Source organism: Burkholderia dolosa, from assembly GCF_902499135.1.
In the GTDB taxonomy this organism is placed as follows: Bacteria; Pseudomonadota; Gammaproteobacteria; order Burkholderiales; family Burkholderiaceae; genus Burkholderia; species Burkholderia dolosa.
The window spans coordinates 1-56031 of sequence record NZ_CABVPR010000034.1; the positions used below are offsets into that span (position 1 = coordinate 1).

51 protein-coding genes, 1 tRNA gene and 1 riboswitch (1 of these 53 only partly in view) are annotated in these 56031 nt (G+C 68.3%); of the genes, 27 read left to right on the forward strand and 25 right to left on the reverse strand.

From position 1 onward, the window contains the following. From flhF to metF, 6 genes are all read left to right on the forward strand, one after another. On the forward strand, positions 1-1287 hold a 1287-nt coding region (gene flhF / locus BUB20358_RS16405; RefSeq protein ID WP_174905089.1), incomplete at its 5' end, for a flagellar biosynthesis GTPase FlhF. Then, complete coding sequence (locus tag BUB20358_RS16410; RefSeq protein ID WP_035971379.1) at positions 1280-2098, forward strand: MinD/ParA family ATP-binding protein; 819 nt, start codon at positions 1280-1282, stop codon at positions 2096-2098. The genes flhF and BUB20358_RS16410, both read left to right, overlap by 8 nt. Before the next feature lie 14 nt (positions 2099-2112). Beyond that, positions 2113-2847, forward strand: a complete 735-nt coding sequence (locus tag BUB20358_RS16415; protein WP_035971378.1) for an RNA polymerase sigma factor FliA — start codon at positions 2113-2115, stop codon at positions 2845-2847. 84 nt (positions 2848-2931) lie between these two features. After that, positions 2932-3047: riboswitch (S-adenosyl-L-homocysteine riboswitch) on the forward strand. A gap of 34 nt (positions 3048-3081) precedes the next feature. Further along, complete coding sequence (ahcY, locus tag BUB20358_RS16420; protein WP_035971376.1) at positions 3082-4500, forward strand: adenosylhomocysteinase; 1419 nt, start codon at positions 3082-3084, stop codon at positions 4498-4500. Between the two features lie 167 nt (positions 4501-4667). Next, complete coding sequence (locus BUB20358_RS16425) at positions 4668-5021, forward strand: phage holin family protein (RefSeq protein ID WP_006762888.1); 354 nt, start codon at positions 4668-4670, stop codon at positions 5019-5021. A gap of 24 nt (positions 5022-5045) precedes the next feature. Continuing rightward, positions 5046-5876, forward strand: a complete 831-nt coding sequence (gene metF, locus BUB20358_RS16430) for a methylenetetrahydrofolate reductase [NAD(P)H] (protein ID WP_006762887.1) — start codon at positions 5046-5048, stop codon at positions 5874-5876. 76 nt (positions 5877-5952) lie between these two features. Here metF and BUB20358_RS16435 read toward each other — a convergent pair whose 3' ends face one another. Continuing rightward, complete coding sequence (locus tag BUB20358_RS16435; protein WP_006762886.1) at positions 5953-7443, reverse strand: amidase; 1491 nt, start codon at positions 7441-7443, stop codon at positions 5953-5955. Positions 7444-7523: 80 nt separating this feature from the next. Further along, entirely contained in the window at positions 7524-8216 is a 693-nt protein-coding gene (locus BUB20358_RS16440; RefSeq protein ID WP_035971375.1) for a dienelactone hydrolase family protein, read from the reverse strand. Positions 8217-8635: 419 nt separating this feature from the next. Between BUB20358_RS16440 and BUB20358_RS16445 the strand changes: the two genes are divergently transcribed. Together BUB20358_RS16445 and BUB20358_RS16450 are read left to right on the forward strand one after the other, a co-directional pair. Continuing rightward, positions 8636-9715, forward strand: coding sequence for an NAD(P)H-dependent flavin oxidoreductase (locus tag BUB20358_RS16445; RefSeq protein ID WP_035973206.1), 1080 nt, complete (start codon positions 8636-8638; stop codon positions 9713-9715). 417 nt (positions 9716-10132) lie between these two features. Continuing rightward, entirely contained in the window at positions 10133-11275 is a 1143-nt protein-coding gene (locus BUB20358_RS16450; RefSeq protein WP_045552494.1) for a branched-chain amino acid ABC transporter substrate-binding protein, read from the forward strand. Between the two features lie 115 nt (positions 11276-11390). Here the strand turns inward: BUB20358_RS16450 and BUB20358_RS16455 are convergent, their stop codons facing one another. Continuing rightward, positions 11391-12629 (reverse strand): MFS transporter, encoded by a 1239-nt coding sequence (locus tag BUB20358_RS16455; protein ID WP_261313210.1) that lies wholly within the window; start codon positions 12627-12629, stop codon positions 11391-11393. A 175-nt stretch (positions 12630-12804) separates the two neighbouring features. Here BUB20358_RS16455 and BUB20358_RS16460 point away from each other — a divergent pair, with 175 nt between their 5' ends. The 3 genes from BUB20358_RS16460 to BUB20358_RS16470 all read left to right on the forward strand — a co-directional run bounded on the left by BUB20358_RS16460 (position 12805) and on the right by BUB20358_RS16470 (position 15508). Then, positions 12805-13464 carry a HugZ family pyridoxamine 5'-phosphate oxidase gene (locus BUB20358_RS16460; protein WP_035971372.1) on the forward strand — a complete coding sequence of 220 codons (660 nt, stop codon included), beginning with the start codon at positions 12805-12807 and terminating at the stop codon, positions 13462-13464. Between the two features lie 357 nt (positions 13465-13821). After that, the gene (locus tag BUB20358_RS16465) at positions 13822-14115 is read left to right on the forward strand and encodes an H-NS histone family protein (RefSeq protein ID WP_034209561.1); all 294 of its coding nucleotides are present in this window, start codon (positions 13822-13824) and stop codon (positions 14113-14115) included. A 235-nt stretch (positions 14116-14350) separates the two neighbouring features. Then, positions 14351-15508 carry a cation diffusion facilitator family transporter gene (locus BUB20358_RS16470; RefSeq protein WP_006762880.1) on the forward strand — a complete coding sequence of 386 codons (1158 nt, stop codon included), beginning with the start codon at positions 14351-14353 and terminating at the stop codon, positions 15506-15508. A gap of 30 nt (positions 15509-15538) precedes the next feature. On the opposite strand, the gene BUB20358_RS16475 is transcribed toward BUB20358_RS16470, so the two are convergent. From BUB20358_RS16475 to BUB20358_RS16485, 3 genes are all read right to left on the reverse strand, one after another. Further along, entirely contained in the window at positions 15539-16009 is a 471-nt protein-coding gene (locus BUB20358_RS16475; protein WP_006477376.1) for an Lrp/AsnC family transcriptional regulator, read from the reverse strand. A gap of 79 nt (positions 16010-16088) precedes the next feature. Further along, positions 16089-16748 carry a 3'-5' exonuclease family protein gene (locus tag BUB20358_RS16480; protein WP_035971371.1) on the reverse strand — a complete coding sequence of 220 codons (660 nt, stop codon included), beginning with the start codon at positions 16746-16748 and terminating at the stop codon, positions 16089-16091. Then, on the reverse strand, positions 16745-17389 hold the full coding sequence (locus tag BUB20358_RS16485; RefSeq protein ID WP_035971369.1) for an MBL fold metallo-hydrolase: 645 nt from the start codon (positions 17387-17389) through the stop codon (positions 16745-16747). The genes BUB20358_RS16480 and BUB20358_RS16485 overlap by 4 nt, the downstream gene beginning before the upstream one ends. 656 nt (positions 17390-18045) lie before the next feature. Here BUB20358_RS16485 and BUB20358_RS16490 point away from each other — a divergent pair. After that, positions 18046-18657: a septal ring lytic transglycosylase RlpA family protein gene (locus tag BUB20358_RS16490; protein WP_006762877.1), complete on the forward strand. Its 612-nt coding sequence runs from the start codon at positions 18046-18048 to the stop codon at positions 18655-18657. A 99-nt stretch (positions 18658-18756) separates the two neighbouring features. Here the strand turns inward: BUB20358_RS16490 and rsmI are convergent, their stop codons facing one another. Next, the gene (gene rsmI / locus BUB20358_RS16495; RefSeq protein WP_006762876.1) at positions 18757-19635 is read right to left on the reverse strand and encodes a 16S rRNA (cytidine(1402)-2'-O)-methyltransferase; all 879 of its coding nucleotides are present in this window, start codon (positions 19633-19635) and stop codon (positions 18757-18759) included. Between the two features lie 46 nt (positions 19636-19681). Here rsmI and BUB20358_RS16500 point away from each other — a divergent pair, with 46 nt between their 5' ends. From BUB20358_RS16500 to BUB20358_RS16520, 5 genes are all read left to right on the forward strand, one after another. Further along, positions 19682-20110 carry a YraN family protein gene (locus tag BUB20358_RS16500; RefSeq protein WP_035973204.1) on the forward strand — a complete coding sequence of 143 codons (429 nt, stop codon included), beginning with the start codon at positions 19682-19684 and terminating at the stop codon, positions 20108-20110. 127 nt (positions 20111-20237) lie between these two features. Further along, positions 20238-20819, forward strand: coding sequence for an SIS domain-containing protein (locus BUB20358_RS16505; RefSeq protein WP_035971367.1), 582 nt, complete (start codon positions 20238-20240; stop codon positions 20817-20819). A 17-nt stretch (positions 20820-20836) separates the two neighbouring features. Further along, positions 20837-21637, forward strand: coding sequence for a BON domain-containing protein (locus BUB20358_RS16510; RefSeq protein WP_006762874.1), 801 nt, complete (start codon positions 20837-20839; stop codon positions 21635-21637). Next, entirely contained in the window at positions 21634-22008 is a 375-nt protein-coding gene (locus BUB20358_RS16515; protein ID WP_006762873.1) for a c-type cytochrome, read from the forward strand. The genes BUB20358_RS16510 and BUB20358_RS16515 overlap by 4 nt, the downstream gene beginning before the upstream one ends. Positions 22009-22083: 75 nt before the next feature. Continuing rightward, positions 22084-22159 (forward strand) — tRNA-Ala (locus BUB20358_RS16520). 79 nt (positions 22160-22238) lie between these two features. Here BUB20358_RS16520 and BUB20358_RS16525 read toward each other — a convergent pair. Further along, entirely contained in the window at positions 22239-22919 is a 681-nt protein-coding gene (locus tag BUB20358_RS16525) for a CGNR zinc finger domain-containing protein (protein ID WP_006762872.1), read from the reverse strand. Positions 22920-23004: 85 nt separating this feature from the next. On the opposite strand from BUB20358_RS16525, the gene BUB20358_RS16530 reads away from it, so the two are divergent. Then, positions 23005-23997 (forward strand): arginase family protein, encoded by a 993-nt coding sequence (locus tag BUB20358_RS16530; RefSeq protein ID WP_006762871.1) that lies wholly within the window; start codon positions 23005-23007, stop codon positions 23995-23997. Between the two features lie 117 nt (positions 23998-24114). On the opposite strand, the gene BUB20358_RS16535 is transcribed toward BUB20358_RS16530, so the two are convergent. Beyond that, on the reverse strand, positions 24115-25512 hold the full coding sequence (locus tag BUB20358_RS16535) for an enolase C-terminal domain-like protein (RefSeq protein ID WP_035971365.1): 1398 nt from the start codon (positions 25510-25512) through the stop codon (positions 24115-24117). 62 nt (positions 25513-25574) lie between these two features. Continuing rightward, complete coding sequence (locus BUB20358_RS16540) at positions 25575-26915, reverse strand: MFS transporter (RefSeq protein WP_035971364.1); 1341 nt, start codon at positions 26913-26915, stop codon at positions 25575-25577. 308 nt (positions 26916-27223) lie between these two features. Here BUB20358_RS16540 and BUB20358_RS16545 point away from each other — a divergent pair, with 308 nt between their 5' ends. Both BUB20358_RS16545 and BUB20358_RS16550 read left to right on the forward strand, forming a co-directional pair. Continuing rightward, entirely contained in the window at positions 27224-27859 is a 636-nt protein-coding gene (locus BUB20358_RS16545; RefSeq protein ID WP_035971363.1) for a DUF2239 family protein, read from the forward strand. 14 nt (positions 27860-27873) lie between these two features. Then, positions 27874-29205 (forward strand): carotenoid oxygenase family protein, encoded by a 1332-nt coding sequence (locus BUB20358_RS16550; protein ID WP_035971362.1) that lies wholly within the window; start codon positions 27874-27876, stop codon positions 29203-29205. A gap of 16 nt (positions 29206-29221) precedes the next feature. On the opposite strand, the gene BUB20358_RS16555 is transcribed toward BUB20358_RS16550, so the two are convergent. Genes BUB20358_RS16555 through BUB20358_RS16570 form a run of 4 tightly spaced genes read right to left on the reverse strand, consistent with a single transcriptional unit; the run spans position 29222 to position 33470 of the window. Next, positions 29222-30388, reverse strand: a complete 1167-nt coding sequence (locus BUB20358_RS16555) for an ABC transporter permease (RefSeq protein ID WP_006762866.1) — start codon at positions 30386-30388, stop codon at positions 29222-29224. Between the two features lie 6 nt (positions 30389-30394). Further along, positions 30395-31549: an ABC transporter permease gene (locus BUB20358_RS16560; RefSeq protein ID WP_006762865.1), complete on the reverse strand. Its 1155-nt coding sequence runs from the start codon at positions 31547-31549 to the stop codon at positions 30395-30397. A gap of 18 nt (positions 31550-31567) precedes the next feature. After that, positions 31568-32263, reverse strand: a complete 696-nt coding sequence (locus BUB20358_RS16565) for an ABC transporter ATP-binding protein (protein ID WP_006762864.1) — start codon at positions 32261-32263, stop codon at positions 31568-31570. A gap of 1 nt (position 32264) precedes the next feature. After that, entirely contained in the window at positions 32265-33470 is a 1206-nt protein-coding gene (locus tag BUB20358_RS16570; protein ID WP_035971359.1) for an efflux RND transporter periplasmic adaptor subunit, read from the reverse strand. 382 nt (positions 33471-33852) lie between these two features. Here BUB20358_RS16570 and BUB20358_RS16575 point away from each other — a divergent pair, with 382 nt between their 5' ends. Beyond that, the gene (locus BUB20358_RS16575; RefSeq protein WP_035971357.1) at positions 33853-34086 is read left to right on the forward strand and encodes a hypothetical protein; all 234 of its coding nucleotides are present in this window, start codon (positions 33853-33855) and stop codon (positions 34084-34086) included. An 80-nt stretch (positions 34087-34166) separates the two neighbouring features. Here BUB20358_RS16575 and BUB20358_RS16580 read toward each other — a convergent pair whose 3' ends face one another. Continuing rightward, the gene (locus tag BUB20358_RS16580; protein ID WP_006762861.1) at positions 34167-34925 is read right to left on the reverse strand and encodes a Mut7-C RNAse domain-containing protein; all 759 of its coding nucleotides are present in this window, start codon (positions 34923-34925) and stop codon (positions 34167-34169) included. A gap of 93 nt (positions 34926-35018) precedes the next feature. Here BUB20358_RS16580 and BUB20358_RS16585 point away from each other — a divergent pair, with 93 nt between their 5' ends. Both BUB20358_RS16585 and BUB20358_RS16590 read left to right on the forward strand, forming a co-directional pair. After that, positions 35019-35888 (forward strand): NAD(P)-dependent oxidoreductase, encoded by an 870-nt coding sequence (locus BUB20358_RS16585; protein WP_006762860.1) that lies wholly within the window; start codon positions 35019-35021, stop codon positions 35886-35888. Between the two features lie 79 nt (positions 35889-35967). Beyond that, positions 35968-36609 (forward strand): LysE family translocator, encoded by a 642-nt coding sequence (locus BUB20358_RS16590; RefSeq protein WP_006762859.1) that lies wholly within the window; start codon positions 35968-35970, stop codon positions 36607-36609. Between the two features lie 157 nt (positions 36610-36766). Here BUB20358_RS16590 and BUB20358_RS16595 read toward each other — a convergent pair whose 3' ends face one another. Beyond that, positions 36767-38053 (reverse strand): MFS transporter, encoded by a 1287-nt coding sequence (locus tag BUB20358_RS16595; RefSeq protein ID WP_006762858.1) that lies wholly within the window; start codon positions 38051-38053, stop codon positions 36767-36769. A gap of 97 nt (positions 38054-38150) precedes the next feature. Here BUB20358_RS16595 and BUB20358_RS16600 point away from each other — a divergent pair, with 97 nt between their 5' ends. Further along, complete coding sequence (locus tag BUB20358_RS16600; RefSeq protein WP_035971356.1) at positions 38151-39080, forward strand: LysR family transcriptional regulator; 930 nt, start codon at positions 38151-38153, stop codon at positions 39078-39080. Between the two features lie 208 nt (positions 39081-39288). Here BUB20358_RS16600 and BUB20358_RS16605 read toward each other — a convergent pair whose 3' ends face one another. The 7 genes from BUB20358_RS16605 to BUB20358_RS16635 all read right to left on the reverse strand — a co-directional run bounded on the left by BUB20358_RS16605 (position 39289) and on the right by BUB20358_RS16635 (position 47168). Then, on the reverse strand, positions 39289-40122 hold the full coding sequence (locus BUB20358_RS16605) for an OmpW/AlkL family protein (RefSeq protein ID WP_006762856.1): 834 nt from the start codon (positions 40120-40122) through the stop codon (positions 39289-39291). Between the two features lie 16 nt (positions 40123-40138). Beyond that, a complete protein-coding gene (locus BUB20358_RS16610; protein ID WP_006762855.1) occupies positions 40139-41380 on the reverse strand; it encodes a DUF2957 domain-containing protein in 1242 nt (413 codons plus the stop codon). A 177-nt stretch (positions 41381-41557) separates the two neighbouring features. Further along, positions 41558-42979, reverse strand: a complete 1422-nt coding sequence (locus BUB20358_RS16615) for a DUF2957 domain-containing protein (RefSeq protein WP_035971355.1) — start codon at positions 42977-42979, stop codon at positions 41558-41560. 430 nt (positions 42980-43409) lie between these two features. After that, positions 43410-44360 (reverse strand): N-acetyl-gamma-glutamyl-phosphate reductase, encoded by a 951-nt coding sequence (argC, locus tag BUB20358_RS16620; protein ID WP_035971354.1) that lies wholly within the window; start codon positions 44358-44360, stop codon positions 43410-43412. 338 nt (positions 44361-44698) lie between these two features. Then, positions 44699-45271, reverse strand: coding sequence for a flavodoxin family protein (locus BUB20358_RS16625; RefSeq protein ID WP_035971353.1), 573 nt, complete (start codon positions 45269-45271; stop codon positions 44699-44701). A gap of 216 nt (positions 45272-45487) precedes the next feature. Then, positions 45488-46099, reverse strand: a complete 612-nt coding sequence (locus tag BUB20358_RS16630; protein WP_035971352.1) for a YbhB/YbcL family Raf kinase inhibitor-like protein — start codon at positions 46097-46099, stop codon at positions 45488-45490. A 382-nt stretch (positions 46100-46481) separates the two neighbouring features. Next, positions 46482-47168, reverse strand: coding sequence for an orotate phosphoribosyltransferase (locus BUB20358_RS16635; protein WP_035971351.1), 687 nt, complete (start codon positions 47166-47168; stop codon positions 46482-46484). 469 nt (positions 47169-47637) lie between these two features. Between BUB20358_RS16635 and BUB20358_RS16640 the strand changes: the two genes are divergently transcribed. Continuing rightward, positions 47638-49908: an NADP-dependent malic enzyme gene (locus BUB20358_RS16640; RefSeq protein WP_035971349.1), complete on the forward strand. Its 2271-nt coding sequence runs from the start codon at positions 47638-47640 to the stop codon at positions 49906-49908. Between the two features lie 158 nt (positions 49909-50066). On the opposite strand, the gene BUB20358_RS16645 is transcribed toward BUB20358_RS16640, so the two are convergent. Further along, positions 50067-53657 (reverse strand): indolepyruvate ferredoxin oxidoreductase family protein, encoded by a 3591-nt coding sequence (locus BUB20358_RS16645; RefSeq protein ID WP_006762851.1) that lies wholly within the window; start codon positions 53655-53657, stop codon positions 50067-50069. Positions 53658-53977: 320 nt separating this feature from the next. On the opposite strand from BUB20358_RS16645, the gene BUB20358_RS16650 reads away from it, so the two are divergent. Beyond that, entirely contained in the window at positions 53978-54172 is a 195-nt protein-coding gene (locus BUB20358_RS16650; RefSeq protein WP_035971348.1) for a hypothetical protein, read from the forward strand. Positions 54173-54299: 127 nt separating this feature from the next. Here the strand turns inward: BUB20358_RS16650 and hppD are convergent, their stop codons facing one another. Further along, a complete protein-coding gene (gene hppD, locus BUB20358_RS16655; protein WP_006762850.1) occupies positions 54300-55397 on the reverse strand; it encodes a 4-hydroxyphenylpyruvate dioxygenase in 1098 nt (365 codons plus the stop codon). A 212-nt stretch (positions 55398-55609) separates the two neighbouring features. Here hppD and BUB20358_RS16660 point away from each other — a divergent pair, with 212 nt between their 5' ends. Beyond that, positions 55610-56031 carry the 5' portion of an Lrp/AsnC family transcriptional regulator gene (locus BUB20358_RS16660; protein ID WP_035971347.1) on the forward strand. The gene runs 103 nt beyond the window's last position, so 422 of the gene's 525 nt are visible here — the first part of the coding sequence; it begins with the start codon at positions 55610-55612; its stop codon lies beyond the right edge, outside the window.

The following is a 56031-nucleotide window of genomic DNA, read 5'->3' on the forward strand; positions in this document are numbered from 1 at the left end:
CCGTGGCTCGTCGAGCACGCGAAGCGCCTGACGCAGCAGCGCGACGCGCTGATCGCCCGCGCGCACGCGACGCCGTCCGCGCCGCACGGCAGCGCCCGCGCCGGCCAGCACGCAACGCCTACGACGCCGCCCGACTGGGCGCGCGACATCGTGCGCGACACGGAACGGCGGATGCCGTCCGCCGCACGCGCGGCCGACACCCGCGCGGCCGGCGCCGCGAAGTCGACGGAACGCGCGTCGCTGTCCGCCGATGCGGCGGCCGCGGTGGCCGACGCGGTGAAGTCGCGCATCGAACGGATCGTCAACGACACGGTGATGCACGAGCTCGGCGCGCTGCGCGGGATGATGGAAGAGCAGTTCGACGGCCTGATGTGGCAGGACCGCCAGCGCCGCAGCCCGGTGCACGGCGCGCTGTCGAAGCATCTGTTCGCGGCCGGCTTCTCCGCGCAGCTCGTGCGGATGCTGGTCGACAACCTGCCGGCCGGCGACGATTCGCAGACGTTCGAGCAGGCCGTCGAATGGGCGCAGTCGGTGCTCGCGGCGAACCTGCCGGTGCTCGACAGCGAGGACACGCTGATGGAGCGCGGCGGCGTGTTCGCGCTGATGGGGCCGACCGGCGTCGGCAAGACGACGACCACCGCGAAGCTCGCCGCGCGCTGCGTGATGCGCTTCGGCGCGAGCAAGGTCGCGCTGCTGACGACCGACAGCTACCGGATCGGCGGGCACGAGCAGCTGCGCATCTTCGGCAAGATCCTCGGCGTGCCGGTGCATGCGGTGAAGGACGCGGGCGATCTCGCGCTCGCGCTGTCCGAGCTGCGCAACAAGCACATCGTGCTGATCGACACGATCGGCATGAGCCAGCGCGATCGCGCGGTGTCCGACCAGATCGCGATGCTGCACGGCGCGAACGCGCCGGTGCAGCGGCTGCTGCTGCTGAACGCGACCAGCCACGGCGACACGCTGAACGAAGTCGTGCAGGCATACCGCAGCGCGGGCGAGCATCCCGACCTCGCCGGCTGCATCCTGACGAAGCTCGACGAGGCGACCCACCTCGGCGGCGTGCTCGACACCGTGATCCGCTACAAGCTGCCGGTCCACTACGTGTCGACCGGCCAGAAGGTGCCGGAGAACCTGTATGTCGCGACCACCCGATTCCTGCTGAAAAGCGCGTTCTGTGTGCCGCGCGACGGCTCGCCCTTCGTGCCGCAAGACGAGGACATGCCGGCGCTGCTTTCCGCACTGACCGCGCGTTCCACCGCCGAGCTGCACGAGGTGCGATTTGGATAAACGGATCATCGACCAGGCCGAAGGGCTGCGGCGCCTGCTCGCCGGGCGCGCATCGCGGATCGTCGCGGTGACGGGCGGGCCGGTCGGCATCGGCTGCACGACTACCGTCGTGAACGTCGCGGCGGCGCTCGCCGCGCTCGGCAAGGACGTGCTCGTCGTCGACGAGCGTGCGGACGTGCAGTCGGCCGCCGCGACGCTCGCCGGCGCGTGGCTGCGCGACGGCGAACGCACGCGCGTCACCGCCGGCTTCAGCCTGTGCGCGGCCGCGCGGTTCGCGCGCGACGGCTACGGCGACGCGCAGCTGAGCGACTTCGTCGACGGCCAGGCCGACATCGTGCTCGTCGACGCGCAGCTCGGCGCGGACGGTTCGTTCTCGGCGCTCGCGCGCGAGGCGCACGACGTGCTGATCGTCACGCGGGTCGCCGCGCACGCGATCACCGAAGCGTATGCGTGCATGAAGCGGCTGCATTTCGCGCACGCGATCCCGCAGTTCCGCGTGCTGACCAATCACGTCGGCAGCCACGCGGACGCGAAGACCGCGTTCGACAACCTCGCGGGCGTCGCGAGCCGCTACCTGGCCGTGTCGATCGCCGACGCCGGCTGCGTGAGCGCCGATCCGCTCGTCGAGCATGCGCGCGATCTGATGCATACCGCGGTCGACGCGTTCCCGTCGTCGGCCGCCGCGCGCGACTACCGGCAGATCGCCGCCGACCTGCTGTATTGGCCGATGCGTCCGGGTTCGGGCGCGGGCCGCGCCGCCCATGCGGGCGGCAAGCCGTCGTACGAGGCGGGTGCGGTCCACGCCGCATGAGCAAGGAGAGAGCCATGATGTACAACGCTCAAGGAAAGATGTCCCAGGCCGACGTGCTCGCGCAATATGCGCCGCTCGTGCGGCGCCTCGGGCTGCAGCTCGTCGCGAAGATGCCGGCGAGCGTGGACCTCGACGACCTGATCCAGGCCGGCATGATCGGCTTGATGGACGCGGCCGGCCGCTACAAGGAAGACCAGGGCGCGCAGTTCGAGACCTACGCGACGCAGCGCATCCGCGGCGCGATGCTCGACGAGCTGCGCAGCAACGACTGGCTGCCGCGCAGCCTGCGCAAGACGTCGCGCGAGGTCGAGCATGCGGTGCACCAGGTCGAGCAGCAGCTCGGCCGCGCGGCGAGCGAGGCCGAGATCGCGCAGCATCTGAACATGCCGCTTGACGAATACCAGGCGATGCTGCAGGACCTGCACGGCAGCCAGCTGATCTACTACGAGGACTTCGACCGCGCGGCCGACGACGAGCCGTTCCTCGACCGCTTCCGCGTCGATCATGCCGATCCGCTGTCCGCGCTGCTCGACGAGCATCTGCGCGATGCGCTCGTCGAAGCGATCGAGCGGCTGCCCGAGCGCGAAAAGCTGCTGATGTCGCTGTACTACGAGCGCGGGCTGAACCTGCGCGAGATCGGCGCGGTGCTCGAAGTGAGCGAATCGCGCGTATGCCAGCTGCACAGCCAGGCGGTCGCACGCCTGCGTGCGCGGCTGCGCGAACAGGCGTGGGTCGGCGCGGAAACCTGACCCTTTGCGCGCCGCCCGGCGCGGCTCGTACGCGGCACCGCGCGCATGCGCACGGCACGCGCCGATTTGCTACAATCCCTTCCGTTTTCCGAGGAGCGTTGCGACGGACCTTCTGCGTCCGCCAGGCTCGGAAGACTTCACCAAGCAGCCGTGCGGCGACATTCGCGCCGGCCCCGCTTCCTGAACGGCGCTCACGTCATCAATTTCTAGAACTTTTTTAGAAAGGAGGGCGTGATGAACGCCATCATCGATTCCAAGACTTCCAACGATTACGTCGTCGCCGACATGGCACTTGCCGGCTGGGGCCGCAAGGAACTGAACATCGCCGAGACCGAAATGCCGGGCCTCGTGCAGATCCGCGACGAATACAAGGCGCAGCAGCCGCTGAAGGGCGCGCGCATCGCCGGTTCGTTGCACATGACGATCCAGACCGGCGTGCTGATCGAGACGCTGAAGGCGCTCGGCGCCGAAGTCCGCTGGGCATCGTGCAACATCTTCTCGACGCAGGATCATGCGGCCGCGGCGATCGTCGAAGCCGGCACGCCGGTGTTCGCGTTCAAGGGCGAATCGCTCGACGAGTACTGGGAGTTCTCGCACCGCATCTTCGAATGGCCGAACGGCGAGTTCGCGAACATGATCCTCGACGACGGCGGCGATGCGACGCTGCTGCTGATCCTCGGCGCGAAGGCCGAGAAGGACCGCTCGGTGATCGCGAAGCCGACCAACGAGGAAGAAGTCGCGCTGTACAAGTCGATCGCGCGCCACCTCGACGTCGACGCGAACTGGTACTCGAAGCGCCTCGCGCACATCAAGGGCGTGACCGAGGAAACGACGACCGGTGTGCACCGCCTGTACCAGATGGAAAAGGACGGCCGTCTGCCGTTCCCGGCGTTCAACGTGAACGATTCGGTCACGAAATCGAAGTTCGACAACCTGTACGGCTGCCGCGAGTCGCTCGTCGACGGCATCAAGCGCGCGACCGACGTGATGATCGCGGGCAAGGTCGCGGTCGTCGCCGGCTACGGCGACGTGGGCAAGGGCTGCGCGCAGTCGCTGCGCGGCCTCGGCGCGACCGTGTGGGTCACCGAGATCGATCCGATCTGCGCGCTGCAGGCGGCGATGGAAGGCTACCGCGTCGTGACGATGGAATATGCGGCCGACAAGGCCGACATCTTCGTGACCGCGACCGGCAACTACCACGTGATCAACCACGATCACATGAAGGCGATGCGCCACAACGCGATCGTCTGCAACATCGGCCACTTCGACTCGGAAATCGACGTCGCGTCGACGCGCCAGTACCAGTGGGAAAACATCAAGCCGCAGGTCGACCACATCATCTTCCCGGACGGCAAGCGCATCATCCTGCTGGCCGAAGGCCGCCTCGTGAACCTCGGCTGCGCGACCGGCCACCCGTCGTTCGTGATGTCGAACTCGTTCGCGAACCAGACGCTCGCGCAGATCGAACTGTTCACGCGCGGCGACCAGTACGAGAACAAGGTGTACGTGCTGCCGAAGCATCTGGACGAGAAGGTCGCGCGCCTGCACCTCGCGCGCATCGGCGCGAACCTGTCGACGCTGACCGACGAGCAGGCCGCGTACATCGGCGTGCACAAGGACGGCCCGTTCAAGCCGGACCACTACCGCTACTGATGGACGGCCGCCGTGCCGCCGCGTCGCGTGCCGTCGGGCGCGCGGCGCACGCGGAGCGGCGGGCCGGCGCCGGACGCCGCGCCGTTTCGCCGCGCATTCGCGCGCGCGATGCGGCCGGCAGCGGCGCTCGCAGACCGCACTGATCGACAACCGAACCGGAGCACTCCATGAGCGTCATTCTCACCTGGATCATCAACGCGCTCGCGCTGCTGATCATCACGTACCTCGTGCCGTCGATCCACATCAAGAGCTTCGGCACCGCACTGATCGTCGCGGTCGTGCTCGGCCTCATCAACACGGTGATCCGCCCGGTGCTGATCCTGCTGACGCTGCCCGTCACGATCGTCACGCTCGGGCTGTTCATCCTCGTCGTGAACGCGCTGTGCTTCTGGCTCGCGTCGTCGCTGCTGAAGGGGTTCGAGGTGTCGGGATTCTGGTCCGCGTTTTTCGGTTCGATCCTGTACAGCATCGTGTCGTGGCTGCTGTCCGCGCTGATCTTCGGCCAGCGCGAGATCGGCTGACGGCCGGGCCCAATCCACCGAATCATGAAACCGATCGAACTCTCGTTTGAATTCTTCCCGCCGAAAACGGCGGACGGCGTCGAGAAGCTGCGCGCGACGCGTGCGCAGCTGCTGCCGCTGAAGCCGAAATTCGTCTCCGTGACGTTCGGCGCCGGCGGCTCGACGCAGCAGGGCACGCTCGATACCGTGCTCGACATGCAGAAGGACGGCCTCGAAGCCGCGCCGCACCTGTCGTGCATCGGCTCGTCGCGCGACAGCCTGCGCGCGATTCTCGACCAGTACCGCTCGCACGGCATCCGGCACATCGTCGCGCTGCGCGGCGATCTGCCGTCGGGAATGGGCGAGGTCGGCGAGCTGCGCTACGCGTCGGAGCTCGTCAGCTTCATCCGTGCCGAACACGGCGACTGGTTCCACATCGAGGTCGCTGCGTATCCGGAGTACCACCCGCAGTCGCGTTCGCCGAAGGCCGATCTCGAGAACTTCGCGCGCAAGGTGAAGGCCGGCGCGAATTCCGCGATCACGCAGTACTTCTTCAATGCGGACGCGTATTTCCGCTTCGTCGACGATGTGCGCAAGCTCGGCGTCGACGTGCCGATCGTGCCGGGCATCATGCCGATCACGAACTTCTCGCAGCTGATGCGCTTCTCCGAGATGTGCGGCGCGGAAGTGCCGCGCTGGGTCGCGCGCCGGCTCGAAAGCTTCGGCGACGATCGCGAGTCGATCCGCGCGTTCGGCGCGGACGTCGTCACGAGCCTGTGCCGGCGCCTGCTCGACGCCGGCGTGCCGGGGCTGCACTTCTACACGCTGAACGCGGCGGCCGCGACGCGGACGATCTGCGAACGGCTCGACGTGTAGGCGCCGCGCGGGTCGCCGGTTCTGCCTGCCGGCTCCGCATGCGTGAAAAACCCGCCGGTGTTGCCGGCGGGTTTTTTTATCCGCGCTGCGCCTGGATCAGCGGCGGGCGCCGATCGAACCACGGCCGCGCCTGCTCCAGCTGCCGCGCGAGCTTCAGCAGCAGCGCGTCGTCGCCGTGGCGCGCGGCGAACTGCACGCCGATCGGCAGCCCGCGCGCGTTCCAGTAGAGCGGCACCGACATCGCCGGCTGCCCGGTCAGGTTGAACAGCTCGGTGCAGCCGGCCCACGCGAACGCCTTCTGCGACGCCTTTGCGAGCATTTCGCGCAGCAGCGGCTTCACCGGCAGCGCAGCGAGCAGCTTCATCTGCGCGGATTCGAGCGGCGTCGGCCGCAGCTCGCCGATCTTCACCGGCGGGCCCGCGAGCGACGCGCACAGGATCGCGTCGTAGCGCGACACGAGCGCGGCGACCTGCACGGTGAGCTGGCGCTGCCACTCGAGTACGTCCGCGAGCCGCGTCCGCGCGAGACGCCGGCCGACGACGGCCATCGCCCACGTCGCCGCCTCGAATTCGCCGCGCCGCGGCGTGCGGCCGGTCAATGCGCGCGCGCCGAGCACCATCTCCTCGGCGATCGTCGCCCACAGCGTCAGGAAGGTTTCGGCCGTGCGCGCATAGTCGACGTGCAGCGTCGTCGGCTCGACGCGATGGCCGAGCGATTCGACGAGCGCCGCCGCGTCGTCGAGCGCCGCGCGCGTGTCGTCGTCGAGCGCCGGCGCGAGCATCGGATCGACGACGAGCCCGATGCGCAGCGAGCCGGGCGGCGTGTCGAGCGCGCCGAGGAACGTGCCGGGCGCGCCGGGCGGCAGCGTCTGGCCGGTCGTCACGTCGAGCAGCAGCGCGCTGTCGCGCACGCTGCGCGACACCGCATGCTGGACGACGAGTTCGCCGTTCGACGGCTGATCGACGAGCGCCGGGTTGCGGCTCGGCTTCAGGCCGAACAGTCCGCAGCACGACGCGGGAATGCGGATCGAGCCGCCGCCGTCCGACGCATGGGCGAGCGGCACGATGCCGGCCGCGACGGCCGCGGCCGCGCCGCCGCTCGAGCCGCCGGGCGTGTGATCGAGATTCCACGGGTTGCGGCACGCGCCGAACAGCTCGGGTTCCGTGTACGGCATCTGGCCGATTTCCGACGTGTTCGTCTTGCCGAACACGTTGAGCCCGGCCGCACGGCTTCGCGCGATCACCGGCGAATCGTCGGCCGGCACGAAGTAGCGGTAATGCCGGCTGCCCATCGACAGCGGCAGCCCGGCCACCGCCGCACCGAGATCCTTCACGAGGTACGGCACGCCCGCGAACGGCGCGCCGGTGCCGGCGGCGTCGGCCGCTTCGGCTGCTGCCGCACGCTTGCGCGCCGCTTCGTAGTCTTGCAGCACGATCGCGTTGATCGCGCCGTTGACCGCTTCCGCCTGCCCGATCGCCGCGTCGAGCAGCTCGCGCGGGCTCGCGCTGCGGTCGCGCACGAGTGCGGCGAGGCCGATCGCGTCGTGTGCGAGATAGTCCGAATGCATCGCTGTCGCTCCCCGTGGTCCCGTGTGGCGATGAACGGAGGATAACGCGGGCCGCGCGTGCGGCCCGCGGCCGGTCGGCGTTACAGCTGCTCGGCGACGAACGTCAGCGTGCGGCCGTGCGCGAGCGCGGCGGCGCGCTGGTTGTACGACGCGCGGTCCGGGCAGTTGAAGCCGTGCTCGGCATCCGCGTACAGGTGGAACGACGCGTTGTCGCGGCCCGCGAACGCGGCCTTCACGCGATCGACGGCGTCCGGCGGAATCGCGTGGTCGTTCCCCGCGTAGTGGAACAGGATCGGCTGCGTGATCTTGTCGGCGAGGTCGAGCGCGTTCTGGATGCCGCCGCCGTAGTACGCGACCGCCGCGTCAAGCTTGCCGCCGGCGGCCGCGCGATACGCGAGCTGGCCGCCGAAGCAGTAGCCGATCGCGGCGATCTTGCCGGCGACTTCCGGACGCGCGCGCAGCGCGTCGGCGGCCGCGCCGATGTCGGCGACCGCGAGGCCGACGTCGGTCTTCTTCATCAACTCGATGCCTTTGTCGCGATCGGCGCCGTCGTAGGTCAGCTCGACGCGCGGCTGCGTACGCCAGAACACGTCCGGCGCGAGCGCGACGAAACCGTCGGCCGCGTACTGATCGGCGACCGAGCGGATGTGCGCGTTCACGCCGAAGATCTCCTGGATGATGATGACGGCAGGGCCCTTGCCGCGCTTGGGCAGCGCGAGATAGCCGCCGAAGCTGTCGTTACCGGTCGGGATGTCGATCCATTGGGCAGTCACGTTTGAACTCCTGGCGAACGAGGCGCGCGACGCGCGCCGGTGAAATATGGGGCGGCCTAGTGTGCCACCGATCGTGCGGCGTTGCAGTGTGCGGGGCGCGGCGGCGCGGTGCCGGCGACGCACGCGGCGCGCGGGCCGCAGCGGCCGCTGGCGATTCCCCGCGGCTCCCAGCGGCCCGCAGCGCTCGCAGCGCTCGTAACTCCCGCAGCTCCCGCAGCTTCCGCAGCTTCCGCAGCGCCCGCAGCGGCCAGTAGCGGCTCGCAGCGCCCGCGGCGATCCGAGCAACGTGCGCGCCCGCGCCGCTTCTCGTGCAGCGATCGTTTCGATCTCGATTATTCATTTTTCGGCGGTGCGCCGCTTCGATAGAGTCGATGCACGACTCACCGGCGCTTTCGCGCATCGTCATCGAAGGATTCGTCATGTCCGCTCGCCCGTTCTCCACCCCGTTTGCCGAACGCTTCGGCCTGCGCGTGCCGCTCGTGCAGGCGCCGATGGTCGGCGCGACCACGCCTGCGATGGTCGCCGCTGCGTCGAATGCCGGCGCGCTCGGCAGCCTCGGCGCCGGCGCGCTCGCGCCCGAGCGTCTCGCGGCCGAAGTCGACGCGATCCGCGCGGCGACCGATCGTCCGTTCGCCGTGAACCTGTTCGTGCTGCCCGAAGTCGCGCCCGACGCGGCGACCGTCGCGCGTGCGCTCGCCGCGATCGATCCGCTCCATGCGGCGCTCGGGCTGCCGCCGGGCACCGCGCCCGCGCGTTTCGCGCCCGACTTCCGCGCGCAGCTCGACATGCTCGTGTCGCTGCGCGTGCCGGTCGCGAGCTTCACGTTCGGCGTGCTCGACGCAGCCGACGTCGCGCGCCTGAAAGCCGCCGGCACGTACGTGATCGGCACCGCGACGCATGTCGCGGAAGGGCGCGCGTGGCAGGCGGCCGGCGCCGATGCGCTGTCCGCACAGGGCGCGGAGGCGGGCGGCCATCGCGGCACGTTCATCGGCGCGGCCGACGACGCGCTCGTCGGCACGTTCGCGCTGGTGCCGCAGCTCGTCGACGCAACCGGGCTGCCCGTGCTCGCCGCGGGCGGCATCATGGACGGCCGCGGCATCGCGGCCGCGCTCACGCTCGGCGCACAGGCCGCGCAGCTCGGCACGGCGTTCCTGCCGTGCGCGGAAAGCGCGATCGCGGCGGACTGGAAGGCTCGCCTGCTGGCGAGCACCGACACGTCGACGCAGGTCACGCGCGCGATCACCGGCCGCCACGCGCGCGGGTTGCGCAACACGCTGATGGCGCGGCTCGGCGAACGCATCGCCGACGTCGCGCCGTATCCGGTGCAGAACGCGCTGACGCAGCCGCTGCGCCAGGCCGCGGCCCGCGCGAACGACGGCGACTACCTGTCGCTGTGGGCCGGCCAGGGCGCGCCGCTCGCGCGGCGGCGCGGCGATGCGCTGACGACCGCGCAGCTCGTCGACGCGCTCGACGCCGAATGGCGCGCGACGGCGGCATGAGCGCGTCGCATCGAGCCGGAAACGCGCGTGCTGTCACGCGCGTTTCATTCAATGGTCCTGCGCACAAAATACCGAATCGAAATGCCGCGGGAATGCTTTAAAGCCGCCTTTCGCGCGGCTGCGCGGAATTAGCGGAAACCCTTATCGGACGGGGCTTCCGGCGATATTCGAGCGGTCATTCCAGCGCACGTGCATCGGTAGTGTTACCACTACCCCAAAAAAGTCCCACAAATTAATTTGATCACCTACACTTGCGCGCAAGTGCGGGCGGCGGCCGCTAAAAGCGGCTGTTTTCACGTACTTGAGGCCAAGTGCATGAACGATGCAACCGGCGAATCGTCCAGTGATTGCAAACACAGGGATGGCAACGGGGCACCGGGCGATGGCGTTTTATTGGGACCGAAACTGGAGACTTACATGAATATCAAGATGCAAAAGCTGTTGCCGATCACCGCTGCGGCGATGCTGTGCGTTGCAGCTGCAAGCAACGCGGCCGCCGATCAAGTCGTCAAGATCGGCCACGTCGCGCCGTTGACGGGCGGCATTGCACACCTGGGCAAGGACAACGAAAACGGCGCGCGTCTCGCAGTCGAAGAGATCAACGCCAAGGGTCTCACGATCGGCGGTCAGAAAATCACGCTGCAGCTGGATCCGCAGGACGACGCGGCCGACCCGCGCCAGGCCACGCAGGTCGCGCAGAAGCTCGTCGACGACAAGGTCGTCGCGGTGGTCGGCCACCTGAACTCGGGCACGTCGATTCCGGCGTCGAAGATCTACAGCGATGCGGGCATCGTGCAGATCTCGCCGTCGGCGACCAACCCCGCTTACACGCAGCAAGGCTTCAAGACCACGTACCGTGTGGTCGCGACCGACGCGCAGCAGGGCCCGGCACTCGCGAACTACGCGCATTCGAAGGGCATCAAGAGCGTCGCGGTGGTCGACGATTCGACCGCGTACGGCCAGGGTCTCGCGAACGAATTCGAGAAGAAGGCGAAGGCGCTCGGCCTGAAGGTGATGTCGCATGACGCGACGAACGACAAGGCGGTCGACTTCCGCGCGATTCTGACGAAGATCAAGGGCGAGAATCCGGACGCGATCATGTACGGCGGCATGGACGCGACGGGCGGCCCGTTCGCGAAGCAGGCGAAGCAGCTCGGCCTGCGCGCGAAGATCTTCGCGGGCGACGGCGTGTGCACGGAAAAGCTGGCCGATCTGGCCGGCGACGCGACCGACAACGTCGTGTGCTCGGAAGCCGGCGCTTCGCTCGAGAAGATGCCGGGCGGCGCCGCGTTCAAGGCGAAGTACGAGAAGCGTTTCGGCCAGCCGATCCAGATCTACGCGCCGTTCACGTATGACGCCGTGTACATCATCGCCGACGCGATGAAGCGCGCGAACTCGACCGATCCGGCGAAGATCCTCGCCGCGATGCCGGCGACGAAGTACACGGGCGTGATCGGCACGACGACCTTCGACTCGAAGGGCGACCTGCAGCACGGCGTGATCTCGCTGTACAACTACAAGAGCGGCAAGAAGACGCTGCTCGACGAAGTGAAGATGTAAGTAAAAAGCGGTCGACAGAGGGGCGAAAGCGCGCATGCGGCAACGCATGCGCGCTTTCCTGTTTCCGGGCGGCGCAGCGGCTGCCCGCCTGAGTACGCGGAGTCGGCGATTCCGGTCAGATCTTCAGATGCGCGAGCACCTTCGGCGCGACCAGCGCAACGAGCGCCGCGCACAGCGCGACGACCGACAGGCCGGTCGTCAGGTTCACCGCCTGCGCGACGCCGCCGATCACGACCGGCCCGAACAGCAGCCCGAAATACGCGAGCCCCGCGACGTGCGCGAGACCTTCGGCCGCATGAACGCCCTTCACGCGCGCGGCGGCCGCGAACAGCACCGGCATCATGTTCGCGAGACCGAGCCCCATCAGCGTGAAACCGATCAGCACGGCGACCGGATGCGGCAGCAGCAGCGCGCCGATCATCCCCGCGCACGCGAGCGATGCGCTTGCAAGCACGAGCTGCGGCGCGCCGAATCGCGCGCGCACCGCGTCGCCCGCGAAGCGCGCGGCGGCCATCCCGCCGGAGAACGCCGCATACGCGGCGCTCGCGAGCGCCGGGCTCGCCGCGACGACGTCGCGCATGTAGACGGTCGCCCAGTCGTACATTGCGCCTTCGGCGATCAGCGCGACGAGCGCGATTCCGCCGAGCATCCATAGCGCCGGCGAACGCCAGCGGTTCCCGCCGCCGTGCGCCTGTTCGTGATGCGCGACATGCGGCAGCACCGCCGGCGCGGCGACGACGACGACCGCGGCGGTCGCGGCTGCGGCGAGCGCGAGATGCACGGCCGGCGCCATGCCGGCCGACAGCAGCGCACCGCCGGCGGCCGCGCCGGACATCCCGCCGATGCTGAACATTCCGTGCAGCGACGACATGATCGGCTTGCCGAGCGCGATCTCGACCGCGCTCGCCTCCGCGTTTATCGCGACGTCGAGCGTCGCCATCGAGAAGCCGAACAGCGCGAGCACGACGAGCAGCATCCAGTAGTCGGGCACGACGAGGATCAGCGCCGCGCACGCGGACATCACGAGGCCGCCCGTCACGCACGCGGTGCGCGAGCCGACGCGCGCGATCCAGCGCGCGATCGTCAGCATCGCGGCGATCGAGCCGCCGGCGACCGCGAACAGCGCGACCGACAGCAGCCCCGGGCTCAGTTCGAACTTGTCGCGCACGGTCGGCACGTGCACGCCCCACGACGCGTACATCATGCCGGCGACGAAAAACAGCGCCATCGTGGCCGTGCGCGCGCGTCGCCGGACCGGCAGCGACAGCACGCGATGCGCGTCGGGCGGCGCGGCGAAAGGAGAGGACGATTCGGACACGGGATGCTCTTGTAGAAAAAAAGCGCGGGCGCGCAGCGCCCGTCTGATTCGTCAGATTCTATCGAACCGCTTGCAATTCTGCCGACGGCCGGCCGTTCGGCCGATGGGCGGCGCGAGCCGCCGCGGGTAACATCGATGTGCACGCCGCATGCCTGCTTCGCAGCCGGCGTGCGCGCGTTTGCCGCCTTTGCTTTCCGACGCAGGAGTTCCCGTGAATATCGATCCCGCCTTCCCCCTGCATCTGCTGCACCGCTGCGCGCTCGGCACGCTCGCGACGCACGCGCGCGATCCGAACGGTTATCCGTACCCGACGGTCGTGCCGTTCGCGCCCGATCCCGCGCATCGGCCGGTGATTCTCGTCAGCGCACTTGCCGAGCACACGCGCAATCTGGCCGCCGATCCGCGCGCCGGTTTTCTCGTCGTCGATGCGCCGGACGGCGACGTGCTGAATGCGGAGCGCGCGACGCTGCTCGGCCGGTTCGTGCCGCTCGGCGACGATCCGCACGTCGCCGCCCGCTATCTGCGCTACGAGCCGGACGCTGCGCGGTATCTCGCGCTCGGCGATTTCACGTTCTGGGCGCTCGACGTCGAGCGGCTGCGCTATATCGGCGGATTCGGCCGCATGGGCTGGGTGGACGGCACGGGCATCGACGCGCTGCCGCCGCTCGCGTTCGACGACGAACAGGCGCTGTGGGACGCATACGATGCCGGCGACGCGCGCCGCGACGGGCTGGCGTTGCTCGGCGTCGACCGCCATGGCGCCGACTGGCGCTTCGGCGGTCGCCGCGTGCGCACGCCGTTCGATGTGCCGTCGGCCGATGTCGGCGCGCTGCGCGACCGGCTGCTCGCGTGCGCGCGCGACTTCGCGTGATGCCGCGCCTTGACGACTTGTCTTTTTAGGGCGTGGAGCTGTCCGATTTTCACAAACCTGTCGCACGATGAAAGCTTTGATTTTTCCCGATGCAGGGTAATTGCGTATGTTGATAGACCTAATACTCGCGCGCTAATGTCCTAATCTCTGTGCCGCGCCGTGAAAATTTGAGAAAAGGCCGCGACCGGTCAAATCGACACATCTGAATTACAATCGAGTCTCGGGATTTTCATCAATCCCGCTTCTCTCAATTCTTTTTTGTGCTAATCTCTGCCTTCGAAAATCCGAGGCACTAATATTCCATGAATGGTCAGCCGGCTGCAGACCGGCGCCATTAGTCAGATAGAAAGGGAAACTATGTCTTCTTACAAGGACCTGCTCGCCCAGCGGGAGAAGCTGGAGAAGCAAATCGAAGAAGCGAAGTCGCGCGAATACGCGGAAGTGCTGAATGACGTGAAGCAGAAAATTGCCGACTACGGCTTTTCGCTCGCGGAACTCGGTCTGAGCCGCGCGAAAGCAGGCAAGGTCGGGCGCCCGCGTGCAGGCGTGGCGGCGAAATACCGCGATCCGGAAACGGGCGCGACGTGGTCCGGCCGCGGCAAGCCGCCGCGCTGGATCGCCGGCAAGAACCGCGATCAATTTGCGATTTAAACGTAAGTTTGAATCGTCTGATGAAAAGAGCCGCGTATCCGTCCGGAGCGCGGCTTTTTCGTATCGCGATGCAATTGCATGCATATTGTCATGAAGCTGTCATCGCGCGGGCGTGAATGAAAATGCGATCCGTTCGCATAAGCGGTTGATTTAAATGGAAAATTTCGGGTTATCGGAATGCGCGGCGGGCCGCGTTTGATAGAATCCCGTATCGCTCATCGATACCTCGACTTCCATGTCCATCTTTTCCGGCGACGTACAAAGTGCCGATAAGCATGCGGTCGCGCGCAAGAGCACGCTCGTCAGTATTGCGTTGAATGTCGTGCTGGCGACGTTTCAGATCGTCGTCGGCGCGATTGCGCATTCGCAAGCATTGATTGCGGACGGCGTGCATTCGATCTCGGATTTGATCTCGGATTTTGTCGTGCTGGTTGCGAATCGGCATAGCGGTGCATTGCCGGACGCCGACCACAATTACGGACATAGCCGCTACGAGACCGTCGCGTCGCTGTTTCTCGGCGCGATTCTGATCGCGGTCGGGATCGGCATGCTATGGCGTTCCGGCGATCGTCTCGTGAACCTCGAAGATGTTCCGCCCGTTCATTTTTCCGCGCTGGTCGTCGCGGTGACGGTGCTCGTGTCGAAAGAGGCGCTGTTTCGCTACATGCTGCGCGAAGCACGGCGCGTGCGTTCGGCGATGCTCGTCGCGAATGCATGGCATGCGCGCTCGGACGCCGCTTCGTCGCTCGTCGTCGCGATCGGCATCGTCGGCAGCCTGGCCGGCGTGCGGCTGCTCGACCCGATCGCGGCCGCGATCGTCGGCTTCATGGTCGCGCGGATGGGCTGGACGTTCGGCTATGACGCGCTGCAGGACCTGTCCGATCGCGCGCTCGACACGACCGAGACCGCCGAGATTCGCGCGCTGCTCGCCGCGACGCCGGGCGTGCGCGACGTGCACGATCTGCGCACGCGCAAGATGGGCGATGCGGCGCTCGTCGACGCGCACATCCTCGTCGATCCGATGATTTCCGTGTCGGAAGGGCACTACATCGCCGAAACCGCGCGCTCGCGCGTGCTGTCCGACCCGCGCGTGCTCGACGCGCTGATCCACGTCGATCCCGAGAACGACGCCGCGCGCCGGCCGGCGCTCGCGTTGCCGCCGCGCGGCGAGATCGTCGCGCGGCTCGAGGATGCGCTCGCGCAGCGCGGGCTGCGCGCGAGCGCGATCAATCTGCATTACCTGAGCACGGGGCTCGAGATCGACGTGACGCTCGCGGCCGGGCCCGGCGACACCGATGCGGCGCTCGCCGATCGGCTCGACGTCGACACGTTGAAGCGCCAGTTCGGCGCGCGCAGGATCGGCTTCACGCGCGCGATGCCCGTGCACGCGTGACGAGAACGGCCGGCGCGCGCCGGCCGCGCGTTACAGCGGCAACTGCGTGTCGAACTTGATTTCGCGCAGCACGACGCTGGTGCGCACCTGCGAGACGGCGGGAATCTTGAAGATCCGTTCGTGCAGGAACACGTCGTACGCCTTGATGTCCGGCGCGACGATCTTGAGGATGTAATCGGCTTCGCCGGTCGTGCTGTAGCACTCGGTGACTTCCGGGCAGGTCGCGATCTCGCGCTCGAACTGCTCGACGCCGCCCTCGTTGTGGCGCGTCAGGTGCACGTGCGCGAGCGCGCATACATGCAGGCCGAGCTTCTCGCGATCGAGCAGCGCCGTGTAGCGCTGGATCACGCCGGACTGTTCCATGTCCTTGATGCGGCGCCAGCACGGCGTGCTCGACAGGCCGACCTGATCGGAGATTTCCTGCACGGAGCGGCGCGCGTCGAGCTGCAACAGGCGAAGGATTTTTTGCGAAAAGGAATCGAGCGTCACCTGCGCCTCCATGCGGCAGCTACAACACGCTGAATGTTAGAGGGCCGGAAAAGGAAAGGCAATCCGACGCGGCCCCATTGAGCGAGTTTCGCTAATTTGCGCGCGGATCGGTAGGATTTTGTCCCGCGCCCGCGCGCTCGGAGCGATCGGTATCCGACACGGCGAGGCCCGCGAGCGCGGCCTGCTGGCGGCGCAGGTCGGCGAGCATGTTGCAGAACAGTGCGCCTTGCTCGATCGCGTCGTCGAGCGCGACGTGCGTATGCGGATGATCGTCGAACCAGTGCTTCGGAAAGCGCGGCTTGATCGCCTTGCGGTACGGCAGCCCCGTCATCGCGAACGCGAGCGTCTTGATGTCGAGCGCCGACCACGAGAACGGGCAGCGCCCCGCGAAGCGCATCATGTACCAGAACATGAACGTGAAGTCGAAGCCGGCCGGCATCGCGACGAACACCGGCTTGCCGGGCAGCGCCTCGACCCACTCGACGTACGCGACGAGCGCGGTTTCCGGCGCCTGCAGGTCGCGCCGGCATGCGGCCCACGCGTCCGGCTCCGTCTTCCACCACGCTTCCTGCACCGGATGCGCGTGCGCGCCGGGCAGCGTCTCGAGGTTCGCGGAGAACGTCGCGATCAGCTGCTTGTCCTCGGTATAGGCGGCCGACGCGAAGCTCAGCATCGAGTGCGGGCCGGGAATCGGGCCGTCGGCCTCGACGTCGGTGCTGACGTAGATTTCCGGAATGGCGGTCTGACTCATCCGAACACCTTGTCGGATACAAACGGGTTCGTGCGGCGTTCGTCGCCGAACGTCGACACCGGGCCATGACCGGGCACGAACGTCACGTCGTCGCCGAGCGGCCACAGCTTCTCCTTGATCGAACGGACGAGATCCGCGTGATTGCCGCGCGGGAAATCGGTGCGGCCGATCGAGCCCGCGAACAGCACGTCGCCGACGATCGCGACGCGATGCGGGCGACTGAAGAACACGACATGGCCCGGGGTGTGGCCCGGGCAGTGATAGACGTCGAGCGTCTCGTCGCCGAATCGCACGGTGTCGCCGTCGTTCAGCCAGCGGTCCGGCTCGAACGCTTCGGCGGCCGGAAAGCCGAAGCGCTGGCTTTGCATCGGCAACTGCTCGATCCAGAAACGCTCGTCTTCGTGCGGCCCCTCGATCGGCACGCCGTAGCGCGTCGCGAGCGCCTTCGCGCCCGCGCAGTGATCGACGTGGCCGTGCGTGAGCAGTACCTTGTCGACCTGCACGTTCTGCCGCGCGATCTCCTGCTCGATCCGTTCGAGGTCGCCGCCCGGATCGACGACGGCGGCGCGGCCGGTGTTTTCGCAGACGAGCAGCGAGCAGTTCTGCTGGAACGGCGTGACCGGAATGAGCGTGACTTTCATGGATTCACCGGCGGCTAAAAGGACCGATTGTACCGGTCGCGCGCGCCGGCTGCCGTCGCTGCGGCGCCGCGCGCGGCGCGGGTATACGGGGAATTCCCGAGCATGCCGATCGTCGTCGCCATAGTGACAATCAATCGCGCGCGCGGGCCGCTTTTCGAGACCACGTTTTGATTTATGTATAATGCGGCCCATTGCGCGTGAAATCTCACGCAATTCGCTGGTGTTTCGGCCCCGTTTGCGGGGCGTCGGATTCACCGTCAAGCATCGACCGCCGGGGAGTCCGGCGGTGTATCCAGCACCGAGCATTCGGTGCTCACGTCTTGTCCGGCCGGGTGCTGCGCGCCCGCCTGCGGCCTTGCTGCCGCGCCGCCGGACGAGGCCTGTGCCGCCGTTCCTGTGCGTTGGTCGTATCGACGCGCGCGAACCTGCAAGCCATGTTCGATGGCGGCATATGGGGTCTGGTCAGGCTGCCGGGGACAGGTTGCGCCAGACGTGAAAGCTAATCAGGACGGTTGCGGCAGAGACGAAAGCCGCGCCCATGCTAGCCGCCTGCTCGCGTTCGAGCGGGGCGTGCACGCATTTGCCGTCCGGGCCGCGAGTCTGCGTTGTGAAGCAGCGGAGGGAGGAAGCGGCCCGAACCAGAAGGCGACACGTCGATGAATTTTCGATTTCCGAGCCGATTCGGGACCATTGCATTATTTCTTGCGTTGACCGGCTGTGCGGTTCCATCCAGCCAGACCACCGGCAACGCAAACCAGAAGGGCGCGGCCGACAAGACGGCCGCTGCCGCGAAGGCGGACGACGACAAGCCGCAGCTGAATTTCGACTCCGCGCTGGCATCGATGCCGGCCGCGGACAGCAAGGACGCGAAGAAGTCGTCGCTGGCCGACGCCGAGCCGATCGACGGGAAGGACATTTCCGATTTCCATCAGACGGGCCGCGCGTCGTGGTACGGGCGGGATTTCCATGGCCGCCGCACCGCGAACGGCGAGCGCTTCAACATGAACGCGTTCACCGCCGCGCACCGTACGCTGCCGCTGTCGTCCTACATCAAGGTGACGAACGCGTCGAACGGCAAGTGGGTCGTCGTGAAGGTCAACGATCGCGGGCCGTTCAAGCGCGGCCGCGTGCTCGACCTGTCGTATGCGGCCGCGAAGGTGATCGGCCTCGTGCACGCCGGCACCGGCCGCGTGAAGATCGAAGGGCTGTCGCCGCAGGAAGCGCGCGAGGCGCGCGACGAAATGCTCGCATCGATCTCGTCGAAGTAAACCGGAATACCGCCGCGGCTCGGCCGCGCGTGAAAGAGGGCTGCGTTCGCGCAGCCCTTTGTCGTTTCTGCGCGCCGGCGCGGCGCGCGGAACGTATCGTCAGCCTTCCTTCAGCGCGAGCGCGCGCGCGTACAGCGCGTTGCGCGACGCGCCCGTCAGTGCGGCCGCGAGCTTTGCCGCGCTCTTCACCGGCACTTCGTCGAGCAGCAGCTTCAGCAGCGCGTCGTGCGCGGTGTCGTCCGTTTCGCCGGCGGTCGCCGGCGCGCCTTCGACGACCAGTACGAACTCGCCGCGCTGGCGGTTCGCATCGCCGTCGAGCCACGTCTGTCCTTCGGCCAGGGTGCCGGCGAACAGCTGCTCGTGTAGCTTGGTGAGCTCGCGTGCGATCAGCAGCCGGCGCGCGGGGCCGAACGCTTCGGCGACTGCGGCGACGGTTTCGGCGATCCGGTGCGGCGCTTCGTAGAACACCAGCGCGTACGGGTGCCGTGCGAGCGCCTGCAGCGCGGCCGCGCGCTGCTTCGCCTTCGGCGGCAGAAAGCCCGCGAACGTGAACGCGCCGGCCCAGCCGCCCGCGACGCTCAGCGCGGTCACGGCGGCGCTCGCCCCCGGCAGCGGAATTACCGCGAAGCCGGCGTCGCGCACCGCGTCGACGAGCCGCGCACCGGGGTCCGAGATGCCGGGCGTGCCGGCATCGGACACGTATGCGACGCGCTCGCCGGCGCGCAACAGCTCGATCACGCGCTGTGCGGCTTCGCGTTCGTTGTGTTCGTGCACGGCGACGAGCGGCTTCGAGATTCCGTAGCGGGCGAGCAGCTGGCCGGTGTTGCGCGTGTCTTCGGCCGCGATGCGGTCGGCGAGGCCGAGCACGTGCAGCGCGCGCAGCGTGATGTCGGCGGCGTTGCCGATCGGCGTCGCGACCACGTAAAGCGCGGCGCTCGGGTAGTGCTGCGTGTGCGCGAGTTCGAGGAGGGCAGTCATGGCAGGCAAGGCGCGCGATCGCGGCGCAGGCGGAACAAGGACGGCATTGTGCCACGCGGCGCCCGCGCGATCGGCGGGCGGGCCGGCCGCGCCGCGCGCGGGCGACAACTTTTCCGGCGCCGCGCGCTCCAAGCCGGTCGGCGCGGCGTTCGAGCAGCGCGCGCGGCAATTTCTCGAGCGCCGCGGCCTCGCGTTCGTCGCGGCGAACGTGACGGTGCGCGGCGGCGAGCTCGATCTCGTGATGCGCGAGCGCGACGGCACGCTCGTGTTCGTCGAGGTGCGCGCGCGGCGCAGCGTCCGGCATGGCGGCGCGGCCGCGAGCGTCGGTCTGCGCAAGCGGCGGCGCATCGTCGCGGCGGCGCTGCAGTTCTGGGCGCGGCACGGTGCGGGCGCCGCGTGCCGTTTCGACGTCGTCGCATTCGAGGCCGGACGTCTCGAATGGCTGCGCGACGCATTTCGTACCGACGATGCGTAGCCGCGAGCTGTGACGAGATGTAAAGAGTTCTTGCCGTACCCCCGGACGCGGCTCCGGAGTGCGGTAAACTCGCCGCACTCACGATGTCGCGCGATGCGTGCTCGCGCGCCCAGTTCACCAGGAATCGATGTCAGTCGAACGTATTCAGCAACATTTCCGCGACAGCGCCGCGCTTCACGCCGAAGCGGCCGACGCGCTGTCGCTGCCGATCGCGGCGGCGGTCGACGCGATGTTCGCCGCGCTCGCGAACGGCAACAAGATCGTCGCATGCGGCGACGGCCCGTCGGCCGCCGCCGCGCATTACCTCGCCGTATCGCTCGTCGGCGGTTTCGAGCGCGAACGTCCGGGGCTGCCCGCGATCGCGCTGGCCACCGACGCGTCGCAGGCCGGTCTCGCCGGCGCGGCCGCTGCCGACCAGCTGTTCGCGCAGCAGGTGCGTGTGCTCGGGCAGACCGGCGACATCCTGCTGGTGCTCGACCCGAGCGGCACGTCGCCGCGCGTGCTGGCGGCGATCGACGAAGCGCACGAGCGCGAGATGACCGTCGTCGCACTCACCGGCGGCGGCCAGGCGGTCGCGGCCGCGCTGTCCGATACCGATATTCCGATCAGCGTGCCCGCAGACCGCGCGGCGCGCGTCCACGAAGTCCATCTGCTGACCATCCACTGCCTGTGCGACGGCATCGACGCGATGCTGCTGGGCGAGGATTGAACGAAGGAGAGCCGTCGATGAATCAAAGCCGCGTCAAACAGACGCTCGTCAGAACCACGCTGCTCGCCGCGCTGACGGCGGGCCTTGCCGTGTCGCTGCAGGGCTGCGTGCTCGGCGTGGTCGGTGCGGCGGCCGGCGGCGGCGCGCTGATCGCGACCGATCGCCGCACGCTCGGCGCACAGACCGAAGATCGCGAGATCCAGGTGAAGGCGCTCTCGCAGATCAACAACGGGCTGCCGGACCAGTCGCACGTGAACGTGACGGTGTTCAACCGCCGCGTGCTGCTCACCGGCGAAGTGCCGAACGACGCGTCGAAGCAGCGTGCCGAGGAGATCGTGCGCGGCATCAACAACGTGAACGGGATCGTCAACGAGCTGTCGGTCGAGCCGGCCGCGTCGCTGTCGTCGCGCGCGAACGACTCGTACCTCGAAGGGCGCGTGAAGTCCGAGCTGATCGCGACGAAGGGCGTGTCGGCGAACAACTACAAGGTCGTCAGCGAGCGCGGCAATATCTATCTGATGGGGCTCGTGACCGTCGAGGAGGGCAATCGCGGCGCGGAAATCGCGAGCCAGGTGCCGGGCGTCGAGAAGGTCGTGAAGGTGTTCCAGTACATCAAGCCGCAGGACGTACAGGCGCTGCAGGCCGCAACGCCCGCGAACGGCGCGTCAGGCGCGCAGGCCGGCGCCGCGCCGGCCGATGCCGCGACGGTCGGCGCGGTGCCGGACGCGTCGGTGCAGGCTACGCCGCTGCAGCCGCCTGCGCCGATCTCGAATTCGTCGAACGTTCATCCCGGCAACCCGAAGGCGACGCCGCAATGAGGTTCCCGCAGATGAAGCAACTGAAAAGCCGGATCGTGCGGCGTGCGGCGGCCGCGGCTGCGATCGGTGCGCTTGCGGCGAGTGCAATCGGTGTCGCGCACGCGGACGTCGGCGACGGCCTGAAGGTCGCACGCAGCAACGCGTGCATGGGCTGCCACGCGGTCGACCGCAAGCTGGTCGGCCCGTCGTTCAAGGATATCGCGGCGCGCTACAAGTCCGATCCGCAGGCGGTCGCGAAGCTGTCGAAGAAGGTGAAGGAAGGCGGCTCCGGCGTGTGGGGCGCGATTCCGATGCCTGCGCATCCGCGGATGAGCGATGCGGACGTGCGCGCGGTCGTCGAATGGGTGCTGGCCGGCGCGCCGTCCAAGTGACGTTTTTTGGGGTTTTTCGGTAACGGAATCCCTATTGCCAAGCGCGGAAATGCGTGTGTATGATGACGGTTTGTTGGGGCGGTAGCTCAGCTGGGAGAGCGTCGCGTTCGCAATGCGAAGGTCGGGAGTTCGATCCTCCTCCGCTCCACCAACGAAATTCGAAGGGCTCGGTCGCAAGACCGAGCCCTTTTGTTTTTGCGTTCCACGCGCGACGGCCGGCCGACGTGCCCCTACTCGGCTGCATCGCGATCAGCCGCCGCTCCGGCCGGCGCGCGCTTCACCGCGCGGTAATGCCGCCGAGCCTTCGCGACGTTCCCGCACGTCGTCATGTCGCACCATTTCCGGCGTCCCGTCTTCGAGCTGTCGATGAACAGCCACGCGCAATTCGATCCTGCGCACATCCGCAATCGCTCGCTCGGCCACGCTTCGAGCAGCTTCACGGCGGCGATCGCAATCCGCCGGGCCGGCCGATCGAGGTCCGCGCGATTCGCTGAATCGGGCGGATCGTCGAACGCGACGCGTCCGGCCGCCGCGATCAGCCGCTGGCCGCGCGTCGCACGCCGCCACGCGCGCTCGAGCGTTTCGAGATCCGCTTCGATCGGCTGCGCGTCGTGCACGAGCGCATCGAAGATGCCGAACAGCGCTTCGCGCAGTTGCTTCGCATCGTGCAGCGCTCGGGCCGCCGCATCCGGCGCTTCGGCCGCATGCGCGGCGAGCTGGAGCAGGTCCGGCGCGGAAAAGGCCGACGACTGGCGCAGCCACGCGAGATACGCCTCGTAGTCGGGCAGCCAGTCGCGCGGTGCCTGATCGCGGCCGGTCACCGTGTTCACGAAGTCGAGAGCGGGATGCCCGCCGACGAAGTCTCGAGCGTCGAACGTGTGTGCTTCTATAACCGGTGAAACTTTTGACATGGGTTAAAAGAGTGCTAACCTTTGACGATCCGTTGACAGGTTAGCACGCGCGGGGCGACCAGCGACCGCGCGACGAGGAGAACGCATGACGACGTCGACCGCTGCATCCGACCTACGGCTCGCGAATGCATCAGCCAGCGACACCAGTCCGATCGAATGGATCGCCGCGCCGAGCAGCCTCGGCCTGCGGCCCAACGATGCAGGCCGCGAGCCCGAAACCTGGCGCGGCGCCGACGTCCTGCTGGCCACCGATGTCGTCGCGAGTGTCCGCGCGCGCATCTGGCGCCTGCCGCATCCCGCCTATACGTTCGAGCCGCAGCCCGGCACGCGCATCCGCAACGGCGTGTCGATCCGCGAGTTCTCGCTCGAACTTGCCGCGCGCGTCGCCGATGTGCTCGGCCGGCACGCGTTTCCGATCGTCGTCGGCGGCGACTGCAGCGTGCTGCTCGGCTGCCTGCTCGGCAACCGGCGCGCGGGCGGCAACGGGCTGATCCACGTCGACGGGCACAGCGACTTCTTCCATCCCGGCAACTACGACACGTCGCAGCGGCTCGGCTCCGCGGCGGGGATGGATCTGGCGCTGGCGACGGGGCGCGGCGAGCCGCTGCTGACATGCTGGCCGGATCTCGACGGCCCGCTCGTCGACGATCGCGACGCATGCCAGCTCGGCGAGCGCGATGCGGAAACGGACGAGTTCGCGACCGCGTACGGCGATATCGTGCACACGGCGATCACGCGCATGACGATCCAGCAGATGCTCGCGCGCGGGGCGACCGCGGTGGCCGCCCAAGTAGTCGACTGGCTGCGCATGCGCGGACTCGCGCGCGCATGGCTGCACGTCGATCTCGACGTGCTCGATCAGGCGCAGCTTGCTGCCGTCGATTCGCCGGGCTCGCCGGGGCTCGACTTCGACGGGCTCGATGCGTTGCTCGGCCCGCTCGTCGCGTCGGGCCGCGTGGCAGGCATCGACTTCACGATCTACGATCCTTCGCTCGATCCGGGCTGCGCGCATGCGGAGCGGATCGCGACCAGCATTGTGCGGTGTGCGACCGCGCTGCCCGGCGTGCGCTGCGGCTAGGTACCCGTCCGAAGCTGCAGACAAAGTCGCACGCAGGTCGCGCACGTCGCGTCGGCTGCAAGCTCCACCACGCTCATCCGATCATCGCCACGCCCGCCGACGCGTGCGCGCTTGCCGTCACCGCCGCCCGAAACTCGGCCGCTTCGGATCGTACGTCCAGCCGGGCACCAGATAGCGCATCGCGACCGCGTCGTCGCGCGCGGTGCTGCCGACCGCGTTGTACAGCGCATGCGCGGCCTCGACCTGCGCGAGATCGAGCTCGATGCCGAGCCCCGGCCGCTCCGGCACCGCGACCTTGCCGCCGACGATCGCGAGCGGCTCGCGCGTGAGCCGCGCATCGCCTTCCTGCCAGATCCAGTGCGTATCGATCGCGGTGATCGTGCCCGGCGCGGCGGCCGCCGCGTGCGTGAACATCGCGAGCGACACGTCGAAATGGTTGTTCGAATGCGAGCCCCACGTGAGCCCCCAGTCGCGGCACAGCTGCGCGAGCCGCACCGACCCCTGCATCGTCCAGAAATGCGGATCGGCGAGCGGGATGTCGACCGCCTGCAGCCGCACCGCATGATCCATCTGCCGCCAGTCGGTCGCGATCATGTTGGTCGCGGTCGGGATGCCGGTCGCGCGGCGGAATTCGGCCATCACCTCGCGGCCCGAATAGCCGGCTTCCGGCCCGCACGGATCCTCCGCATACGCGAGCAGGTGGCCTTGTCCGCGGCACAGCGCGATCGCGTCGTCGAGCGACCACGCGCCGTTCGGATCGAGCGTCGCGCGCGCGTCGGGGAAGCGCGCCTTGATCGCCGCGATCGCTTCCATTTCGTCGGTGCCGGCCATCACGCCGCCCTTCAGCTTGAAATCGGCGAAGCCGTAGCGCTCGACCGCGGCTTCGGCCTGCCGCGCGATCGCGGCCGGCGTCAGCGCTTCTTCGTTGCGCAGCCGGAACCACGGATCGGTCGCGTGCGCATCGTCGCGATACGGCAGATCGGTGCGGCGCCGGTCGCCGATATAGAACAGATACGCGAGCATCGGCACCGCATCGCGCTGCTGGCCTTCGCCGAGCAGCGCCGCGACCGGCACGTCGAGATGCTGGCCGAGCAGATCGAGCAGCGCGGCTTCGATCGCGGTGATCACGTTGTCGAGCCGCAGGTTGATCTCGTGCGGCTGCCGCAGCACCGCGGCTTCGCCGGCCGACGTCACTTCGTGCCGGATCGTACGGCCGGCGCCCGCGCCGCCGCTGGACAACGCCGCGCGCACCGCATTCAGCGTCGCCTGGTAGCGGCCGATCGGCTGGCCGACCACGACGTCGATCATGCGCTCGAGTGCCTGGCGGATTCCTTCGCCGCCCGGCACTTCGCCGACGCCCGTGTGTCCGCTGTTGTCGTCGAGGATCACGAGGTTGCGCGTGAAGTACGGCGCGTGCGCGCCGCACAGGTTCAGCAGCATGCTGTCGCGGCCGGCGACGGGAATCACCTGCATGCGCGTGACGCGCGGGGTGCCGGCACGGCGGGATTCGGACATCGGTTCGCTCCTGGTTCCGTGGCGCACGGGCCGCCGGCTGCGCGGCGGCGGCCCGCGCCGTTTCAATGAAGTTCGACGCGGCGAATCTCGCCGACGACGAACAGATAGCAGATCACGGCGACGAGCGCGTGCGCGCCGACATAGACGAGCGCGCCGTTGAACGAGCCGCTGCGGTCGACGATGTAGCCGATCGCGATCGGCGTCGTGATGCTCGACAGATTGCCGCATGTGTTGAGCAGCGCGCCGCTCAGGCCGGCGATCTGGCGCGGCGCGGTGTCGGCGTTGACGGCCCAGCCGAGCGCGCCGAGCCCCTTGCCGAAGAACGACAGCGCCATGAACAGCACGACGAGCACGTGCGAGTCGGTGTAATTGCAGACGATCATCGACATCGACAGCAGCATGCCGACGACGATCGGCACCTTGCGCGCGACCGACAGCGACCGGCCGCGCTTGAGCAGCGCGTCGGATACGATGCCGCCGAGAATTCCGCCGCCGAACCCGCACACGGCGGGGATCGACGCGACGAGCCCCGCATTGAGGATCGACATCCCGCGCGCCTGCACGAGGTAGACGGGAAACCACGTGATGAAGAAATAGGTGAGCGCGTTGATGCAGTACTGCGCGACGTACACGCCGACCAGCATTCGGCTCTTCAGCAGCGCCTTCACGTGCCGCAGCGACGGACCGCCGTCGCGCGCGCCGGTCGCGTGGTCGATGTTGACGAGCGCGCCACCTTCCTCGAGGTAGTCGAGCTCCGCGCGATTGATGCGCGGATGATCCTTCGGGTCGTACACGGTGCGGTTCCACACCGCGACGAACGCGAAGCCGAGCACGCCCATCACCGCGAACACCGACTGCCAGCCGAACGCGTGCACGAGCCAGCCCATCAGCGGCGCGAACACGACGGTCGCCGCGTACTGCGCGGCATTGAAGATCGCCGACGCGGTGCCGCGTTCGGCCGCCGGGAACCACGCGGACACGATCCGGCTGTTCGCGGGAAACGACGGCGCCTCGGCCGCGCCGACGAGAAAGCGCAGCCCGAACAGCAGTGCGAACGCGGCGGCGCCGCCGAAGAAGCCGATCGCGCCCTGCAGCAGCGTAAACAGCGACCAGAAGAAGATGCTGAACGCATAGACGATGCGCGACCCGTAGCGGTCGAGCAGCCAGCCGCCCGGCAATTGCGCGACCACGTACGACCAGCCGAACGCGGAGAAGATGAAGCCGATCTGCACGTGATTCAGATGAAGCGCGCGCGCGAGGCTAGGGCCCGCGATCGAGATCGCCGCGCGGTCCGCGTAGTTGATCGTCGTGACGACGAACAGCACGGTCAGCACGACCCAGCGCACGCGCGTGCGCCGTGCGGTGGCCGACGCGGACGCCGGCAGCGCATGAAGCGGATTCATGTTGTCTCCTCCGATGAGCGGAAGGTGCCGTCGGGCGGCACGCGCGTCGCATGCGCGCGTTGTCGGTACGGATGCGGCCGTCGCTGCGGCCGCCGCCGGACGCCGAGGCGAGCGGCGTCCGGGCCATTCTGTCATGTCGAAAGTTGCGCTTTCATGCCAATGCTGACTCGATCGATTCAGCATTTGAATCGTTCTCGTGCGCGATACCGATTTCGACCGGAGGTGTGACGTTTTTTACCCGGGTGATATTGACATAGTTTTATACCCGGATAAAAATGGCGCCGTTTCGATTTCTTTCCGGGCACACGATGACGAATTCCATGCTTGTTCCTTCGTACACCGCGTTCGACGGTCACCGCCGGCTCGCGTCCGGACCGCTCGCGGCCGTCGCGCTGGCGGTCAAGCAGCTCGCGGGCGACGGGACGTCCGGCACGGCACTGATCTTCGACGACGTGACCGGCCGCTCGATCGACATCGACGTTCGCGGCACGGACGACGACGTGCGTGCGCGGTACGCGGTGCCGGCAGCAGCTGCGGACGCTACAGCCGGGACGGGCGACTCGCCCGGCGATCCGGCCACGCAGCGCGGCCGCGGCCGACCGAAGCTCGGCGTCGTATCGCGCGAGGTCACGTTGCTGCCGCGTCACTGGGACTGGCTCGCCGCGCAGCCGGGCGGCGCGTCGGTCGCGCTGCGCAAGCTGGTCGAGGACGCGCGGCGCACGCACGCGGCCGCCGATCGCCGCCGCGACGCGCAGGCGCGCGCATACCACTTCATGTCGGCGATGGCCGGCGATCTGCCCGGTTTCGAGGAGGCGGCGCGCGCGCTGTATGCGAACGACCTCGCGCGGATGGCCGATCTGGTCGCCGGCTGGCCGGACGACGTGCGCGATCATGCGCTTGCGTTGGCGCGCGGCGATCTGCCGCCGTCGGCCGAAGACTGCTGACGCAGGGCGGCGCGATGACGACGTTCGACCTGAACAGCGGCGCACTCGCGCCGGTCGCCGACGAAGTCGAGCTCGTCGACTTGCGCGTGACGGGCGCGATTCCGCCCGAACTCCACGGCACGCTGCTGCGCAACGGCCCGAACCCGCCCGGCGGCCGGTTCGACGGGAACGACGTGCTGTCGTGGTGGCCCGAGGCCGCGATGCTGCACGCGATCGCGTTCGAACGCGGCCGCGCGACGGCGTACCGGAACCGCTGGGTACGCACGCGCCGCTGGGCCGCCGTGCACGCGCCGGAGCACGCGTCGCGGCTGCCGGACACCAATCCGAACGTGAGCGTGCTGCGGCATGCGGGCGAGCTGCTCGCGCTCGCCGAAGGCGGCGCGCCGATCGCGATCACGACGGCGCTCGATTCGCTCGGCGCGCCGGCGCGGCACGCGGCACTCGGCGGCGCGATGACCGCGCATCCGAAACTCGATCCGGCGACGGGCGAACTGATGCTGTTTCGCGCGGACTGGCGCGAGCCGTGGCTGCGCTACGGCGTCGCGGACGCGCAGGGCGTCCAGCGCGTCGACGTCGAGGTCGCCGTGCGCGCGCCGTCGATGATGCACGACCTCGCGATCACCGAGACCCGCAGCCTGCTGCTCGACCTGAACGTCGGCTACGACTTCGCGATGCTGAAGCACGGGCATCGGATGCCGCTGCGCTGGCACGACGAGCGCGGCGCGCGGATCGGCGTGATCGCGCGCCACGGCGGCGCCGTTCGGTGGTTCGACATCGAGCCGTGCTTCATTCAGCACGTCGTGAACGCGTACGACTGCGACGAATCGTGCATCGTGCTCGACGCGGTGCGTGATCCGTGGTTCCTGCGGCTCGATCCGCGCACCGGCCGTTTCGACGACAACCCGCTCGGCGAGCTGTGGCGCTACGTGATCGATACCGCGCACGGGCTCGTCGACGAAGGGCCGCTTGCCGACGGCGGCATCGAGCTGCCGCGCATCAACGAAAGCCGGACCGGGCGCCGCTACCGCTACCTGTATGCGGTCGAGCAGCCGAACGGCGTCGAGATGCGCGGCGTGATGCGCTTCGATCACGCGCGCGGCACGACGACGCGTTACGCGGTGCCGCACGGCGACCAGAACGGCGAGCCGGTGTTCGTGCCGCGGCCGGGCGGCGTCGACGAGGACGACGGCTGGCTGCTGGTGGTCGTCTACCGTGCGGCGACGGACACGAGCGACGTCGTGATTCTCGATGCGCGCGCGATCGACGCGCGGCCGGTCGCGACCGTGCATCTGCCGCGGCGCGTGCCGGCCGGCTTCCACGGCGCGTGGGTGCCGGGCGGGCACTGAGCGGCCGGCGCGCGCGTCAATGCGCGCGCAACGCGTCGACGATGTTCAGCCGCGCGGCGCGCAGCGCCGGCAGGAACCCGCCGACGAGCCCCATCAGCAGCGAGAACAGCAGCGTCTTCACGACGATCGCGGGCGTCAGCACGAAGCGGAACGACAGGTCCGCGAAGGTCTGGAAGTTGGTCGTCGAGAACGACGCGAACTGCATCAGCGACGCGCACGCGAGCCCCGCGACGCCGCCGACGAAGCCGAGCAGCAGCGCTTCGAGCAGGAACGCGGCGAGCACGTTCGCGCGCTTGAAGCCGAGCGCGCGCAGCGTGCCGATCTCGGCGACGCGGTTCGCGACCGACGCATACATCGTGATCATTGCGCCGATTATCGCGGCGATCGAGAAGATCGTCGACAGCGTGATGCCGAGGATGTTGATGAACGTCGACAGCGCCTTCGACTGGTCGCCGTAGAACGTCTGCTCGCGCTTGGCCTCGTCGGTCAGCCGCGGGTCCACGTCGATGTCGGCCTTGAAGCGCGCGAAGCCGTCGGCGCTCGGGATGCGCAGCACCATCGACGAATAGCTGGTGCGCCGGAACGACTGCATCAGCTGGTCGACGTCGCCCCAGATCTCGGAATCGAAGCCGCTGCCGCCTGCGTCGAACACGCCGACGACGGTCCAGTCGCGCTGCGCGAAATGCAGGCTGTCGCCGAGCTGCGTGCCGCTGAAGCCTTTCGCGATCGCGCTGCCGACGACGATTTCCGACGAGCCCGGCGCGAACGGCCGGCCGGCGACGAGCTTCACGCGCGGCCGCAGCGCGAGGCCGTTCGGCGACACGCCGCGGATCACGACGTTCGACGGCTTGCCGCTCGACGTCTTCACGAGCGAGATCAGCACGACGGCCTCCTTCGACGCGAGCGGCCTGCCGTCCGGGCCGAGCGCGACGGCCGGATGCATCTCGAGCGCATTGGCCTGCTGATGATCGATCGCGCTCTGGATCTCGGTTTCGGCGCCTTTGCGGATCACGACGACGTTGTCGGGCTCGCCGGTCGACACGAGCGTCTGCGTGAGCCCCGCGTCGAGCATCAGCACGGTCGCGAACACGAAGATCACGAGCGCCATGCCGCCCGCGGTCAGCGCGGTGGTGAGCCGGCGTGCCCACAGGTTGCGCGCGATGTAGGTGAGCGGAATCGCCATGCGCGCTCAGCCGATCGCCCGCAGGCCTTCGACGACCCGCACGCGCGCCGCCTGCCACGCCGGCACGATCGCGGCCGCGATGCCGACCGCGATCGTGCACGCGGCCTGCAGCGCAACCGTTTCGGTCGACACCCTGAACACCGGGAAGATGCCGCCGGCGGCCTGCTTGAACAGGCTCGCGGCCGGCGGCGTCGCGAGCATCCCGAGCGCGCCGCCGGCCGCCGAGATCACGACCGATTCGCCGAACACGAGCAGCGCGAGAAAGCCGGGGCCGAAGCCGAGCGCCTTCAGCGTCGCGTATTCGGCGGTGCGCTCGCGCGCGCTCATCGCCATCGCGTTGGCCATCACGGCCATGATGATCAGGATCACCACGTACGACACGACGCGAATCGCCGCGATGATCTGGTTCGACATCGCGACGAAGCCGAGCTGGAACGCCTGTTCGGTCTCGGTCAGCGTCTCGGCGAGCGAGTTCTTGAATACGGCGTCGACGTTGCGCGCGATCGCGGCGCCGTCGTCCGGATTCGCGACGCCGAGCACGAACACGCCGACCTGGTCGGCCTGCTTCGGCGTGCGCTTGCGCACCGTTTCGTTCAGATAGTCCCAGTGGAATACGAGCTGGCGCGTGATCGTCGACTCGTCGCGGCCGTCGAGGATGCCGCGCACGACGAAATCCCACGTGCCCGGATAGATCGTGCCTTTCAGCGGAATCACGTCGCCGACCTTGAAGCCGAACTGCGTCGCGAGCTGGCGGCCGACGAGGCAGCCGCGGCGATCGCGGTCGTAGTCGGCGCGCTGCTGCGGCGAAACCAGGAATTCCGGGTACAGATCGAGGTAGTTGTCGGACACCGCGAAGCTCGCGAAGAAATTCTTCGGGTCGCGATAGATGCCGCCGAACCAGTTCGAGCGGACGACGGCCGTCACGCCGTCGACGCCGCGGATCCGGTTCTCGTAGCTCACCGGCAGCGGGAACACGAGCGAGATCGCGTTGCGCGTGACGAGCCGGCCGCTCGACGCGGCCGCGGCGCCCGCGTACCACGCGTCGACGACGGTATGCAGCAGCCCGAACGCGAGCACCGCGATGGTCAGCCCGAGCACGGTCAGCAGCGTGCGCAGCCGGTGCCGCAGCGCGTTGCGCGCGATCAGCTTCAGCACGTGCATCGTGCGCGCTCCCGCCGCTCAGCCGGCGTGCCCATCGATCAGCTCTCCTTTTTCCAGATGCACGAGCGATTTCGCGGCGCCGGCCGCATGCGCGTCGTGCGTGACCATGATGATCGTCTTGCCGAGCTCGGCGTTCAGCCGTTGCAGCATCGCGAGCACGTCGGTCGCCGATGCGCGGTCGAGGTCGCCGGTCGGTTCGTCGGCGACGATCAGCACCGGGTCGGTGATCAGCGCGCGCGCGATCGCGACGCGCTGCTGCTGGCCGCCGGACAGCTCGGACGGATAGTGCGTGGTCCGGTCGCCGAGATTCACCATGTCGAGCACGAGTTCGACGCGCTCGCGCCGTTCGCGCCGCGACAGGTGCGTGAGCATCAGCGGCAGTTCGACGTTCTCGAACGCGGTGAGCACCGGCATCAGGTTGTAGAACTGGAAGATGAAGCCGACGTTCGCCGCGCGCCAGTCGGCGAGCTGCGCTTCCGCGAGCTGCGAGATGTCGAGGCCGCCGACGCGCAGCTCGCCGCTGTCGGGCCGGTCGATGCCGGCGACCAGATTCAGCAGCGTGCTCTTGCCGGAGCCGGACGGGCCCATCAGCGCGACGAAGTCGCCTCCGCGGATGTCGAGCGTGATGTCGGTCAGCACGGGCACGACCTGATTGCCGCGCCGGTACGACTTCGCGACGTGGCTGATCTCGACGAGGGGCGGCGCGGCGTTCACGCTACTTCTTCGCGACGGTCACTTTCGTGCCGTCCTTCAGCTTCGCGTCCGGTGCGAGCACGACCGTGTCGCCCGATTTCACGCCGCCGATCGCGACGAGTTCGCCGATGCGCCGGCCGCGCGTGACGGGCACTGCGTGCACGACGTCGTCCTTCACGACGAACACGACCGGCCGGCCGTCGCGCTCGACGACGGCGCCGGCCTGCACGGCCGTCACCGGCCGCCGGTCCTGCGGCGACGCCGGCTTCGACAGGAACGCGATCTTCGCGCTCATGTCGGGCAGCACACGCTCGTCGCGATCGACGAAGCGCACCTTCACGAGCACGGTCGCCTTCGAGCGGTCGACGGTCGGCACGATGCGCGACACGCGCCCCGCGAAGCGCATGTCGGGCAGCGCGTCGAGCTGGATCTCGCACGGCTGTTCGGTGCGGATCTTCGCGATGTTCGCTTCGGCGACGTCGGCCTCGACCTCGAGCGTGTCCATGTCGGCGATCGTGACGACCGCGCCCTTGCTGTCCGACGCGGACGAGAACGGCGTGATGTTGTCGCCGACGTTCGCGTGCTTCGCGAGCACGATGCCGTCGAACGGCGCGCGGATCACCGTCTGTTCGACCGCGACCTGCGCGGCTTGCGCGTTGGCCTGCGCGGACGCGATCGCGGCCTCGCCGCTGCTCACCGACGCACGCGCCTTGTTCGCGCGCGCCGTGTCGATGTCGAGCTGCGCGGCGGGCACCGCGCCGCGCGGCGCGAGCGCGGCGGTGCGGCGCAATGCGATCTCGGCGTCCTTCAGCTCGGCCTGCTGCACGCCGAGATTCGCGCGGGCGACCTTCACCTGCGCAAGCGCCTGCGCGAGCGACGCCTCGACGTCGCGGCTTTCGAGCCGCGCGATGATTTCGCCCTTCTTCACGCGCGTGCCTTCGAGCACGCCGAGCCATTCGACGCGGCCCTGACCCTTCGACGCGACCGCGGCCTTGCGCTGCGGCACGACGTAGCCGGTCGCATTGAGCTGGGTGTCGTTCTGGTACGGGTAGGCGGTCGTGACGGACGTCGTTTCGACGGTCGGCCGGCCGGTGAGCGCGATGCCGGCGGCGAGCGCGGCGACGACGAGCGCCGCGATGATTGCGTAGCGGACCCAGCGGCGCCGGCGCGGCGCCGGTGCGAGCGGCCGCCGGTCGATTTTCAGTTTGTCCAGATGATGGTCGGGCAATTTGAGCGCCTCGCGACGGCGGCGGTCTGGCGACCGGCCGGGGTCCGGTTTCCCGGAAAGGGACGGAAGGACGCCAGTATAGCGTCGCGATCGGCGGCGCGAGAGGCGGTTCGTCGGATCGTTGACGCGGCGTCCGCGCGGCCGATGCGGCGCCGTCGAAGCGCCGCGCCCCCGGGAAAACCCGAGACTGCGGGCGAGCTGTCAACTTGCGGCGAACGCGGCGCGTTATGGAGCCAGTGCGTCAGCGTCCGGCGCGGCGACACGGCAGCAGCCGTGCGTCGCGTCGGCGTCCGGCAAGCCGGCGCGGCTGACGTTCCGATGCGGATGCCTCGCATCTTTTCGTACCGGTACGTTCGATTTTTTCTCCGCTAAAGGAAGAACAATGAAGAAGACGCTCGCTTCGATCATGACCGCAGCATTCGCTCTCGCATCGGTTTCGGCATTCGCCCAGGCGTCCGCGCCGGCAGCCGACACGTCGGCCGCCGCATCGGCACCGGCCAAGAAGGATCACAGCAAGCCGAAGCATCAGCTGAAGCGCCACGGTTCGAAGAAGGGCCAGGCGAAGGCGGCTGCGGCATCGGCCGCCGGCACGAACGACGCCGGCACGCAGAACTGATACGCGCCGCGCAGGCCGGCCCTGCCGGCCGCTCGCGGACAAACCCCGCATGCTTCATCGGCATGCGGGGTTTTGTTTTTTCAGCGATCGCGTTCGTCCGGCACCGCCGCGGTGCGCATGCTGTCGACCAGCGCGCGCATGCGCCGCCAGTGCGAGCCTTCCCAGAACACGCGTCGGCAGACGTCGCACTCGACGAAGCGCCGGTGCCGCTGCCGCACGCCGGCCGGCACGCGCGGCGCGGCGGCGTCCGCATCGAGCGCGTGCAGCGGCGCGTTGCAGCGCAGGCAGAGCCGGAACGGGCGCATGTACGGTGCGAGGGCGAGGCGCGAGAACAGTTCGCGCAACTGGTCGGCCGGCTGCAGCGCGTGCAGGTAGCAGCCGCGTGCGACCGCACGCCGTTTCAGCAGTTCGCGGTCGCGGGTCAGCACGAGCCGGCCTTCGCGCTCGGCGAGCGCGGCGATTTCGTCGTCGCGGTAGTGGTTGTCGTAGCAGGTGTCGAAGCCCGCAAGACGCAGCAACTGCGCGAGGCCGCCGAGATGCGCATCGGCGACGAAGCGCCATTGCTCCGATCGCGGTGTGGCCGGAGGGGCTGCTGCCGGTTCGCGCGCGCGCTCCGGATAGACGTCGATGCGGTCGCCGTCGCCGACCGGCCGGTCGAGGCCCGCGGCTGCGCCGTTGACGGTCAGCTGCCCGATTTCCGTATGCGGGACGCCGAGCGCCTCGATCGCGTGCTTCAGCGTCGCGTCGCGCGCACATGCGTGCGCAAACGCGCGGTCGCGCTGCGTGCGCGCCACAAACGCGTTCAGTTCGCCGTGAAAGCGGAAGGTCGCGGTCGCCATCCGCGCAGTATCGCATCGCGCATGGCCGGGCGCGCGCTGCAGGCGGCGTGCATCTGTGTTTAACTCGCGGCTTCATGGTCGAAGGAGCATGCAATGGATCTCGGATTTATCGGGCTGGGCGAAATGGGGCAGGCGATCGCGACGAACCTGCTGAAGGCGGGGCACGCGGTGCGGGTCTGGAACCGGTCGCGCGAGCGCGCCGAGCCGCTCGCCGCGTCCGGCGCGCAGATCGTCGATACGCCGGCCGACGCGTTTCGCGGTGACGCGGTGTTCTCGATGCTGGCCGACGATGCGGCCGCGCGCGCCGTATTCGACGACGCGCTGCTCGCGCAGGCGCCGCGCGGCCTGATTCACGTGAACATGGCGACCGTGTCGGTTGCGCTCGCCGAATCGCTCGCGCACGCGCATGCGTCGCGCGGCGTCGACTACGTCGCCGCGCCGGTGATGGGACGGCCGGACGTCGCGGCGGCCGGCCGCCTGACGATCATGGCCGCCGGCCCGGCCGAAGCGATCGACCGCGTGCAGCCGCTGTTCGACGCGATCGGCCAGAAGACCTGGCGGCTCGGCTCGCTGCCGCAGCACGCGAACGTCGCGAAGATCGCCGCGAACTTCACGCTCGCGTCGGCGATCGAGACGCTCGGCGAGGCGTCCGCGCTGCTCGGCGCGCACGGCGTCGCGATGCGCGACTTCCTCGACGTGATCACCAACAGCGTGTTTCCGGGGCCCGTCTACGAAGGCTACGGCGCGATGATCGCCGAGCGGCGCTACGAGCCCGCGCGCTTCAAGGCGCGCCTCGGGCTGAAGGACGTACGGCTCGCGCTCGAGGCCGGCGACGCCGCATCGGTGCCGCTGCCGGTCGCGAGCGTCGTGCGCGACAGCCTGCTCGATGCGCTCGCGCATGGCGGCGGCGACCACGATTTCGCGGTGCTCGGCGAAGCCGCGCTGCGCCGCGCGGGCCGCTGACGCGGCGCGCGACAGAACGGACGGCCGCGCGGCATAATCGGCCTTTCGTTTTTCTTGAACGGATCACGCGGAGACGGACATGAACCTGCATACGTGGTGGCTTTTCGTGGCGACGGTGTTCGTCGTGTCGGCGATTCCGGGACCGAACATGCTGCTCGTGATGACGCATGGCGCGCGGCACGGGCTGCGGCGCGCATCGGCGACGATGGCCGGCTGCCTGAGCGCGCTGGTGCTGATGCTGTCGGTGTCGGCGGCGGGGCTCGGCGTGTTCCTCGAAGCGTGGCCGGCGATGTTCAACGCGCTGCGCTTCGCGGGCGCCGCCTATCTGATCTACCTCGGCGTGAAGGCATGGCGCGCGCGCGTCGACGACGACGCGCCGGCCGCCGATGTCGAAGCCGTCGCGCGTCAGGCCGCGTCGGTGTCGCGCTGGGCGCTGTTCCGCAATGGCTTTCTCGTCGCCGGCAGCAACCCGAAGGCGATTCTGTTCGCGGCGGCGCTGCTGCCGCAGTTCATCAATGCGGCGGAGCCGACGCTGCCGCAGTTCGGCATCCTGGTCGTCACGTTCGCGGTGATCGAGGTGAGCTGGTATCTCGTTTACGCGTCGTTCGGCACGCGCATCGGGGCGACGCTGAAGAGCCAGAGCGTCGCGAAGATTTTCAACCGGCTGACCGGCGGACTGTTCGTCGGGTTCGGCGCGATGATGGCGCTGGTCCGGCACTGACGCTCAAACCGACTTCGGCCCGATGTAGGCCGATTTTCCGGCCTGATTTCCCAGGCCGATTACTCAGCCGATTACCCAGCCGATTACCCAGCCGCCTCGCGTACCGAACGCCCCGCGTCTCGCAAGAGCGCGGGGCGTTCGCGTTCTTGGGCTGCTGTCACGCACGCGGGCGCGGGAGCGTCGCCTGCCCGATAGCCCGATGGCCGCTCACGAGCCCGAATGCAGTCGCCGCGCCGGCGAACGCGAAGCCGACGCCGCACACCGCGCTCCACCCACCCCGCGCCCACGCGCTGCCCGCGAGCGCCGCGCCGATCGCGCCGCCGACGAAGAACAGTCCGACGAACAGCCCGTTCAGACGCCCGCGCGCGGCCGGGTTCAGCAGATTGATCTCGCGGCGGCCGAGCGTCTGGTCGACGATGACGCCCGCGTCGAGCAGCGCCGCGCCGCCGGCCAGCAGCGCGAGTGCGATGCCGCGATGCGTGTGCGCGTCGAAGCCGAACCAGCCGGCGCCCGCGATGCCGAGCACGGCGAGCGCGGCGAGCATCGTGCCGTGCGCGATGCGTTGCGCCGCGCGGCCTCGACCGCGATCGCCGGCGCGTCCGGCGAGCGGCGTGACGATCGCGCCGCTCGCGCCTGCGAACGCGAACAGCGCGATGCCGTGCAGATCGAGCCCGAACGGCGGCTGCGCGAGCCGCAGCCCGATCGCGGTCCAGAACGCGCTGAATGCAGCCATCGCGAGCGCGGCCGACAGCGCGTGCCGCCGCAGCACCGGTTCGTCGGCGACGAGGCGCACCATCGACGCGAGCAGCGCGCGATAGCCGGCCGTCGCGGCCGGCCGGCGCGGCGGCAGCCGCAGCGCCAGCACGATCGCGATCGCGGCGTTCGCGACTGCGGCGAGCGCATAGAACGCGCGCCACCCGGCGGTGCCGGCGACCAGGCTCGCAAGCGGCCGCGACAGCAGGATGCCGAGCATCAGCCCGCTCATCACGTTGCCGACTGCGCGGCCTCGCTGCGCTTCGGGCGCCATCGACGCGGCCATCGGCACGAGCATCTGGATCACGCTCGACGCGGCGCCGGCGACGAGCGTCGCGGCGAGGAACACGGTGCCGGACTGCGTGAACGCAGGCAACGCGAGCGCGGCCGCGCAGACGGCGAGCGTCGCGACGATCACGCGGCGGTTTTCGAGCAGATCGACGAGCGGCACGAGCAGTACGAGGCCGGCCGCATAGCCGAGCTGCGGCAGCATCGCGACGAGCCCGGTCAGGCCCGCCGGCAGACGGAGATCCGCGCTGATCGCGCCCGTGAGCGGCTGCGCGGCGAACAGATCCATCACGATCACGCCGACGGTGGCGGCGAAGAACAGCGTCATGCCCGCGCTCAGCGCAGGCGGCGCGCCGGCCGCGGGGCGGACGGCGACACGGCAGGAATCGGCAGGGCAGTTCATCGGAAGCGCGAGGACGAAGTCGAACGAATCCCCATCGTAGGCGGCCGATGTATATGCGACAATTGAAATATGTCTAACATGTTTATGCGAGTTTGTTTTGAATACGCGTGATCTCCAGGCGTTCGTCGCGGTGGTCGACAGCGGGTCGATGGTCGCGGCGGCCGCGAAGCTCCATCTGACTCAGCCGGGCCTGACGCGGCGCGTGCAGAACCTCGAGACGCTGCTCGGCGTGCCGCTGCTCGACCGTCAGAGCAAGCCGCTGAAGCCGACCGCGGCCGGGCGCGACGTCTATGCGCTCGCGCGCGACGTGCTGTCCGCGGTCGACGCGCTGATGGCCGCCGGCGCGGCGGACGGCGAGCCGATCGGCGAACTGCGCATCGGCGTTCCGCCGTTTCTGTCGGAGCTCGCGCTCGAGCGGCCGATCGACCGGCTGCGCGACGCATTCCCGCGCCTCACTCTACGCGTGACGGCCGGCTGGTCGCCGGCGCTGGTACAGGGCGTGGAGCGCGGCGCGCTCGACGTCGCGACCGTGATGGTGCCGGCGAGCGCCGCGTTGCCGGAAGCGCTGACGGCCACGCTGCTCGGCACGCAGCCGACGGTGCTCGTCGCGGCGCGCGACTTTCCGCTGCCGGACGGTCCGCTGGCGCTCGATGCGCTGTCGCGCTTCCCGTGGGTGCTGAGCCAGGACGGCTGCGGGATGCGCTCGGCGCTCAGCCGCGCGCTCGGCGCGGCCGGCCTGCCGTTCGACGTCGCGGTCGAGGCGTTCGGCTCGGAACTGCAGTTATCGCTGGTCGCGCGCGGTGCCGGGATCGGGATCGCGTCGCCGAATGCGCTCGCGCGCAGCGCGCATCGCGATGCGCTGAGGGTCGTCGAAACGACAGGGCTCGAGACGCGGATCAACGTATGGATCGTGCACGGCACGTTGCCGGGCCGGCTGATGCGGCCGATCGCGCTGTTGCGCGATGCGCTCGCCGAGGTGCTCGACCGCGAGAACGGGAAGGGGTCGGATGCGTCGAAAGTGACCTGACGTACGTATTCGAGGGAAATTCCTTATTTTCTCTACGGAAATGTTGCAATGCAGAAATCGTTTCGCTATAGTTACACCTGTCTCCTCCATGTCTCCTCTGATATGGATTCAGCCCGCCTCTGAAGGCGGGCTTTTTTTTGCCCGCGATTTTCCCGCCCGCGCGCCGCGCCGCGCGCCGCGCGCTCCGTCGCGAAGCCCGCCGCGCGCGTCAGAACTTGTACGTCATCGCGATGTAGCTGATGATCGGATCGGCCTTCAGATCCGATTTCGTCTCCGCGAGCACCGTGCCGTCGGCCGCCTTGATCGTCACCGTCGACGTCGTCTTCAGCGGGATGTATGTGACCGACGCCAGCAACCCGAAATGCTCGGTGATGTTGTACTGCAGCCCTGCGTTGAACACCGGTTGCCACGACGACGACGCCTTCGCTTCCACCGACGTCGTCCCCGGCTTGCCGGCGCCCGCCGCGAGAATCGCGCCGAGGTTGTCCTGCGTCTGCTTGATGAAGTTCGTGTTGAGCTGCAGGTCGCTGAACCAGTTGTACGACACGCCGAGGCCGACAAACGGCCGGAACTTCGCGTTCGCCTGCCCGAAGTAGTACTGCAGCAGCACCGCGGGGCTCCACTGGCGCACGCTCTTCACGATCGGATTGACCGCCGCGAGCCCGACGTTCTGCGTGCCGAGCGCGCCGGCCGGGCCCGGCGGCTTGATCGTGCCCTGGCCCGACACCTTGAATACCGGCGGCACGCCGGCCACCGACGTGACCGCGATGTGATCGGTCAGGAAATGGCTGATCGTCAGCCCGACCGTGTCGGCGCCGCTCGTGTGCAGGCCGGTGCCCGGCGACGTGAACGTCGCCGGCAGCCGCAGCGGCGTGTTGATCGGCGTCGGCGCGACGTGGGTCGTCATCGGCGTGCTGCTTTGCTGCGGCATCACGTGGAACCAGCCCAGCGTGACGACGTTGCTGCCGGCGCTCTGCGCGAGCGCCGCGAGCGGGGCCAGCGCGGCGGCGCAGGCCGCCGCGCCAAGAAGCGTCTTGTTCATCTCGGCTGCCCTCCGCTTACTGGACGAACGCGCCGATCGTGAAATACGGCGTCGAACCCGCGTTGTCGAGGAAGCCGAACACGCCGCCGGTGAAGATGAACTTGCCGGTCGGCGACGTGCTGCCCGAGCCCGTGTGGATCGTCGTGACCGTGCCCGGCACCTTCTGCGTGTAGTCGAGATCGAGTGCGGTCGCGAGCGACGCCTGCGACGGCTGGAACGGATCGAGCAGCGTCGCCTGCTTGTCGATCAGCGCGGTGGTCCGGTAGTCGAACTGGCTGTCGACGCCGATGTACTCGCCGTTCTGCGAACCGACCGCGACCGCCGTCTGCGGCGCGAGGATCGAGATGCTCGATTCGTCGTCGGCGGTGAGGCCCGGCACCCCGTTGCTGTCGGGCGTCGGATTCGGGTTCGCGACGCCGGTGCGCACGAGGATCGGCACGAGCTGATTGCGCAGCTTGCCGACGACCATGAAGCCCTTGCCTTGCGGCGTCGCCGACAGTGTCGGCTTCACCTGGCTCTGGTAGTGATCGGTCTCGAACGCACCGCTGCCGTCGGCCGACAGCACGAGATTGGTGCCCTTCTGCGTGCACGCGCCGCCCGCGAACTGGCCGGTCGAGTCGCACTTGGTCCACGTGCCGTCCGCATTGATCGTCACCTTCGCGTCGATCGACACCGGCGCGAAGTTTTGCGACGGCACCTCGCCGAAGCCGACGTGGCTGTACGTGCCCGCGACGTTCGCGATGTTCGTCTCGATCGACGAGAAGCCGATGAACGGGTAATACGGAAATTTCGTGTCGGGCACCGCGGCCTGGCCGAGCACGCCGCCGAACTGGATCTCCTTGCCGGGAATCGTGCCGCCGGCGACGCCGTAGCCGACGAAAATGCGCGCCGGGCGCGCCGGGTCGAGGCTCGCGCCATTCAGCCGGAACGCGCACTGGTTCAGCTTGTTGGTCGGCAACAGCGTTTCCTGCGTGAGCGTGCCGCTGTCGACGGTGCCGGCGCGCGTCGGCGTGACGGTGCCGGTCGTGCGCGGCACCGGCGATTCGACGTACGTGACCTGCCAGGTCATCTTCGTCGTGTCGAGCTGAAGCTTCACGAGTTCGCCGCTGCCGGCGCCGCCGGTATAGACGGTGTTGTAGTCGAGCGTCGCGGGGCAGAGCCGGTCCTCGACGAGCGGCGGCGGATTGTCGCTGCCGCCGCCGCACGCGGAAAGAAGAGGGGCGGCAAACGCGGCCGCCAGAACGAGGTTGCGCTTCATGTTGCTCCTCCAGATTTGTCTTGTACGGCGGCCGGCTCCCTGTCGGCCGCTTCTGTTGCTTGTGCTCGTACTGCCGGCGCCGTGCCGGGCGCCTTCCTGCTGTCGTGCGTGCTCGTCTGCGGGACGCGTCGTGTCGCGCGGCGGCGGCCCCGGCGGCGGCCGCCGTGTGCGCGGCCGCTACTTGCTGATCTGCGCGCCCACGCCGAAGTACGGGGCGGACGACGTACTCGAGTTCGCCGACGTCGACGTGACGCCGCCGTTCACCGTGCCCTGCACGAGCGCCGCATACAGCCCGCCGGTCGCGATCACGACGCCCGACGCCGACGGATACGTCGCACCCGCGGCCGGCGTCGTCGTCGTGTTCAGCAGGCCCGGCGTCGCCTGGCCGTAATCGAGCGTGAAGCCGTCTTCCTGCGCCTGCGTGGACGGGTTGATGAACGCCGCATTGCTGCCGCGGATCAGCGCTGCCGTGTACTTGAAGTTCGAATCCGCGCCCGCGTAGCCGCCGTCGATCGCGCCCGACGCGATCGCCGTCGCCGCGCCGAGCACCGCGATGCCCGACTCGTCGTCGACCTGCGCGTCGGTGTGCAGCGGCGCCGTGCCGAGGTTCACGTTGCCCGTGCGCACGATCACCGGTACGGTCGCGCCGTTCAGCTGGCCGATCACCATGTGCGCGGTCGCCGACTTGCCGGTCGCGCCGACCAGCGGCAGCTGCGTTTGCGGCAGCGTCTGCGGCGCCTTCGTGCTGTCGAAGTAGCCGCCGTTCGCGCTCGCCTTCCACGGATCGCCGGTCGTCTGGCAGCCGCCGGCGTTCGTCGACGTGCACGCGCCGTTCGCGTCGAACGTCTCGCTCGAGTTCGACCCCTTCGTCGCGTAGTTGCCTGACGGCACGAGGTGGTAGATCAGCGCGTTGTACGTGCCGGGCAGCTTCGACAGGTCGGTCGTCGTATTCGCGAAGCCGAGGAACGGATAGAAGTCGAAGTGACGGTTCGGCACCTGGCCGACGTTCTGCACGAGGCCGGGGATGATCGTCAGTCCGTCGTACTGGATCGTCGCGCCGGGAATCCCGCCGCCCGCGACGCCCATCCCGACGAGCAGCATCGGCGGATTCGCCTGATTGAAGTCGGCGGCGGTCGAATAGGTCGAGCCGTCCGACGCGGTGCCCGTGCCCGGCGTGAGGATGAACGCGCAGCGCGTCTGTTCGGCGGTCGGCAGCGTGCCGGTGGGCGGATGCATGACCTTGCCGGTGATCGTCGTGCCGACGCGGGTCGGCGTGACGGTGCCGGTCTTCAGCGGAATCGGCGATTCGAGCCACTTGAGCGTGTAGGTCATCGCGACCGCGTCGATGTTGACGCTGACGATTTCGCCGCTGCCGGCGCCGCCGAGGTAAGTGCTCTTCACGATGTCGGCGTTGGCCGGGCACAGCGCGCCGTTCACCGGCAGCGACGGCGGCGGCCCTTGCGTGCCGCAGCTCGAACCGGAACATTGAGGCGCATTGATCGGCGCGGGCGAACCGCCGGAGTCTCCGCCACCACAGGCAACGAGAAAAGGCGCGATGGCAAAGGCCGTTGCCACCCCCTTCGATAAGGCGTGCGACATGCCGCTGTCTCCAATCGTTTAATTGTGCGAGCTAATGTCGCTGCGCGGATTTTTGCTGTCAATTGATGAACCCGTCTAAAAAAGACGATTGAAACGCGCGTCGCGTTTTTCATCCTTGCCGTATAGGGATTTCCGTAAGAATTAAAACGCGCGACACGCAGCCGACGGCTGTCTCGACAGCCTCGGCGCAGCCTTCAGCCGGCTTCGCACGGGCGCTCGCGCGTATAGCGGAAGCGTTTAAAGCGGCGGTATCCGGTTTATCCCTATTCGGGATCGACGGAACAAAGATGTGATGAAATTAATCGGCGGAAATCGTGAAATTGAAAGCTTGTAAATATTTGTAAATGCAGCGACTGAATTTTATTTATTGTCTGATACGGGCAAATAAAAAGCCGGCCACCGGCCGGCTTTGCATCGGATGCGAAGATGATCAGCGCTTGAGGCCCGTGCCCTCGGCGGCGCCGATGTTGATGTTCATGCACTGGATCGCGGCGCCCGATGCGCCCTTGCCGAGATTGTCGAGACGCGCAACGGTCACGAAGCGCTCTTCGTTGCCGAACACGAACAGGTCGACGCGGTTCGTGTCGTTGTTCGCCTGTACGTCGAAGAAGCCGCCGTCGAGGTTGGCATCCGCATTGAACGGCGCGACGCGCACGAACGCTTCGTCCGCGTAGTACTCGGCGAGCACGCGCTGCACGTCCTGCGGCGTCGCGCGCTTCGCGAGCTGCTCGGGCGTGAAGTACGTCGTCACCGCGAGACCCTTCAGGAACGGGCCGACGATAGGCGTGAAGATCGGCGGATGGGCGAGACCGGTGTGCGCGGCCATTTCCGGCAGATGCTTGTGCGTGAGGCCGAGCGCATAGGCGCGCGGGCTCGCGAGCTTGCCGCCCGGCGCCGCGTTTTCGTAGTCGGCGATCATCGATTTGCCGCCGCCGCTGTAGCCGGTGATCGAGTAGCTGTGCGCGGCGAACGTCGGTGCGACGATCCCGGCGTCGACGAGCGGACGCATCGCGAGCACGAACGCCGACGCATGGCAGCCGGGCACCGCGATGCGCTTCGACGTGCGGATCTTCTCGCGCTGCGTGCGCGTGAGTTCGGGCAGGCCGTACGCCCAGTCGGCGCTCGTGCGGAACGCGGTGCTCGCGTCGATCAGCGTCGTGTTGGGGTTCTCGACCAGCGACGCCGACTCGCGCGACGCGACGTCCGGCAGGCACAGGAACGTGACGTCCGATGCGTTGATCAGACGGCGGCGCTCGTCGACGTCCTTGCGCTTCGCGTCGTCGATCCGCAGGATTTCGATGTCGTTGCGCGCCGACAGGTATTCGAAGATCTTGAGGCCGGTCGTGCCTTCCTGGCCGTCGACAAAAACTTTGGTGCTCATTTCGCTCTCACAGAATGAAACGGGAGCCGCGGCGCCCTGAAACCGCCATTTTAAGACGTCATCCGGCGGGCCCGCCCGCGCCGGCCGAAAAAAAGACGGTCGGACGCTCGCGTTGCGTCCCTTTGGTGCGCGCGCGGGTGGCCGGGCATCGCGCCGTGCTGCTCGCCGCGCCGGCGGCGGCACAAGGCGGCACGGGCGGGACGCGCACGGTAGATAGAGGAGTCACGTCGAAGAGCGCGCACGGAGCAACGGCGCGCGCCGTCGCCGGCATCGTCCGTGCGTGCCGGCAGGTGCGGGCGATCGACAGCGGCGCCGGGCTCGTACGCGCGCGGCCGCGATCAGCGCGCGCCGGCCAGCCAGCGCGCAGTCGCTTCGGCGACGCGCCGGCCGAACGCCTTCGCCGTCTCGAGGTCGCCGGGCAGCGGGCCTTCGTCCGGCGTCGCATCGGCGGGCGACTGCGCGAGCAGGCCGGTGAAGCCGCCGACGTAGTTGATGTCGTTGCGCGTCGCCGCCTTCGAGTTCGCCGGCATCATCCCGGTGCCGACCCACACCATGCCGTGCTGCATCGACAGCGTGACGAAATACTGGATCGTCGAGAACTTGTCGCCGTTCATCGTCGCGGAGTTCGTGAAGCCCGCGGCGATCTTGTCCTTCCATTTCTGCGTGAACCACGCTTTCGACGTTGCGTCGGCGAACTGCTTGAACTGCGCGGACGGGCCGCCCATGTAGGTCGGCGCGCCGAAGACGATCGCGTCGGCTGCATCGAGCGCAGCCCAGCCCGCGTCGTCGAGCTCGCCGACCGCGATCAGGCGTACCGCCGCGCCCGCGTCCTGCGCGCCCGCATGGACGGCCTCGGCCAGTTTCTGCGTGTGACCGTAGCCGCTGTGATAGACGATGACGATGTTCGACATGAAGCGTTCTCTGGAAAGGGACGGGAACGGCGGCCGCAGCGGCGCGCCGCGCGATGCGCTGCCCGCGGGCGGCGCGGCGGATGCGCGGCTGGCGCCGCGAACCGTGAAGACGAGTCTAGCAAGCCGAAATGACGGAAACCTGCGGGCGACGCGCCCGGCAATGCGCGGATGCCGGCGTTGCGGTGCGGCCTGCGATCGGCCGGCCGGCCGCGCGCATCACTGCCCGTAGTGAACGGTCAGCCGTGCAGTGCCGATCGTCTCCGTGCCGATCTCGTGCTCGAACATCGGCGCCGGTCGACCCTGCGCGACACGCAGATCGAGGCTCTTCAACGCATAAACCGTGATCACGTAGCGATGCGGCTTGCCGGGCGGCGGGCACGGGCCGCCGTAGCCGTCGGTGCCGAAATCGTTGCGCGCTTCGCTCGCGCCGATGCGCCGCAGGAAGCCCGACCCGCTCGCGTCGGCCGGCACGCTCGTGACGGTCGCCGGGATTCCGGCGACCGCCCAGTGCCACCAGCCGCGCCCCGGCGCGTCGGGATCGAAGATCGTGATCGCGTAGCCGCGCGTGCCGGGCGGCGGATTGCGCCACGTGAGCTGCGGCGAGCGGTTCTCGCCCTTGCAGTCGCCGCGGTCGAACAGGTTCGCGATGCCGACGCGCCCGCCGGGCGCCAGATCGTCGCTCGACACGGTGAACGGGCCTTGCGCGTGGGTGACAGGCGCCGCGAACGCGGCCAGCGCGATGAGCGCGGCGGCCCGGAACCAAGCGGCGACGAACGGAGACGGACGACCCGATGGCGCAGGCGGAGCGATCCGGCGATCCACACGCATATGGCGCTTCTCCCGTCACGTGGGCCGGGCCGACGACCCGGCATTGTTGGCGTTGTGCGTTGCCCGCGCAGCCGATGGCCGCGACAGGTCAAGTCTAGCATTAGGGTCGGTTTATATAGGGCACGCGTCGGCGTCGCCGTGAGCCGCGGCGGTGCGGAATGCGTGCTGCGGCGCGAATGCTCGCGGCCGGTCGAGCACATGGGGCGAGATCGACACGATTGCCGGGTTTGGCGCGCGATGGCGGACAAGCATAGGCCCAGGCGCGCGACGTCCGCCGCGCTCGCCCCGGCCGCGCGCCGCGGCGACGGACGAAAAAAACCGCTCGCGGTGCGGGCGAGCGGTTTGCCGTCGGCGGGTTCGGCCGGCATGCGGCCGGCCGGCGTCAGTCCTGCGCGCCGGTCGCGCCGCCGTGCGCAGCCGACCATTCGGCCGGTGCGTGCAGGAATTTCTCGACTTCGTCGAGCGTCTTCGTCTCGAAGTAGCCGGACGCCTTCGCGACCCGCAGCACGTCCCACCACGTCGCGAGCGCGTGCAGATCGACGTCGATGTCCTTCAGCACCGACACGCTTTCCTTGAAGATGTCGTAGTGGAACAGCACGAAGCAGTGATTCACCGTCGCGCCGGCCGTGCGCAGCGCGTTGATGAAGTTGATCTTGCTGCGGCTGTCGGTCGTCAGGTCCTCGACGAGCAGCACGCGCGAGCCTTCTTCGAGATGGCCTTCGATCTGTGCGTTGCGGCCGAAGCCCTTCGGCTTCTTGCGCACGTACTGCATCGGCACCATCAGGCGATCCGCGATCCACGCCGCGAACGGGATGCCGGCCGTTTCGCCGCCCGCCACCGCGTCGATCTGCTCGAAGCCGATGTCGCGCAGGATCGTCGTTTCCGCCATTTCCATCAGGCCGCGCCGCACGCGCGGATACGAGATCAGCTTGCGGCAGTCGATGTAGACCGGGCTCGCCCAGCCCGACGTGAAGATGAACGGTTTTTCGGCGTTGAAGTGCACCGCCTGCACTTCGAGCAGGATTTTGGCGGTCGTATCCGAGATCGACTGACGATCGTAGCCTGTCATGGGCATTCCTTGGGTGATGAGCGAGGAGCGGGCGCGGGCCCGGTGGCGCAGCAAGGGAAACCCGTCCGGAGGGCGGGGGCGATCGGAGCACCGACCGCCTCGCTGCGCGCGTAGCCGGCTATTTTACCCGATTCAGGCCGCTTTTCGGCGGAATTCGCGCAGATTGGACGCGCTGCGTGCCACGGGAGAAACGACCAACGAAATGGCGCGCGACGGCACGCATGCGCACCCGCGGCGGCGATGCGGCGGCGCAGCAACGCACGCGATGCGCGGGGTGTACACTAGGCGGCCCTTAGAAATCGTTCAGTACTTTGTACTTTCCTCTTGCCATCCGCCAAGGTTCGATGGCGTGCCGACCCGGCGCGTCGCGGCCGTCTCGCAGTCGACCATCCCCTCGATTCACGCAGACGCGGCTCAAGGTGCTGTGTACTGGACCGTCAATATTCCGCATGTCTCTCGCAGGTCAATCATGGACGAACAACTGAAGCAGGCCGCTCTCGCTTACCACCTGAATCCGAAACCCGGCAAGATTTCGGTCACGCCGACCAAGCCGCTGTCGAACCAGCTCGATCTGTCGCTCGCGTATTCGCCGGGCGTCGCGGCCGCGTGCGAGGCGATCCACGCCGACCCGCTCGACGCGCAGAAGTACACGTCGCGCGGCAATCTCGTCGGCGTCGTGACGAACGGCACGGCGGTGCTCGGCCTCGGCAACATCGGCCCGCTCGCCGCGAAGCCGGTGATGGAAGGCAAGGGCTGCCTGTTCAAGAAGTTCGCCGGCATCGACGTGTTCGACATCGAACTGTCGGAATCGGACCCGGACAAGCTGGTCGAGGCGATCGCGATGCTCGAGCCGACGCTCGGCGGCATCAACCTGGAAGACATCAAGGCGCCCGAGTGCTTCTACATCGAACAGAAGCTGCGCGAGCGGATGAAGATTCCCGTCTTCCACGACGATCAGCACGGCACCGCGATCATCGCGTCGGCCGCGATCCTGAACGGCCTGAAGGTGGTCGGCAAGAACCTCGCGGAAGTGAAGCTCGTATGCTCGGGCGCGGGCGCGGCGGCCATCGCGTGCCTGGACCTGCTCGTGAATCTCGGCCTCACGAAGTCGAACATCCTCGTGACCGATTCGAAGGGCGTGATCTACGAAGGGCGCGGCAATCTCGATCCGTCGAAGCAGCGCTACGCGGCGACCACCGACGCACGTACGCTCGCCGATGCGATCGTCGGCGCCGACGTGTTCCTCGGCTGCTCGAGCGCCGGCGTGCTGAAGCAGGACATGGTCAAGGCGATGGCCGACAAGCCGCTGATCCTCGCGCTCGCGAACCCGGAGCCGGAGATCCGCCCGGAAGACGCGAAGGCCGTGCGCCCGGACGCGATCGTCGCAACGGGCCGTTCGGACTACCCGAACCAGGTCAACAACGTGCTGTGCTTCCCGTTCATCTTCCGCGGCGCACTCGACGTCGGCGCGACGACGATCACCGAAGAGATGAAGCTCGCGTGCGTGCGCGCGATCGCCGAGCTCGCGCAGGAAACCGACCAGAGCGAGGAAGTCGCGAAGGCGTACGAGGGTCACTCGCTCGAATTCGGGCCCGACTACCTGATTCCGAAGCCGTTCGATCCGCGCCTGATCATCAAGATCGCGCCGGCCGTCGCGCAGGCCGCGATGGATTCCGGCGTCGCCACGCGCCCGATCCAGGACATGGACGCGTACCGCGAACAGCTCGGTGCAACCGTCTATCGCACCGGCATGGTGATGCGTCCGGTGTTCGCGACCGCGAAGAAGGCCGCGGCCCGTATCGTGTTCGCCGAAGGCGAGGACGAGCGCGTGCTGCGCGCCGCGCAGTTCGTGCTGCTCGAGAAGATCGCGAAGCCGGTCATCATCGGTCGTCCGTCGGTCGTCGAGATGCGTCTCGCGAAGATCGGCTCGAAGCTGAAGGCGGGCGTCGACTTCGAAATCGTCAATCCGGAAGACGATACGCGCTATCACCGCTACTGGCAGGCGTACCACGAGATCGGCGCGCGCGACGGCGTGACGCCGGAAGTCGCGAAGGCCGCGCTGCGCAAGTTCAACACGCTGATCGGCGCGATGCTCGTGCATCTGGGCGACGCGGACGGGATGATCTGCGGGATGATCGACACGTACCACAGCCATCTGAAGTTCATCGAGCAGGTGCTGGGCCGCGCGAAGGGCGCCGAGCACTTCGCGGCGATGAACCTGCTGATGCTGCCGGGCCGCAACCTGTTCCTGTGCGACACGTACGTGAACGAGCTGCCGAGCGCCGAACAGCTCGCCGACATGACGATCCAGGCGGCGGCCGAGATCGAGCGCTTCGGCATCGTGCCGAAGGCTGCGCTGCTGTCGAACTCGAACTTCGGCAGCGCGCCGTCGGCGTCGTCGCGCCGGATGGCCGAGGCCCGCAAGCTGATCGTCGAGCGTGCGCCGAATCTCGAAGTCGACGGCGAAATGCACGGCGACGCGGCATTGTCCGAAGCGGTCCGCAAGGCCGCGTTCCCCGGCACGACGCTGTCGGGCGAAGCGAACCTGCTGATCATGCCGAACGTCGAAGCGGCGAACATCGCGTACAACCTGCTGAAGATGGTCGGCGGAGAAGGCGTGACGGTCGGCCCGTTCCTGCTCGGTGCGGCGAAGCCCGTCCACATCCTGACGCCGGCCGCGACCGTGCGCCGGATCATCAACATGACGGCCGTTGCCGCCGCGAACGTGAACACGAAGTAAGTTCGCACGCGCATCGCGCATCGCGCGCCGCGCATCGTGCGTCGTGCGCGGTGCAATGAAAAACGCCACGGAACCCGCGTTCCGTGGCGTTTTTTTTATCGTGAAGCAGACCCGGTGCGGGCGCGTCCCGCCGGGCGGCGAACGAGCGCCGCGTGCCGTTACGCGACCTGCTGGCGCGACTGGCCGCCCGTCGGCGAACGCCACTGCGCAAGCAGCGCGTTCCACTTCTGACGCACCGCGCGCAGGTTGTTCTCCTTCACGTGGCCGTAGCCGCGGATACCGTCCGGCAGCGCCGCGAGTTCGAGCGCGAGCGGACGGTTCGCCGCGTTCAGCGTCGCGAGCACTTCGTCGATCAGCGCTTCGTACTCGCCGATCAGCGCGCGCTCGGTGCGCCGCTCCTCGGTGCGCGCGAACGGATCGAACGCGGTGCCGCGCAGGAACTTCGCTTTCGCGAGCAGCCGGAACGCCGACATCATCCACGGGCCGTACGCCTTCTTCACGAGATGGCCGTGCGCGTCCTTCTTCGCGAACAGCGGCGGCGCGAGATGGAATTTCAGCTTCCAGTCGCCTTCGAACTGCGCGGACAGCCGTGCGACGAACGCGGGATCGGACTGCAGCCGCGCGACTTCGTACTCGTCCTTGTACGCCATCAGCTTGAACAGGTTGCGCGCGACCGCTTCGGTCAGCGGCTCCTGCGCGGTGTCGCCGTCGGCCAGCGCGCGCTCGGCCGCGCGCACGCGGTCGACGAACGCCGCATAGCGCGACGCATACGCGGCGTTCTGGTACGCGGTGAGGAACTCCACGCGCTTCGCGATCAGCGCATCGACGGCCTTCTTCGTATGCAGCGCGATCACCGTGGCGCCCTGCGCCGGGCGCACGTCGCTCGCCGCAGCCTGCTTCACGCTGGCGAGGTCGTACGCGGCGCGGCGGCCCCAGTCGAACGCCGCGCGATTCTTGTCGACCGACACGCCGTTCAGCTCGATCGCGCGCTCGAGCGACGCGAGCGTCAGCGGCAGCCAGCCCTTCTGCCACGCGTAGCCGAGCACGAACGGGTTCGTGTAGATCGCGTCGCCGAGCAGCGCGACCGCGAAGCGGTTCGCGTCGATGAAGTCGACCGCTTCGCCCGCCGCCGCGCGGATGTCGTTCTCGGCCGACAGCCCCGGGAACGCCCAGTTCGGGTTCTTGATGAACTCGGCGGTCGGCGTCTGCGCGCTGTTGACGACCACGCGCGTCGCACCGTGCCGCATCCGCGACGTGCACTCGTCGCCGGCCGTCACGATCGCGTCGCAGCCGATCACGAGGTCCGCCTCGCCCATCGCGATGCGCGTCGCGTGGATGTCGGTCGGCGTGTGCGAGATCTGCACGTGGCTCATCACGGCACCGCCTTTCTGCGCGAGGCCGGTCACGTCGAGCACGGTCACACCCTTGTTTTCGAGGTGCGCGGCCATCCCGAGCAGCGCGCCGATCGTGACGACGCCCGTGCCGCCGACGCCGGTGACGAGCACGCCGTATGCGCGGTCGATCGCCGGCAGTGCCGGTTCGGGAATCGGCGGCAGCGTGCTGCCGTCGACGGACACCGCCTTCGGCTTCTTCAGCTGTCCGCCTTCGACGGTGACGAAGCTCGGGCAGAAGCCCTTCACGCACGAGAAGTCCTTGTTGCAGCTCGACTGGTTGATCTGGCGCTTCGTGCCGAATTCGGTTTCCAGCGGTTCGACCGACAGGCAGTTCGACTGCACCGAGCAGTCGCCGCAGCCTTCGCACACCGCTTCGTTGATCACGACGCGCCTGGCCGGATCGGGATACGTGCCGCGCTTGCGGCGGCGACGCTTCTCGGTCGCGCAGGTCTGGTCGTAGATCAGGATCGTCGTGCCCGCGATCTCGCGCAGCTCGCGCTGCACGTCGTCGAGCTGGTCGCGATGATGGATCGTCACGCCCGGCGCGAGCAGCGCCTTCTGGCCGTCGTACTTCTCCGGCTCGTCGGTGACGATCACGATCTTCTTCGCGCCTTCGGACGCGAGCTGATGCGTGATCTGCGGGACCGTCAGCACGCCGTCGACCGGCTGGCCGCCGGTCATCGCGACCGCATCGTTGTACAGGATCTTGTACGTGATGTTCGCGTTCGACGAGATCGCCGCGCGCACGGCCAGCAGGCCCGAGTGGAAGTAAGTACCGTCGCCGAGGTTCGCGAACACGTGCTTTTCGTCGGTGAACGGCGCCTGACCGATCCACGGCACGCCTTCGCCGCCCATCTGGCTGAACGTGCTGGTGCTGCGATCCATCCATACGGTCATGTAGTGGCAGCCGATGCCGGCGATCGCGCGCGAGCCTTCCGGCACGTTCGTCGACGTGTTGTGCGGGCAGCCCGAGCAGAACCACGGCTTGCGTTCGGTCTGCACGTGCGGCTTCGCGAGCGCCATTTCCTTCGCGTTGATCACCGCGATGCGTGCGGCGATGCGCGCACGCACGTCCGACGGCAGTTCGAACTTGTCGAGCCGCGTCGCGATCGCCTTCGCGATGATCGCCGGCGACAGCTCGTAGTGCGCGGGCAGCAGCCAGTTGCCCATCGGCACCGACCATTCGCCGCCGGCGCCGTCCTTCTCGTCGAACTTGCCGTACACGCGCGGGCGCTGTGCGTCGGGCCAGTTGTACAGCTCTTCCTTGATCGCGTATTCGAGGATCTGACGCTTTTCCTCGACGACCAGGATTTCGTCGAGGCCGCGCGCGAACGCCTGCGCGCCCTGTGCTTCGAGCGGCCACACGCAGCCGACCTTGTAGAGCCGGATGCCGATCCGTGCGCAGGTTTCGTCGTCGAGGCCGAGATCGGTCAGCGCCTGGCGCACGTCGAGGTACGCCTTGCCGGCGGTCATGATCCCGAAGCGCGCGTTCGGCGAGTCGATTTCGATCCGGTCGAGCTTGTTCGCGCGCACGTACGCGAGCGCCGCGTACCACTTGTAGTCGAGCAGCCGCGCTTCCTGCACGAGCGGCGGATCGGGCCAGCGGATGTTCAGCCCGCCTTCCGGCATGAGGAAGTCGGTCGGCAGCGCGATTTCGGTGCGATGCGGGTCGATGTCGACCGACGCCGACGATTCGACGACGTCCGTCACGCATTTGAGCGCGACCCACAGGCCCGAATAGCGGCTCATTGCCCAGCCGTGCAGCCCGAAGTCGAGATATTCCTGCACGTTCGACGGGAACAGCACCGGCAGCCCGCACGCCTTGAAGATGTGCTCGGACTGATGCGCGAGCGTCGACGACTTCGCCGCGTGGTCGTCGCCGGCGAGCACGAGCACGCCGCCATGCTTCGACGAGCCGGCCGAGTTCGCGTGCTTGAAGACGTCGCCGGTGCGGTCGACGCCCGGACCCTTGCCGTACCACATGCCGAACACGCCGTCGTATCGCGCGCCGGGGAACAGGTTCACCTGCTGCGAACCCCATACGGCGGTCGCGGCGAGATCTTCGTTGAGGCCGGGCTGGAAAACGATCTGATGGGCGGCGAGGTGCTGCTTGGCCTTCCAGAGCGACTGATCGAGGCCGCCGAGCGGGGAGCCGCGATAGCCGGAAATGAAGCCGGCGGTATTGAGGCCGGCGGCGCGGTCGCGTTCCTGCTGGAGCATCGGCAGGCGCACGAGCGCCTGGATGCCGCTCATGTACGCGCGGCCGCGTTCGAGCGTGTATTTGTCGTCAAGCGTGACGGACTTCAGCGCGGCTTCGAGCGACGCGCGTTGGCCTGCGTCTAGCGGGGCATTCATTGAACAGTCTCCTCCACCCAGTTTGGGATCACCAAAACTTCGAGTGCGTCGGCGTCTTGTGAACGCGTCGGCAGTGGCCGGCATATTGGCCGGTTTTAAGTGATGGTAGCACTGGGATAAACCCGCCGCCCACTCGCGCGATTGTGGCGGTGCATCAACCGAAACGGCGCGGCGCGATGCGTTACATCATGTAAAAGCATGTAAAGCCCGCCCCACTTCCGCGCGGTTGCCGTTAATCTTGTCGGCCTGCCGGAGGTGCCCGACCGCATCGCCTTCTGCGACGCGGCCGGGGAGGCGCCGGCAGTCTTATAGGAGGTGCAATGAACACTCGTCATATCCAGAGTTTCCTGATCGTGTCCGCGGCGTTTCTCGCGATGACCGGCCCGGCACACGCGCAGGGCGCGAGCGCCCTGGCGGCAGCCGGTGCGCAGATGCGTCAGATCGCGTCGGCGCAGGACGCCGATGCGCAGCCGTCGGCCGAGCGCGCCGTCGCGCCGAAGGCGAACGTGCGTTGATCCGCTCGCGCGGCTGCTGGCTGCGCCGGAACGACAAAGGGCGGGAATCTCGCGATTCCCGCCCTTTTTGTTTGTGCTGCCGAATCGTGCGCGGCCGCCCGGCCGCCCGGCCGCCGCGCGCGCCGCGTCAGGCCTTGTCCTGCACGACGCCGCGACGGATCTGATCGAGCTCGATCGATTCGAACAGCGCCTTGAAATTGCCCTCGCCGAAGCCCTGGTTGCCCTTGCGCTGAATGATCTCGAAGAAGATCGGCCCGATCTGGTTCTCGGTGAAGATCTGCAGCAGCAGGTCGTCGCGTGCGCCGTCGATCAGGATCTTGCGTTTCTTCAGCTCTTCCAGCGATTCGCCGTGGTTCGGCACGCGGCGATCGACCAGCTCGTAGTACGTGTCGATCGTGTCCAGCAGCTTCACGCCGTGGCCGCGCAGCCCGTCGACCGCACGGTAGATGTCGCTCGTGCCGAGCGCGATGTGCTGGATTCCTTCACCGCGGTACGCGTCGAGATATTCCTGAATCTGGCCGGCCGTGTCCGAGCCTTCCTCGTTGATCGGGATCCGGATCTTGCCGCACGGCGACGTCATCGCCTTCGACTTCACGCCCGTCACCTTGCCTTCGATGTCGAAGTAGCGCACTTCGCGGAAGTTGAACAGGCGCTCGTAGAACTCCGCCCATTCCTGCATGCGGCCGCGGTGCACGTTGTGCGTCAGATGGTCGATGTACGTGAGGCCGTGGCCCACCGGGTTCGGCTCCGCGCCGGGAATCGGCTCGAAATCGACGTCGTAGATGCTGATGTCGCCGATCGCGCCCGGCTGCGCGCCGTTCTTGCCGCGCCAGCGGTCGACGAAGTAGATCAGCGAGTCGCCGATGCCCTTGATCGCCGGGATGTTCAGCTCCATCGGGCCCGTCTTGTTGTCGAAGCCCCACGCGCCGAGCTCCAGCGCGTGCTTGTAGGCTTTCGCGGCGTCCTGCACGCGGAACGCGATCGCGCAGATCGACGGGCCGTGCAGGCGCGCGAAGCGCTGCGCGAACGAATCCGGCTCGGCGTTGATGATGAAATTGATGTCGCCCTGACGATAGACCGTCACGTCCTTGTGGCGGTGACGCGCGATCGCGGTGAAGCCCATCCGTTCGAACAGCTGTCCGAGCGCTTTCGGGTCCGGCGCCGTGTATTCGATGAATTCGAAGCCGTCGGTGCCGACGGGATTGTCCCAGGTGGGGATCTGCATGCGTGTCTCCTGTGTGCTCTGCGGTCGGCCGGAGTGTCGCTTGGGTCCGGCCCGGTTTCCTGTCGAACGTTGCGCATGCCGCGGTGCGCGCAACGACTCGGTACGTGCGACCAAGTGTAGCGGCCGACCCGGAGCGGAACCTTGCGAAATTAATCGTTGCTGCCTACGATGGCGCAATTTACCGTCTCGAAAACGAAACTGGAGGGCAGAAGATGGCGCAAGTGGAACTCGATGCCATCGACCGGCGGATTCTCGCGATTCTTCAGGAGAACGGCCGCCTGTCGAACCAGGAGATCGCCGAGCGCGTGAACCTGTCGGCGAGCCCGTGCCTGCGCCGAATCCGCCGGCTCGAGGAGATCGGCGTGATCACCGGCTACGTTGCGTTGCTGGACCCGCAAAAGCTCGGGCTCGACCTGCTCGCGTACGTGAGCGTGCGGCTCGAGAAGCGCGGCGGCGTGGTGCCGGTCCGCGCGGACGAAACGTCGGCGCGCGCGGGCGCGACGCACGCGGAGCTGTTTCGCGCGGCCGTGCAGACATGGCCGGAAGTGGTCGCATGCCATGCGATGACGGGCGACATGGACTATCTGCTGCGCGTGCAGGTGGAGGACATGGCGCATTTCTCCCGTTTCGTGCA

Excerpts from the sequence above, each read along its gene's own strand:
- BUB20358_RS16445 (WP_035973206.1), top strand. The coding sequence starts at position 8,636 with ATGTCCGCTCGCCCGTTCTCCACCCCGTTTGCCGAACGCTTCGGCCTG.
- BUB20358_RS16545 (WP_035971363.1), top strand. The coding sequence starts at position 27,224 with ATGACGAATTCCATGCTTGTTCCTTCGTACACCGCGTTCGACGGTCAC.
- BUB20358_RS16555 (WP_006762866.1), bottom strand. The coding sequence starts at position 30,388 with ATGGCGATTCCGCTCACCTACATCGCGCGCAACCTGTGGGCACGCCGG.
- BUB20358_RS16515 (WP_006762873.1), top strand. The coding sequence starts at position 21,634 with ATGAGGTTCCCGCAGATGAAGCAACTGAAAAGCCGGATCGTGCGGCGT.
- BUB20358_RS16450 (WP_045552494.1), top strand. The coding sequence starts at position 10,133 with ATGAATATCAAGATGCAAAAGCTGTTGCCGATCACCGCTGCGGCGATG.
- BUB20358_RS16550 (WP_035971362.1), top strand. The coding sequence starts at position 27,874 with ATGACGACGTTCGACCTGAACAGCGGCGCACTCGCGCCGGTCGCCGAC.
- BUB20358_RS16595 (WP_006762858.1), bottom strand. The coding sequence starts at position 38,053 with ATGAACTGCCCTGCCGATTCCTGCCGTGTCGCCGTCCGCCCCGCGGCC.
- BUB20358_RS16605 (WP_006762856.1), bottom strand. The coding sequence starts at position 40,122 with ATGAACAAGACGCTTCTTGGCGCGGCGGCCTGCGCCGCCGCGCTGGCC.
- ahcY (WP_035971376.1), top strand. The coding sequence starts at position 3,082 with ATGAACGCCATCATCGATTCCAAGACTTCCAACGATTACGTCGTCGCC.
- BUB20358_RS16645 (WP_006762851.1), bottom strand. The coding sequence starts at position 53,657 with ATGAATGCCCCGCTAGACGCAGGCCAACGCGCGTCGCTCGAAGCCGCG.
- BUB20358_RS16485 (WP_035971369.1), bottom strand. The coding sequence starts at position 17,389 with ATGAAAGTCACGCTCATTCCGGTCACGCCGTTCCAGCAGAACTGCTCG.
- argC (WP_035971354.1), bottom strand. The coding sequence starts at position 44,360 with ATGAGCACCAAAGTTTTTGTCGACGGCCAGGAAGGCACGACCGGCCTC.
- BUB20358_RS16590 (WP_006762859.1), top strand. The coding sequence starts at position 35,968 with ATGAACCTGCATACGTGGTGGCTTTTCGTGGCGACGGTGTTCGTCGTG.
- BUB20358_RS16425 (WP_006762888.1), top strand. The coding sequence starts at position 4,668 with ATGAGCGTCATTCTCACCTGGATCATCAACGCGCTCGCGCTGCTGATC.
- BUB20358_RS16635 (WP_035971351.1), bottom strand. The coding sequence starts at position 47,168 with ATGACAGGCTACGATCGTCAGTCGATCTCGGATACGACCGCCAAAATC.
- BUB20358_RS16435 (WP_006762886.1), bottom strand. The coding sequence starts at position 7,443 with ATGCATTCGGACTATCTCGCACACGACGCGATCGGCCTCGCCGCACTC.
- hppD (WP_006762850.1), bottom strand. The coding sequence starts at position 55,397 with ATGCAGATCCCCACCTGGGACAATCCCGTCGGCACCGACGGCTTCGAA.
- BUB20358_RS16575 (WP_035971357.1), top strand. The coding sequence starts at position 33,853 with ATGAAGAAGACGCTCGCTTCGATCATGACCGCAGCATTCGCTCTCGCA.
- BUB20358_RS16525 (WP_006762872.1), bottom strand. The coding sequence starts at position 22,919 with ATGTCAAAAGTTTCACCGGTTATAGAAGCACACACGTTCGACGCTCGA.
- metF (WP_006762887.1), top strand. The coding sequence starts at position 5,046 with ATGAAACCGATCGAACTCTCGTTTGAATTCTTCCCGCCGAAAACGGCG.
- BUB20358_RS16465 (WP_034209561.1), top strand. The coding sequence starts at position 13,822 with ATGTCTTCTTACAAGGACCTGCTCGCCCAGCGGGAGAAGCTGGAGAAG.
- BUB20358_RS16560 (WP_006762865.1), bottom strand. The coding sequence starts at position 31,549 with ATGCACGTGCTGAAGCTGATCGCGCGCAACGCGCTGCGGCACCGGCTG.
- BUB20358_RS16470 (WP_006762880.1), top strand. The coding sequence starts at position 14,351 with ATGTCCATCTTTTCCGGCGACGTACAAAGTGCCGATAAGCATGCGGTC.
- BUB20358_RS16580 (WP_006762861.1), bottom strand. The coding sequence starts at position 34,925 with ATGGCGACCGCGACCTTCCGCTTTCACGGCGAACTGAACGCGTTTGTG.
- BUB20358_RS16475 (WP_006477376.1), bottom strand. The coding sequence starts at position 16,009 with ATGGAGGCGCAGGTGACGCTCGATTCCTTTTCGCAAAAAATCCTTCGC.
- BUB20358_RS16535 (WP_035971365.1), bottom strand. The coding sequence starts at position 25,512 with ATGTCCGAATCCCGCCGTGCCGGCACCCCGCGCGTCACGCGCATGCAG.
- BUB20358_RS16530 (WP_006762871.1), top strand. The coding sequence starts at position 23,005 with ATGACGACGTCGACCGCTGCATCCGACCTACGGCTCGCGAATGCATCA.
- BUB20358_RS16490 (WP_006762877.1), top strand. The coding sequence starts at position 18,046 with ATGAATTTTCGATTTCCGAGCCGATTCGGGACCATTGCATTATTTCTT.
- BUB20358_RS16585 (WP_006762860.1), top strand. The coding sequence starts at position 35,019 with ATGGATCTCGGATTTATCGGGCTGGGCGAAATGGGGCAGGCGATCGCG.
- BUB20358_RS16615 (WP_035971355.1), bottom strand. The coding sequence starts at position 42,979 with ATGTCGCACGCCTTATCGAAGGGGGTGGCAACGGCCTTTGCCATCGCG.
- BUB20358_RS16650 (WP_035971348.1), top strand. The coding sequence starts at position 53,978 with ATGAACACTCGTCATATCCAGAGTTTCCTGATCGTGTCCGCGGCGTTT.
- BUB20358_RS16510 (WP_006762874.1), top strand. The coding sequence starts at position 20,837 with ATGAATCAAAGCCGCGTCAAACAGACGCTCGTCAGAACCACGCTGCTC.
- BUB20358_RS16480 (WP_035971371.1), bottom strand. The coding sequence starts at position 16,748 with ATGAGTCAGACCGCCATTCCGGAAATCTACGTCAGCACCGACGTCGAG.
- BUB20358_RS16415 (WP_035971378.1), top strand. The coding sequence starts at position 2,113 with ATGATGTACAACGCTCAAGGAAAGATGTCCCAGGCCGACGTGCTCGCG.
- BUB20358_RS16630 (WP_035971352.1), bottom strand. The coding sequence starts at position 46,099 with ATGCGTGTGGATCGCCGGATCGCTCCGCCTGCGCCATCGGGTCGTCCG.
- BUB20358_RS16505 (WP_035971367.1), top strand. The coding sequence starts at position 20,238 with ATGTCAGTCGAACGTATTCAGCAACATTTCCGCGACAGCGCCGCGCTT.
- BUB20358_RS16540 (WP_035971364.1), bottom strand. The coding sequence starts at position 26,915 with ATGAATCCGCTTCATGCGCTGCCGGCGTCCGCGTCGGCCACCGCACGG.
- BUB20358_RS16640 (WP_035971349.1), top strand. The coding sequence starts at position 47,638 with ATGGACGAACAACTGAAGCAGGCCGCTCTCGCTTACCACCTGAATCCG.
- rsmI (WP_006762876.1), bottom strand. The coding sequence starts at position 19,635 with ATGACTGCCCTCCTCGAACTCGCGCACACGCAGCACTACCCGAGCGCC.
- BUB20358_RS16625 (WP_035971353.1), bottom strand. The coding sequence starts at position 45,271 with ATGTCGAACATCGTCATCGTCTATCACAGCGGCTACGGTCACACGCAG.
- BUB20358_RS16610 (WP_006762855.1), bottom strand. The coding sequence starts at position 41,380 with ATGAAGCGCAACCTCGTTCTGGCGGCCGCGTTTGCCGCCCCTCTTCTT.